The organism is Pseudomonas sp. 4CAES_32.4, assembly GCF_058136335.1.
Map to the genome: position 1 here is coordinate 5,884,086 of NZ_CM176882.1, position 56,162 is coordinate 5,940,247.

At 59.7% G+C, this 56,162-nt stretch carries 54 protein-coding genes (2 of these 54 cut by a window edge); 17 read left to right on the forward strand and 37 right to left on the reverse strand.

All coding sequences use genetic code 11. From position 1 onward, the window contains the following. Nucleotides 1–1,142 carry the beginning of a heavy metal translocating P-type ATPase gene (locus AC3Y64_RS26585; RefSeq protein ID WP_489985777.1) on the reverse strand. Its footprint begins 1,168 nt before the window's first position, so 1,142 of the gene's 2,310 nt are visible here — the first part of the coding sequence; the start codon lies at nt 1,140–1,142; the stop codon falls past the left edge of the window. Between the two features lie 84 nt (nt 1,143–1,226). Here AC3Y64_RS26585 and cadR point away from each other — a divergent pair, with 84 nt between their 5' ends. Further along, nucleotides 1,227–1,676 (forward strand): Cd(II)/Pb(II)-responsive transcriptional regulator, encoded by a 450-nt coding sequence (cadR, locus tag AC3Y64_RS26590; RefSeq protein WP_008088440.1) that lies wholly within the window; start codon nt 1,227–1,229, stop codon nt 1,674–1,676. A gap of 126 nt (nt 1,677–1,802) precedes the next feature. Here cadR and AC3Y64_RS26595 read toward each other — a convergent pair whose 3' ends face one another. From AC3Y64_RS26595 to AC3Y64_RS26605, 3 genes are all read right to left on the reverse strand, one after another. Beyond that, nucleotides 1,803–2,774, reverse strand: a complete 972-nt coding sequence (locus AC3Y64_RS26595) for a thymidylate synthase (protein ID WP_489985778.1) — start codon at nt 2,772–2,774, stop codon at nt 1,803–1,805. 50 nt (nt 2,775–2,824) lie between these two features. After that, nucleotides 2,825–3,640, reverse strand: coding sequence for a prolipoprotein diacylglyceryl transferase (lgt, locus tag AC3Y64_RS26600; RefSeq protein ID WP_007913003.1), 816 nt, complete (start codon nt 3,638–3,640; stop codon nt 2,825–2,827). A 77-nt stretch (nt 3,641–3,717) separates the two neighbouring features. Further along, a complete protein-coding gene (locus tag AC3Y64_RS26605) occupies nt 3,718–4,500 on the reverse strand; it encodes a sulfite exporter TauE/SafE family protein (protein ID WP_150706344.1) in 783 nt (260 codons plus the stop codon). A gap of 132 nt (nt 4,501–4,632) precedes the next feature. Between AC3Y64_RS26605 and AC3Y64_RS26610 the strand changes: the two genes are divergently transcribed. Continuing rightward, complete coding sequence (locus AC3Y64_RS26610) at nt 4,633–5,379, forward strand: NRDE family protein (protein ID WP_489985779.1); 747 nt, start codon at nt 4,633–4,635, stop codon at nt 5,377–5,379. A gap of 70 nt (nt 5,380–5,449) precedes the next feature. Here the strand turns inward: AC3Y64_RS26610 and ptsP are convergent, their stop codons facing one another. Together ptsP and AC3Y64_RS26620 are read right to left on the reverse strand one after the other, a co-directional pair. Then, nucleotides 5,450–7,729 carry a phosphoenolpyruvate--protein phosphotransferase gene (ptsP, locus tag AC3Y64_RS26615; RefSeq protein WP_489985780.1) on the reverse strand — a complete coding sequence of 760 codons (2,280 nt, stop codon included), beginning with the start codon at nt 7,727–7,729 and terminating at the stop codon, nt 5,450–5,452. A gap of 22 nt (nt 7,730–7,751) precedes the next feature. Next, nucleotides 7,752–8,231 (reverse strand): RNA pyrophosphohydrolase, encoded by a 480-nt coding sequence (locus AC3Y64_RS26620; RefSeq protein ID WP_003229203.1) that lies wholly within the window; start codon nt 8,229–8,231, stop codon nt 7,752–7,754. A gap of 143 nt (nt 8,232–8,374) precedes the next feature. Between AC3Y64_RS26620 and AC3Y64_RS26625 the strand changes: the two genes are divergently transcribed. Continuing rightward, on the forward strand, nt 8,375–9,031 hold the full coding sequence (locus tag AC3Y64_RS26625) for a histidinol-phosphatase (protein ID WP_489985781.1): 657 nt from the start codon (nt 8,375–8,377) through the stop codon (nt 9,029–9,031). Nucleotides 9,032–9,151: 120 nt separating this feature from the next. Here the strand turns inward: AC3Y64_RS26625 and AC3Y64_RS26630 are convergent, their stop codons facing one another. Both AC3Y64_RS26630 and ilvA read right to left on the reverse strand, forming a co-directional pair. Beyond that, nucleotides 9,152–9,565 (reverse strand): DUF2269 family protein, encoded by a 414-nt coding sequence (locus tag AC3Y64_RS26630; RefSeq protein ID WP_489985782.1) that lies wholly within the window; start codon nt 9,563–9,565, stop codon nt 9,152–9,154. Nucleotides 9,566–9,605: 40 nt separating this feature from the next. Then, a complete protein-coding gene (gene ilvA, locus AC3Y64_RS26635; protein ID WP_489985783.1) occupies nt 9,606–11,120 on the reverse strand; it encodes a threonine ammonia-lyase, biosynthetic in 1,515 nt (504 codons plus the stop codon). Nucleotides 11,121–11,267: 147 nt separating this feature from the next. Here ilvA and rpiA point away from each other — a divergent pair, with 147 nt between their 5' ends. Then, on the forward strand, nt 11,268–11,942 hold the full coding sequence (rpiA, locus tag AC3Y64_RS26640; RefSeq protein WP_007913886.1) for a ribose-5-phosphate isomerase RpiA: 675 nt from the start codon (nt 11,268–11,270) through the stop codon (nt 11,940–11,942). Nucleotides 11,943–12,100: 158 nt separating this feature from the next. Here rpiA and AC3Y64_RS26645 read toward each other — a convergent pair whose 3' ends face one another. The 4 genes from AC3Y64_RS26645 to AC3Y64_RS26660 all read right to left on the reverse strand — a co-directional run bounded on the left by AC3Y64_RS26645 (nt 12,101) and on the right by AC3Y64_RS26660 (nt 16,425). After that, the gene (locus AC3Y64_RS26645) at nt 12,101–13,018 is read right to left on the reverse strand and encodes an SdiA-regulated domain-containing protein (RefSeq protein WP_489985784.1); all 918 of its coding nucleotides are present in this window, start codon (nt 13,016–13,018) and stop codon (nt 12,101–12,103) included. 117 nt (nt 13,019–13,135) lie between these two features. Beyond that, a complete protein-coding gene (locus AC3Y64_RS26650; RefSeq protein WP_489985785.1) occupies nt 13,136–14,059 on the reverse strand; it encodes an SdiA-regulated domain-containing protein in 924 nt (307 codons plus the stop codon). 264 nt (nt 14,060–14,323) lie between these two features. Next, nucleotides 14,324–14,989, reverse strand: coding sequence for a fumarylacetoacetate hydrolase family protein (locus AC3Y64_RS26655; protein WP_158958003.1), 666 nt, complete (start codon nt 14,987–14,989; stop codon nt 14,324–14,326). A gap of 41 nt (nt 14,990–15,030) precedes the next feature. Continuing rightward, nucleotides 15,031–16,425 (reverse strand): FAD-binding oxidoreductase, encoded by a 1,395-nt coding sequence (locus AC3Y64_RS26660; RefSeq protein ID WP_489985786.1) that lies wholly within the window; start codon nt 16,423–16,425, stop codon nt 15,031–15,033. A gap of 204 nt (nt 16,426–16,629) precedes the next feature. Between AC3Y64_RS26660 and serA the strand changes: the two genes are divergently transcribed. Next, nucleotides 16,630–17,859: a phosphoglycerate dehydrogenase gene (gene serA, locus AC3Y64_RS26665; RefSeq protein WP_008085296.1), complete on the forward strand. Its 1,230-nt coding sequence runs from the start codon at nt 16,630–16,632 to the stop codon at nt 17,857–17,859. Between the two features lie 114 nt (nt 17,860–17,973). On the opposite strand, the gene AC3Y64_RS26670 is transcribed toward serA, so the two are convergent. Continuing rightward, the gene (locus AC3Y64_RS26670; protein WP_122594629.1) at nt 17,974–18,399 is read right to left on the reverse strand and encodes a DUF4399 domain-containing protein; all 426 of its coding nucleotides are present in this window, start codon (nt 18,397–18,399) and stop codon (nt 17,974–17,976) included. Nucleotides 18,400–18,534: 135 nt separating this feature from the next. Here AC3Y64_RS26670 and AC3Y64_RS26675 point away from each other — a divergent pair, with 135 nt between their 5' ends. Beyond that, nucleotides 18,535–19,122, forward strand: a complete 588-nt coding sequence (locus tag AC3Y64_RS26675) for a transporter substrate-binding domain-containing protein (protein WP_489985787.1) — start codon at nt 18,535–18,537, stop codon at nt 19,120–19,122. Nucleotides 19,123–19,240: 118 nt separating this feature from the next. Here AC3Y64_RS26675 and AC3Y64_RS26680 read toward each other — a convergent pair whose 3' ends face one another. Both AC3Y64_RS26680 and AC3Y64_RS26685 read right to left on the reverse strand, forming a co-directional pair. After that, complete coding sequence (locus AC3Y64_RS26680) at nt 19,241–19,726, reverse strand: 2-thiouracil desulfurase family protein (protein WP_489985788.1); 486 nt, start codon at nt 19,724–19,726, stop codon at nt 19,241–19,243. Nucleotide 19,727: 1 nt separating this feature from the next. After that, nucleotides 19,728–20,360: a 2OG-Fe(II) oxygenase gene (locus AC3Y64_RS26685; protein ID WP_489985789.1), complete on the reverse strand. Its 633-nt coding sequence runs from the start codon at nt 20,358–20,360 to the stop codon at nt 19,728–19,730. A gap of 108 nt (nt 20,361–20,468) precedes the next feature. Between AC3Y64_RS26685 and AC3Y64_RS26690 the strand changes: the two genes are divergently transcribed. After that, nucleotides 20,469–21,200 (forward strand): DUF2059 domain-containing protein, encoded by a 732-nt coding sequence (locus AC3Y64_RS26690; RefSeq protein WP_489985790.1) that lies wholly within the window; start codon nt 20,469–20,471, stop codon nt 21,198–21,200. Nucleotides 21,201–21,330: 130 nt separating this feature from the next. Here the strand turns inward: AC3Y64_RS26690 and bipL are convergent, their stop codons facing one another. Then, nucleotides 21,331–22,278 carry a phospholipase BipL gene (bipL, locus tag AC3Y64_RS26695; protein ID WP_489985791.1) on the reverse strand — a complete coding sequence of 316 codons (948 nt, stop codon included), beginning with the start codon at nt 22,276–22,278 and terminating at the stop codon, nt 21,331–21,333. Between the two features lie 99 nt (nt 22,279–22,377). Here bipL and AC3Y64_RS26700 point away from each other — a divergent pair, with 99 nt between their 5' ends. After that, complete coding sequence (locus AC3Y64_RS26700; protein ID WP_122594623.1) at nt 22,378–22,956, forward strand: DUF6436 domain-containing protein; 579 nt, start codon at nt 22,378–22,380, stop codon at nt 22,954–22,956. Nucleotides 22,957–23,058: 102 nt separating this feature from the next. Beyond that, entirely contained in the window at nt 23,059–25,470 is a 2,412-nt protein-coding gene (locus AC3Y64_RS26705) for a penicillin acylase family protein (RefSeq protein WP_489985792.1), read from the forward strand. Nucleotides 25,471–25,611: 141 nt separating this feature from the next. Here AC3Y64_RS26705 and AC3Y64_RS26710 read toward each other — a convergent pair whose 3' ends face one another. Continuing rightward, a complete protein-coding gene (locus AC3Y64_RS26710; protein ID WP_489985793.1) occupies nt 25,612–26,577 on the reverse strand; it encodes a GlxA family transcriptional regulator in 966 nt (321 codons plus the stop codon). A 155-nt stretch (nt 26,578–26,732) separates the two neighbouring features. Between AC3Y64_RS26710 and AC3Y64_RS26715 the strand changes: the two genes are divergently transcribed. Continuing rightward, a complete protein-coding gene (locus AC3Y64_RS26715) occupies nt 26,733–27,374 on the forward strand; it encodes an HD domain-containing protein (RefSeq protein ID WP_489985794.1) in 642 nt (213 codons plus the stop codon). 162 nt (nt 27,375–27,536) lie between these two features. Here the strand turns inward: AC3Y64_RS26715 and AC3Y64_RS26720 are convergent, their stop codons facing one another. The 8 genes from AC3Y64_RS26720 to AC3Y64_RS26755 form a co-directional block, all read right to left on the reverse strand. Then, nucleotides 27,537–28,427 (reverse strand): ABC transporter permease subunit, encoded by an 891-nt coding sequence (locus tag AC3Y64_RS26720; protein ID WP_034151963.1) that lies wholly within the window; start codon nt 28,425–28,427, stop codon nt 27,537–27,539. Next, nucleotides 28,424–29,305: an ABC transporter permease subunit gene (locus AC3Y64_RS26725; protein ID WP_177430974.1), complete on the reverse strand. Its 882-nt coding sequence runs from the start codon at nt 29,303–29,305 to the stop codon at nt 28,424–28,426. Before AC3Y64_RS26725 ends, AC3Y64_RS26720 begins: the two co-directional genes overlap by 4 nt. Nucleotides 29,306–29,340: 35 nt before the next feature. Continuing rightward, complete coding sequence (locus tag AC3Y64_RS26730) at nt 29,341–30,483, reverse strand: ABC transporter ATP-binding protein (protein WP_007913856.1); 1,143 nt, start codon at nt 30,481–30,483, stop codon at nt 29,341–29,343. A 66-nt stretch (nt 30,484–30,549) separates the two neighbouring features. After that, complete coding sequence (locus AC3Y64_RS26735; RefSeq protein WP_158961068.1) at nt 30,550–31,647, reverse strand: polyamine ABC transporter substrate-binding protein; 1,098 nt, start codon at nt 31,645–31,647, stop codon at nt 30,550–30,552. A gap of 188 nt (nt 31,648–31,835) precedes the next feature. Next, the gene (locus AC3Y64_RS26740; protein WP_053124834.1) at nt 31,836–32,948 is read right to left on the reverse strand and encodes a polyamine ABC transporter substrate-binding protein; all 1,113 of its coding nucleotides are present in this window, start codon (nt 32,946–32,948) and stop codon (nt 31,836–31,838) included. 171 nt (nt 32,949–33,119) lie between these two features. Continuing rightward, complete coding sequence (locus AC3Y64_RS26745; protein WP_489985795.1) at nt 33,120–34,484, reverse strand: aspartate aminotransferase family protein; 1,365 nt, start codon at nt 34,482–34,484, stop codon at nt 33,120–33,122. A gap of 56 nt (nt 34,485–34,540) precedes the next feature. Further along, nucleotides 34,541–35,899 (reverse strand): glutamine synthetase family protein, encoded by a 1,359-nt coding sequence (locus tag AC3Y64_RS26750; RefSeq protein ID WP_126367462.1) that lies wholly within the window; start codon nt 35,897–35,899, stop codon nt 34,541–34,543. A gap of 95 nt (nt 35,900–35,994) precedes the next feature. Then, nucleotides 35,995–36,351, reverse strand: a complete 357-nt coding sequence (locus tag AC3Y64_RS26755) for a gamma-glutamyl-gamma-aminobutyrate hydrolase family protein (RefSeq protein ID WP_489985796.1) — start codon at nt 36,349–36,351, stop codon at nt 35,995–35,997. 278 nt (nt 36,352–36,629) lie between these two features. Here AC3Y64_RS26755 and AC3Y64_RS26760 point away from each other — a divergent pair, with 278 nt between their 5' ends. Next, nucleotides 36,630–38,006 (forward strand): glutamine synthetase family protein, encoded by a 1,377-nt coding sequence (locus AC3Y64_RS26760; RefSeq protein ID WP_095633178.1) that lies wholly within the window; start codon nt 36,630–36,632, stop codon nt 38,004–38,006. A 135-nt stretch (nt 38,007–38,141) separates the two neighbouring features. Beyond that, on the forward strand, nt 38,142–38,768 hold the full coding sequence (locus tag AC3Y64_RS26765) for a TetR/AcrR family transcriptional regulator (RefSeq protein WP_489985797.1): 627 nt from the start codon (nt 38,142–38,144) through the stop codon (nt 38,766–38,768). A gap of 175 nt (nt 38,769–38,943) precedes the next feature. Here the strand turns inward: AC3Y64_RS26765 and AC3Y64_RS26770 are convergent, their stop codons facing one another. The 8 genes from AC3Y64_RS26770 to AC3Y64_RS26805 form a co-directional block, all read right to left on the reverse strand. Beyond that, the gene (locus AC3Y64_RS26770) at nt 38,944–39,159 is read right to left on the reverse strand and encodes a TOBE domain-containing protein (protein WP_003229256.1); all 216 of its coding nucleotides are present in this window, start codon (nt 39,157–39,159) and stop codon (nt 38,944–38,946) included. 106 nt (nt 39,160–39,265) lie between these two features. Further along, complete coding sequence (ssuB, locus tag AC3Y64_RS26775; protein ID WP_489985798.1) at nt 39,266–40,072, reverse strand: aliphatic sulfonates ABC transporter ATP-binding protein; 807 nt, start codon at nt 40,070–40,072, stop codon at nt 39,266–39,268. Continuing rightward, a complete protein-coding gene (ssuC, locus tag AC3Y64_RS26780; protein WP_003229260.1) occupies nt 40,069–40,851 on the reverse strand; it encodes an aliphatic sulfonate ABC transporter permease SsuC in 783 nt (260 codons plus the stop codon). Before ssuC ends, ssuB begins: the two co-directional genes overlap by 4 nt. An 8-nt stretch (nt 40,852–40,859) precedes the next feature. Next, nucleotides 40,860–42,008, reverse strand: coding sequence for an FMNH2-dependent alkanesulfonate monooxygenase (gene ssuD, locus AC3Y64_RS26785; RefSeq protein WP_018928626.1), 1,149 nt, complete (start codon nt 42,006–42,008; stop codon nt 40,860–40,862). 25 nt (nt 42,009–42,033) lie between these two features. Beyond that, the gene (locus AC3Y64_RS26790) at nt 42,034–42,999 is read right to left on the reverse strand and encodes a sulfonate ABC transporter substrate-binding protein (RefSeq protein ID WP_489985799.1); all 966 of its coding nucleotides are present in this window, start codon (nt 42,997–42,999) and stop codon (nt 42,034–42,036) included. 90 nt (nt 43,000–43,089) lie between these two features. Beyond that, nucleotides 43,090–43,683, reverse strand: a complete 594-nt coding sequence (gene ssuE / locus AC3Y64_RS26795) for an NADPH-dependent FMN reductase (RefSeq protein ID WP_489985800.1) — start codon at nt 43,681–43,683, stop codon at nt 43,090–43,092. Nucleotides 43,684–43,965: 282 nt separating this feature from the next. Continuing rightward, nucleotides 43,966–44,604, reverse strand: coding sequence for a peroxiredoxin (locus AC3Y64_RS26800; protein ID WP_489985801.1), 639 nt, complete (start codon nt 44,602–44,604; stop codon nt 43,966–43,968). A gap of 303 nt (nt 44,605–44,907) precedes the next feature. After that, the gene (locus AC3Y64_RS26805) at nt 44,908–46,263 is read right to left on the reverse strand and encodes an OprD family porin (RefSeq protein WP_489985802.1); all 1,356 of its coding nucleotides are present in this window, start codon (nt 46,261–46,263) and stop codon (nt 44,908–44,910) included. Nucleotides 46,264–46,627: 364 nt separating this feature from the next. On the opposite strand from AC3Y64_RS26805, the gene tauA reads away from it, so the two are divergent. After that, a complete protein-coding gene (tauA, locus tag AC3Y64_RS26810) occupies nt 46,628–47,617 on the forward strand; it encodes a taurine ABC transporter substrate-binding protein (RefSeq protein ID WP_489988033.1) in 990 nt (329 codons plus the stop codon). 126 nt (nt 47,618–47,743) lie between these two features. Here tauA and argA read toward each other — a convergent pair whose 3' ends face one another. Beyond that, complete coding sequence (argA, locus tag AC3Y64_RS26815) at nt 47,744–49,042, reverse strand: amino-acid N-acetyltransferase (protein WP_064389470.1); 1,299 nt, start codon at nt 49,040–49,042, stop codon at nt 47,744–47,746. A gap of 264 nt (nt 49,043–49,306) precedes the next feature. Then, nucleotides 49,307–50,461 carry an acetylornithine deacetylase gene (gene argE / locus AC3Y64_RS26820; RefSeq protein ID WP_489985803.1) on the reverse strand — a complete coding sequence of 385 codons (1,155 nt, stop codon included), beginning with the start codon at nt 50,459–50,461 and terminating at the stop codon, nt 49,307–49,309. A gap of 155 nt (nt 50,462–50,616) precedes the next feature. Here argE and AC3Y64_RS26825 point away from each other — a divergent pair, with 155 nt between their 5' ends. Further along, nucleotides 50,617–51,987, forward strand: coding sequence for a CYTH domain-containing protein (locus AC3Y64_RS26825; protein WP_489985804.1), 1,371 nt, complete (start codon nt 50,617–50,619; stop codon nt 51,985–51,987). Between the two features lie 112 nt (nt 51,988–52,099). Here the strand turns inward: AC3Y64_RS26825 and AC3Y64_RS26830 are convergent, their stop codons facing one another. Further along, complete coding sequence (locus AC3Y64_RS26830) at nt 52,100–52,570, reverse strand: Lrp/AsnC family transcriptional regulator (RefSeq protein WP_457465566.1); 471 nt, start codon at nt 52,568–52,570, stop codon at nt 52,100–52,102. A gap of 126 nt (nt 52,571–52,696) precedes the next feature. Between AC3Y64_RS26830 and AC3Y64_RS26835 the strand changes: the two genes are divergently transcribed. From AC3Y64_RS26835 to AC3Y64_RS26845, 3 genes are all read left to right on the forward strand, one after another. Next, nucleotides 52,697–53,035 carry an ACT-like domain-containing protein gene (locus tag AC3Y64_RS26835; protein ID WP_489985805.1) on the forward strand — a complete coding sequence of 113 codons (339 nt, stop codon included), beginning with the start codon at nt 52,697–52,699 and terminating at the stop codon, nt 53,033–53,035. A 92-nt stretch (nt 53,036–53,127) separates the two neighbouring features. Continuing rightward, nucleotides 53,128–54,912: a type IV pilus assembly ATPase TfpB gene (tfpB, locus tag AC3Y64_RS26840; protein ID WP_489985806.1), complete on the forward strand. Its 1,785-nt coding sequence runs from the start codon at nt 53,128–53,130 to the stop codon at nt 54,910–54,912. Nucleotides 54,913–54,978: 66 nt separating this feature from the next. Further along, nucleotides 54,979–55,299, forward strand: a complete 321-nt coding sequence (locus AC3Y64_RS26845; RefSeq protein ID WP_171057234.1) for a DUF2388 domain-containing protein — start codon at nt 54,979–54,981, stop codon at nt 55,297–55,299. Between the two features lie 177 nt (nt 55,300–55,476). On the opposite strand, the gene gcvP is transcribed toward AC3Y64_RS26845, so the two are convergent. After that, nucleotides 55,477–56,162 carry the final stretch of an aminomethyl-transferring glycine dehydrogenase gene (gene gcvP, locus AC3Y64_RS26850; protein WP_489985807.1) on the reverse strand. 2,188 nt of this gene lie beyond the right edge of the window, so 686 of the gene's 2,874 nt are visible here — the last part of the coding sequence; the start codon falls outside the window, past its right edge; it ends in the stop codon at nt 55,477–55,479.

Below are 56,162 nucleotides of genomic sequence, written 5' to 3' on the forward strand. Positions count from 1 at the left end.
GAGAATTGATCGACGAAGCGCTGGGTCGGTGCGCGTGCGCCTTGAGCCTGTTCGACGGCGTGGATGATCCGCGCCAGGGTCGAGTTGTTCGCCGCTGCAGTGACCGCGTATTCCAGCGAACCGGCCTGATTGATGGTGCCAGCGAAGACTTTGTCGCCGACGGTTTTCTCGACCGGCAGGCTTTCCCCTGTGATCGGCGCTTGGTCGATGGTCGAGTTGCCGCTGAGCACTTCGCCGTCCAGCGCAATGCGCTCGCCGGGCTTCACTCGCACGCGGGCGCCAAGTTCGACGCTTTTCACCTCCTGTTCGACCCACGAACCGTCAGCCTGCAACACCGTGGCTTGCTCTGGCGTCATCTGCATCAGGCCGCTGATCGCATTGCGCGCACGGTCCAGCGAACGTGCTTCGATCAACTCGGCGACGGTGAACAGGAACATCACCATCGCCGCTTCCGGCCATTGGCCGATGAGGATGGCACCAGTCACGGCGATGCTCATCAGCGCGTTGATGTTGAGGTTGCGGTTCTTCAGGGCGATCCAGCCCTTTTTATAGGTGGTCAGGCCACCGCTGAGAATCGACACCAGCGCGATAATTGCGACCACCCAGGTGGGCGCGGCGTTGGTGAAATGAATGACTTCGGCGGCGAGCGCGCCGACACCGGACAACGCCAACGGCCACCAGTGTTTTTTCACCGGCGCCGGGGCCGGCGATTCGACGCCCGCCTCCAGCGGCTCGGCGTGCATGCCGAGGGATTTGATCGCCTCGGTGATCGGCTCAGTACCCGGCAGGTTGTGGGTAACGCCGAGTACACGGTTGATCAAGTTGAATTCCAGTTGCTGCACACCAGCGAGTTTGCCGAGTTTGTTCTGGATCAGCGTCTGCTCGGTCGGGCAGTCCATCGCCTCGATGCGGAAACTGCTAAGCCGTGCGTCGGTAGTGGTCTTTTCGCTGAGTTGCACCAACGCAGGCGCGGCGGCGTTCGACGAGCAGCAAGAATCTTCGTGCGCATGCACCGGGGCCGGCGCTGCGACTTTCGATCCGCAGCAAGAATCGCTGCCATGGGCATGCTGATGCACAGGCTGCAATTTATGACTGTGATCGTGGCCGTCGCCGGGCTTGTGGGTGTGCTGGGAATCGCTCATTGGTCGCGTCCATGAAGGTGCCTGTTGCCAAGTAAAGACCCTGTAGCCACTATAGGGTCAAGCACCCTTTTGGAGATTGCCCTCATGAAGATCGGAGAACTGGCCAAGCTGACCGACTGCGCCGTGGAAACCATCCGCTACTACGAGCGCGAAAACCTCTTGCCGGAACCGGCCCGCAGCGACGGCAACTACCGCGTCTACACCCAGGCCCACGCCGAACGCCTGACCTTCATCCGCAACTGCCGCACCCTCGACATGACCCTCGAAGAAATCCGCAGCCTGCTCGCCATGCGTGATAGCCCGCAGGATCAGTGTGAAAGCGTGAATACGCTGATCGACGAACACATTCAGCATGTGAAGGCGCGGATTGATGGGTTGCTGGCGTTGCAGACACAACTGCTCGACCTGCGCCAACGTTGTGGCGAAGGGCCGGGGGCGGATCAATGCGGGATTTTGCAGCGGCTGGAAGTGAGTGGCGGGGTTGTCGCGACGGAAGTTGAGCATTCCCATGTAGGCCGCAGCCACGGCCACTAACAACACCACAAAACACTGTGGGAGCTAGCCCTGCTAGCGATAGCGGACTGTCAGTCAACATCACTGTTGAACCTGACAGCCCTATCGCTAGCAGGGCTAGCTCCCACAGGGGTATTGCGTTGTGGCTTAAACCGCCATTGGCGCGGTCATTGGCGCGTGATGCTCGTAACCTTCCAGCGAGAAATCGCTCGGTTCGACCAGCTCCAGCCATTCCGGCTGATACACACCAGTCTTGGCAAATTCCGGCACACGATCCGAGATCTTCAGCTTCGGCATGGCGAACGGCTCGCGCTTGAGCTGTTCGTTGAGCATGCCCAGATGGTTCTCGTAGACGTGCGCATCACCGATGAAATAGGTGAACCAGCGCGGTGTGTAGCCGGTCAGGCGACCGATCAGGCTCAGCAGCGCGGCGCCTTCGGTGAGGTTGAACGGTGTGCCCAGACCCAGATCGTTGGAGCGGATGTAGAGGGTCAGGGAAATTTCCTTGGTCTCGACGTTCGGGTGGAACTGGTACAGCAAGTGGCAAGGCGGCAGGGCCATTTCATCGAGCTGAGCGACGTTCCAGCCGTGGAACAGGATGCGGCGGCTGCCCGGGTCCTTGATGATCGTATCGACGCACTGACGAACCTGGTCGATGGCTTTGTACAGCACCACGTAAGCCTGGCCGTCTTCTTCGCCCTGAGCGATCTGCTTGTAGCCGTTGCTCAGTGTTTGCTCGATGGCGGCGCTGTTGCTCAGCGGGATCTGCTTGTACGCCGGCCATTTGCGCCATTGCACGCCGTAGATTTCGCCGAGATCGTCGTCGCCCTGACGGAACGGGTTGGCCAGCCACTGCGCGTTTTCGTTGGCGTTCTGGTCCCAGACCTTGCAGCCCAGCGCACGGAATTCAGCGGCGTTGTTCACGCCACGGAGAAATCCGCACATCTCGCCGATGGCCGATTTGAAGGCCATTTTGCGCGTGGTGATCGCCGGGAAACCTTCCTGCAGATCGAAACGCAGCATCGCACCCGGGAAGCTGATGGTGTTGATGCCGGTGCGGTTGGCCTGTTTGCTGCCGTTCTTGATGACGTGCGAGACCAGTTCGAGATATTGCTTCATGAGTTACCTGTGTCCTTTGAGCCCCGGCGTCGCGCGCCGGGGTTCGTAGTTTAAGCCGTCGGCGCGAGTGGTGCTGCCGGTGCGCGACGATAGGCCAGCCAGATCAGGAACAGCCCGCCGACGATCATCGGTACGCAGAGCACTTGGCCCATGGTCAGCCAGTTCCAGGCCAGATAGCCCAGTTGCGCATCCGGCACGCGGACGAATTCGACGATGAAACGGAAGATGCCGTAGAACAACGCGAACATGCCCGATACGGCCATGGTCGGACGCGGTTTGCGCGAGAAAATCCACAGGATCAGGAACAGCGCCACGCCTTCGAGCGCGAACTGATACAGCTGCGACGGGTGACGCGGCAGTTGCGCCGGATCGCTGAATGGCGGGAAGACCATGGCCCACGGCACGTCGGTGGCTTTGCCCCACAACTCGGCGTTGATGAAATTACCGATACGCCCGGCGCCCAGACCGATCGGCACCATCGGTGCGACGAAGTCCATCAACTGGAAGAACGACTTGCCGTTGCGCTTGCCGAACCACAAGGCCGCGAGCATCACGCCGATGAAACCGCCGTGGAACGACATGCCGCCCTTCCACACTTCGAAAATCAGCGTCGGGTTGGCCAGGTAGGCGCTCAGATCGTAGAACAGCACGTAACCCAGACGTCCGCCGACGATCACGCCCATCGACATCCAGAAGACCATGTCGGAGAGTTTCTCCTTGGTCCAGGTCGGGTCGAAACGGTTGAGCCGGCGCGACGCCAGCAGCCACGCACCGCCGATGCCGATCAGGTACATCAGACCGTACCAGTGGATTTTCAGCGGACCGATGGCCAGTGCCACCGGGTCGATCTGCGGGTAAGGCAGCATTGCGACTCCTCGTTAGAGTTGAAACCAAAATTCCCGGGCGACGCTGCCACCTCAGGATTAAGCCAGGATTGCGACGGTTAAAGCAGGAAGCTCACACCCACGCTGAACAGCAAAGCGGCGAACAGCCGTTTCAGCAAGCGCGGCGACAACCGATGCGCCAAACGCGCACCGATGCGGGCGAAGATCATGCTGGTCAGGGCGATGCCCAACAACGCCGGCAAATACACAAAACCGAGACTATGCGGCGGCAACAACGGATCGTGCCAGCCCAGAATCATGAAACTTAATGCACTGACCAAGGCAATCGGCAGCCCGCAGGCCGATGAGGTCGCCACCGCTTGTTGCATCGGCACGCTGCGCCAGGTCAGGAACGGCACGGTCAGCGAGCCGCCGCCGACGCCGAAAATCGCTGAAGCCCAACCAATGATGCTGCCGGCCACGGTCAGACCGAATTTGCCCGGCACGGTTCGGCTGGCCTTGGGCTTGATGTCCAGCGCCAGTTGCACCGAGATGATCAAGGCGAACACGCCGATGATCTTTTGCAGGTGCGGGCCGGAGATCGCCTCTGCCGTCAGTGCACCGAAACCGGCGCCCAACAGAATGCCGACGGCCATCCACATGAAGATCGGCCAGCGCACCGCGCCGCGACGGTGGTGTTCACGCACGGCATTGACCGAAGTGAAGATGATCGTCGCCAGCGACGTACCGACCGCCAGATGAGTCAGGATCGACTGATCAAAGCCCTGCAGGGTGAAACTGAACACCAGCACCGGGACAATAATGATCCCGCCGCCGACGCCGAACAGTCCGGCCAGCACGCCCGCACAGGCGCCCAGCGCCAGATAGAGCAGAAATTCCATGACCGTCTCCCCAGACCGCATCCCCAAAACCGGAGCGGCATGGTAACGGATGCATGGCCTCCTGCTCCACTTGCGATGGATGCACGGACGCCGGATGCGTACAGTGGACAAAAAACACACAAGGACCACCTTATGTGCCTGATTGTTTTCGCCTGGCGCCCGGGCCATGCCCAGCCGCTGATCGTCGCGGCCAACCGTGACGAGTTTTACGCCCGGCCCAGTTTGCCACTGGCGCAATGGCCAGAGGCGCCACATGTGCATGCCGGACGTGATCTGGAGGCTGGGGGCACCTGGCTGGGGATCGGCGCCCATGGGCGCTTCGCTGCGCTGACCAATATTCGTGATCCGCAACAGCCGCCCGCGCGTAAATCGCGAGGGGAATTGGTGGCTCGGTTTCTGACCGGGGATCAGTCGATTGATGATTATTTGAGCGAAGTGGTCGGGCGTTCGGCGGAATATGCCGGGTTCAATCTGCTGCTCGGTAATAGTCATGAGCTGTGGCATTTCAATGCGCGGATGTCGGAGCCGGTGATGTTGCCGCCTGGGGTTTATGGGCTGTCGAATGCCGGGCTGGATACGCCGTGGCCGAAGCTGCTCAAGGCCAAGGGTGCGTTGAGTGCGGTGCTGGATGATCCGCAGCCTGAACATTTGTTGGCATTGTTGAGTGATGCGCAGACCGCCCCGTCTGCCGAATTGCCAGATACCGGGGTCGGCATGGCGACTGAGGCTTTGTTGTCGAGTGTGTTTATTGCCAGCCAGAGTTACGGCACGCGGGCGAGTACGGCGTTGATCGTGCAGGCGGACGGCACAAGGCGGATGGTCGAGCGCAGTTTCGGGCCGTATGGCGGGCATTTGGGCGAGGTGGATATCAGAATCTAAAGATCGCAGCCTGCGGCAGCTGCTACAGGAATACACGTTCCATGTAGGCGCTGTCGCAGGCTGCGATCTTTTAGAGAACTTTGACGACCGCCGGCGGATTCATCTTCGACAACCCAAGGTTCTTCAGTGCCAATTGCAGCGAACTGTGGATAACTTGCGGGTTATCGATGGTCATCAGCTCAGCCAGCAAATCCTTCGCCTTGCTCAGATTGACCTGACGCAACATCCACTTCACCTTCGGCAAGTTGGTGGCGTTCATCGACAAACTGTCGAAACCCATCGCCATCAACAGCACCGCCGCTGCCGGATCACCGGCCATCTCGCCGCAGATACTCACCGGTTTGCCTTCGGCATGGGCATCACGCACCACGGTTTGCAGGGCTTGCAGCACCGCCGGATGCAGGTAGTCGTAGAGATCGGCCACACGCGGGTTGTTGCGGTCGACCGCCAGCAGGTACTGGGTCAAGTCGTTGGAACCGACGGACAGGAAGTCGACCATCCGCGCCAGCTCCTTGGTCTGGTACACCGCTGCCGGAATCTCGATCATCACGCCAATCGGCGGCATCGGCACGTCGGTGCCTTCGTCGCGCACTTCGCCCCAGGCACGGTGAATCAGGTGCAGGGCTTCTTCGAGTTCATGGGTGCCGGAGATCATCGGCAGCAGAATCCGCAGGTTGTTCAGGCCTTCGCTGGCCTTGAGCATCGCGCGGGTCTGCACCAGGAAGATTTCCGGATGGTCGAGGGTGACGCGAATGCCGCGCCAGCCGAGGAACGGGTTGTCTTCCTTGATCGGGAAGTACGACAGCGACTTGTCACCACCGATGTCGAGGCTGCGCATGGTCACCGGTTGCGGGTGGAACGCGGCGAGCTGCTCGCGGTAAATCGCCAGTTGTTCCTTCTCGCTCGGGAAGCGCTGGTTGATCATGAACGGCACTTCGGTGCGGTACAGGCCGACACCTTCGGCGCCACGCTTCTGCGCCCGCGCCACATCGGCGAGCAAACCGGTGTTGACCCACAACGGCATGCGGTGACCGTCGAGGGTCACGCACGGCAGGTCGCGCAGGGTATCGAGGCCCAGCGCCAGTTGTTTCTCTTCTTCAACGACTTCGGCGAACTGCTTGCGCAGCACTTCGCTCGGGTTGGTGTAGACCTCGCCGCGAGTGCCGTCGACGATCATCTCGATGCCGTCGACCTTGGCGTACGGCAGGTCGACCAGACCCATCACCGTCGGAATGCCCATCGCTCGGGCAAGGATCGCGACGTGCGAGTTACCCGAACCGAGTACCGAGACCAGACCGACCAGCGTGCCTTCCGGCACCTCGCCGAGCATCGCCGGCGTCAGTTCTTCGCTGACCAGAATGGTTTTTTCCGGGTAGACCAGGTTCTGCTGGCGCTCTTCCTGCAAATAAGCGAGCAGGCGGCGGCCGAGGTCTTTGACGTCCGATGCCCGCTCGCGCAGGTAGGCGTCGTCCATCAGTTCGAAACGGTTTACGTGCTCAGTGACTACCTGACGCAGCGCGCCCTGGGCCCACTGACCGGTCTTGATCACGGTGGTGATTTCGCTGCCCAGCGAGGCATCGTCGAGCATCATCAGGTAGACGTCGAACAGCGCGCGTTCTTCCGGGCGCAACTGCGTCGCAAGCTTGGCGGACAACGCGCGCATGTCGGCGCGCACGCCTTCGATGGCGGTCTTGAACAGCGCCAGCTCGGCGTTGATATCGGTGATGGTCTTGTCCGGCACCACGTCGAGATCGGCCGGCGGCAGCATGACCACTGCAGTACCGACGGCGGCACCCGGCGAACCCGGTACGCCGACGAACTTGGCTTCCTGAATGCCTTTACCCTGACGACCCAGACCCCGGATCGAACCGGTGGCCTCGGCGTGGGCGATAACGCCGGCAAGCTGCGCGCTCATGGTCACGAGGAAGGCTTCTTCACCTTCGTCGAACTGACGGCGTTCCTTTTGCTGGATGACCAACACGCCGACGACGCGGCGGTGGTGAATGATCGGTGCACCGAGGAACGAGGCGTAACGCTCTTCACCGGTCTCGGCAAAGTAGCGATAGCGCGGGTGATCCGCAGCGTTTTCGAGGTTCAGGGGTTCTTCACGCGTGCCGACCAGACCGACCAGACCTTCGTTGGGTGCCATGCTGACCTTGCCGATCGAGCGCTTGTTCAAGCCCTCGGTGGCCATCAGGACGAAGCGGTTGGTCTCGGGATCAAGCAGGTAGACCGAGCAGACCTGGCTGCCCATGGCCTCTTTGACGCGCAACACAATAATCCCCAACGCCGCCTTGAGATCCTTGGCGGAGTTAACTTCCTGGACGATCTTGCGCAGCGTATTGAGCATGGCTCGGGGTCGAACTCCGTCGTCAGTCGCGCGCTAAAAGGCGCGGGGCAAGCTCTTTGAGGGCGCGGCGATACACCTCGCGCTTGAATGTCACCACCTGGCCCAACGGATACCAATAGCTGACCCAGCGCCAGCCATCGAATTCCGGTTTACCGGTCAAATCCATCCGCACCCGCTGCTCGTTGGAGATCAGGCGCAGGAGAAACCATTTCTGTTTCTGGCCGATGCACAGCGGTTGGCTGTGGGTACGCACCAGACGTTGCGGCAAACGATAGCGCAACCAGCCTCGAGTACAGGCCAGTATTTCAACATCTTCACGTTCCAGGCCAACTTCTTCGTTCAGCTCGCGGTACAAGGCGTCTTCCGGCGTCTCTTCAGGGTTGATTCCCCCTTGCGGAAACTGCCAGGCATCTTGATTGATACGGCGAGCCCATAGCACCTGGCCGGCGTCATTCGTCAGAATGATCCCGACATTGGGGCGGAAACCATCGGGGTCGATCACGGCAACAACCTCGCAAACGCATGTCGCCGCATTGTTCCACAAAGGTTGATAAGGCGGCAACGAAGCTTCCTACCTTATGTGCACTCTTGTGAAAAGACCGTATTCTTGTCGCCTTTTTACAGACTTATCAGCGGGTAACTGCAATGCGCCTGGCACTCTTCGATTTGGACAACACCCTTCTGGGCGGCGACAGCGATCACGCCTGGGGCGACTATCTGTGTGAACGCGGCTTCCTCGATCCGATTGCGTACAAAGCGCGCAACGACGAGTTCTATCAGGATTACCTGGCCGGCAAACTGGATAACGCCGCGTACCTGAACTTCTGCCTGGAGATCCTCGGCCGCACCGAAATGGCCGTGCTCGATCAATGGCACAGCGATTACATGCGCGACTGCATCGAGCCGATCATGCTGCCCAAAGCGCTGGAGCTGCTGAAAAAGCACCGCGACGCCGGCGACAAACTGGTGATCATCACCGCGACCAACCGCTTCGTGACCGCGCCGATTGCTGTGCGTCTGGGCGTTGAAACCCTGATCGCCACTGAATGCGAAATGGTTGATGGCCGTTACAGCGGGCGCAGCACGGATATTCCGTGTTTCCGCGAAGGCAAGGTGACGCGCCTGAACCGTTGGCTGGAAGAGACCGGGTATTCGCTGGATGACAGCTATTTCTACAGCGATTCGATGAATGATCTGCCGTTGCTGGAGCAAGTGGCGAATCCGGTGGCGGTTGATCCGGATCCGAATTTGCGTGCCGAAGCCGAGAAGCGGGGTTGGCCGGTGATTTCGTTGCGCGGCTGATTACGCCATCGCTGGCAAGCCAGCTCCCACAGGTTTTTCGGCTGCCCACAATATCCGTGTTCACTGAAGATCCCTGTGGGAGCTGGCTTGCCAGCGATTGGCTCGACTCGGTATATAGCCTTAAACAGGCTTGGCACCCATCAACCCGGCAATGGCGAGAAATCCGATGCCGCTGACAATTGCCAGCGCCAACGTGAATTTCCAGTTACCAACCCCGCTAGTCCACAGCCGATTAAGCCGCACCAGCAACCACACTGCACTCAACGTGGCCACGGCATAGATCACGCTGGACCCCAGAATCCAGAACTGCCCCAGTGGCCAGCCGATCAGGTGGACCAACCACCAGCCGGTGAAAGGCATGCTCAGCATACCGATCAGCATCAAACACCAGATAAACAACCAGGGACGCTGCATCGTGCAGGCCGGCCCTTCGCTGCGATTACGCCAGGAAAGAGCAGCGAGCCCCATCCCACTGGCAAGGATCACCACGGTCGCCGCGACGTGAAGGACTTTCAGGGTGGTCAGGGTTTCCATGAATTTCTCTTCCTTGGGCCATGCCCATCAGCGTAGCCGCTCAGCCAAGAAACAGCTGATAGGCCGGGTTGTCGCTTTCGTCCCAATACGGGTAGCCGATTTCCTCAAGGGCGGCCGGCACCAGATGACGCTCGTCGTGCGGCACTTGCAGGCCAGCGACCACACGACCATCAGCCGCACCGTGGTTGCGATAATGGAACATCGAGATGTTCCAGCGCCCGCCGAGCTTGCTGAGGAAGTTGAACAGCGCACCCGGACGTTCCGGAAATTCGAAGCGGAACACCACTTCATCAATCACGTGCGCCGCGTGACCGCCGACCATATGACGGATATGCAGCTTGGCCAGTTCGTTGTCGGTCAGGTCGATGACCGGGAAACCCTGCTCGGTCAGGCTCGCCAGCAGCGCGCTGCGCGGGTCGTTATCCGGGTGGGTCTGCACGCCGACGAAAATGTGCGCTTCGCTGCCGGTGTTGTAGCGGTAGTTGAATTCGGTGATCTGGCGCTTGCCCACGGCCTCGCAGAACGCTTTGAAGCTGCCGGCCTTCTCGGGGATGGTCACGGCGATGATCGCTTCGCGGCCTTCGCCTAGCTCGGCGCGCTCGGCGACGTGGCGCAGACGGTCGAAGTTGACGTTGGCGCCGGAATCGATGGCGACGAACGTCTGGCCGCTGACGCCGCGCTGTTCGACGTATTTTTTGATGCCGGCCACACCCAAGGCGCCGGCAGGTTCGGTGATCGAGCGGGTATCGTCGTAGATATCCTTGATCGCCGCGCAGATCTCGTCGGTGCTGACGGTGATCACTTCATCGACATAGTCTTTGCAGATATCGAAGGTGTGCTGGCCAATCTGCGCCACCGCAACGCCGTCGGCGAAGATGCCCACGGTCGGCAGCACCACGCGCTCACCGGCCGCCATCGCGGCTTGCAGGCAGTTGGAGTCGTCCGGCTCGACGCCGATGACTTTGATGTCCGGGCGCAGATATTTCACGTAGGCAGCGATACCGGCGATCAAACCGCCGCCGCCGACCGGGACGAAAATCGCGTCCAGCGGCTGCGGATGCTGACGCAGAATTTCCATCGCGACGGTGCCTTGCCCGGCGATGGTGTGTGGATCGTCGTAAGGGTGAATGTAGACGTAGCCTTTTTCGTCGACCAGTTTCAGCGAGTAGGCCAGGGCTTCCGGGAACGAATCACCGTGCAGCACCACTTTGCCGCCGCGCGAACGCACGCCTTCGACTTTGATCTCGGGGGTGGTCTTGGGCATGACGATGGTGGCTTTGACGCCCAGCACTTTCGCCGCCAGGGCCAGGCCCTGCGCATGGTTGCCCGCCGACGCGGTGACCACGCCACGGGCGCGCTCTTCATCGCTCAGTTGCGTCAGTTTGTTGTAGGCGCCGCGAATCTTGAACGAGAACACCGGCTGCAAGTCTTCGCGCTTGAGCCAAATGTCGTTGCCCAGCCGCTCGGAGAGCTGGCGAGCGTTCTGCAGCGGGGTTTCTACGGCAACGTCATAAACGCGCGAGGTGAGGATCTTTTTGACGTACTGTTCGAGCATCGGAAAGCATCACTGAGCGGTTGAGCGGGACCGAGGAGTCTAACCCGGCTTTTGCCCGCACGACCACACGAATCCAGAGGTTTTAGCCGCGCTTGCGGCTATAATGCCGGCCTTTCCGTTCTCACCTTGCCCGCTTCCGGAGCCCGCATGACCCAGGATCAACTCAAACAGGCAGTGGCCCAGGCCGCCGTCGACTTCATCCTTCCGAAACTCGACGACAAGAGCATCGTCGGGGTCGGCACCGGCTCCACCGCTAACTGCTTCATCGACGCACTGGCGCAGCACAAAGGCGCGTTCGATGGCGCGGTCGCCAGCTCGGAAGCCACCGCCGCGCGCCTCAAGGGCCACGGTATTCCGGTGTATGAGCTGAACACGGTTAGCGATCTGGAGTTCTACGTGGATGGCGCCGACGAAAGCGACGCGCACCTGAACCTGATCAAGGGCGGCGGCGCGGCCCTGACCCGCGAGAAGATCGTTGCAGCTGTGGCCAAAACCTTCATCTGCATCGCCGACGCCAGCAAACTGGTGCCGGTGCTGGGCGAGTTTCCGCTGCCGGTCGAAGTGATTCCGATGGCCCGCAGCCACGTCGCGCGTCAATTGGTAAAACTGGGCGGCGACCCGGTGTACCGCGAAGGCGTGTTGACTGACAACGGCAACATCATTCTCGACGTGTTCAACCTGCAGATCACCAACCCGGTGGAGCTGGAAGCGCAGATCAATGCAATCGTCGGCGTGGTCACCAATGGTTTGTTCGCTGCGCGCCCGGCGGATCTGTTGTTGCTGGGTACCAGCGAAGGCGTGAAAACCCTGAAGGCTGAGTAAGCCAAACTGCCCACTATTTATGGGCAGATAAAAAACCTGTGGGAGCTGCGGTGCGACGATTCGACTTGCAGCGATGAGGCCGTCAGATTCGACAACAATGTTGAATGACAGACCGCCATCGCTGGCAAGCCAGCTCCCACAGTGTTTTGTGGTGTGGGTTAAGGCTGTGCCGGTTTTTTGAAGACGTAGAACAGATTCGGTTCGCTCACCAGATACAGCGTGCCGTCATCATCCATCGCAATGCCTTCCGCTTGCGGCACGGTTTTCTTCAAACCTTGGCGGCCACCGCTGATAGACATGGTGCTCAACGGGCGCCCATCGACATCCAGTTCCAGAATCAACCGCGACTCATCCGACAGCGCCAGCAAATGCCCGCTGCGCTCGTCGTACTGCAAACTCGACAGATCACGCACGAACATTCCCGCATCGCGCTTGGGGTTGTTGATAACGTGCACCGCGTAGGACTTTTCCGGATTGAAGTGCGGAAAGCCGTGCACTTCGTAGATCAGCATCGGATCGCGCTCTTTCGCAACGAACAGACGCTTGCCGACTGAATCATAGGCCAACCCCTCGAACCCCTTGTTGCCACTCATGTGCACACCAAGGGTCATCTGCTCGGCGTCGGCCGCATCGAGGAAGGTCGTGTCTTTTTCCAGATGAATCTTGATCAAGCGCTGCTGGCGTTCATCGGTGATGACATAGGTGTCGGCGCTGATGAATTCGACTGCCTCAGGGTCGCCGAAGCCGATCAGGGCGATGCGGCGCAGGATCTTGCCCTCCAGCGAAAGCTCGACCAATTCGGCATTCTTGTTGGTCACGGTGAACAGGCTTTTGCGCACCGGATCGAAGGTCAGTGCTGAAACATCGTCGTTCAGACCGTCGATGACCCGCGCTTCGATTTCCACCCGGTATTGATCCAAACCAATGGATTGAGTGCTCTGCGGCTGCCACAACGTATGCAGATTGAACCAGGCACGCTCGAACAGGCGCATGTATTGGCCGATCGCAATCAACGCAATCAGGGCCATCACCGACAAAAGGATAAACAGAGGTTTGGGACGGGCAAGTCGACGCATTCGGGCGGGCTCGGAGTCAAAACAGGCGGATGAAATATCACGCCCGTCTGAACTGAAGCTTAATGGCCACTTGCCTGTCAGGACAACCGCACAAATCTGCAATTGCCGTAGGGAAAGTTACTTCTGCTTTTCGAAGCGATAAAACAGGTTCGGTTCGCTGACCATGTACAGCGTGCCCGCCTCGTCCATGGTCACGCCTTCGGCGCGCGGAATGGTTTTCTTCAGGCCGTTGAAACCGCCAAGCAAGGTCATGAAACTGACCTGTTCGCCCTTCTCGTCCAGTTCCAGCAGCAGGTGCGAATCAGCGGAGAGCACCAATGTATGGCCAGTGCGCGGGTCAATCGCCAGCGCCGAAAGATTGCGGATATCCAGCTCATCACTGTCCAGCTTCTGTTTGTCGCCCTTCAGCGTCTGGCTGCCGTCACTTTTCCAGGTGAACAGCGCCGGTGGGCGCTCCTCACCCAGCAGCAGTTGCTGATTGCGCGAGTCCCAGGTGATGGCTTCGAAAGCTTTGTTCTGGTCTTTCGACGGGCCAAGGTCGTATTTCGGGAAATCGGCGATGTTCAGCTCGCGGGTGTCGGCATCGACCTTGACGATCGACAGCATGTGCTCGCGCTCATCGACGATCGCCATCAAGCCGTTTTCCATGACCGTCAGACCTTCGGGATTGCTCCAGCCCTTGAGTGGCATCTTGCGCAGGACATCGCCTTGCAAGCTCAGCTCGGCGAGGAACGGATTCTTGCCCATCACCGAAAACAGGGTTTTGGTCTGCGGGTTATAGGACAGGTCGGAAGCCTCGTCCTTTTCCATGCCCGGCAGCAATTTCGCGTCGATCACCGCGCGATAGTCCGGCAGCCAGACGCTTTCCTTCTGCTCAGTCGGGCTCTCGAAACGCTCCAGCACCCACAGGACGCCACGGTCATCCCAATGCATGGCGAACGCCAGGCCATAAGCGGCAGCAATGGCCAGCAACAGCCAGGCATACCAACGCAAAGCAAAACGGGAGCGGCGGACGGGTTTGAGCTGAGTTTGAGAGGACATCGAAGGACGCGTTCCAGAAATTCAGGCTATGGGTAATAGCACAAAGAGGCCGGCTCAGACGCCAGAATTGCGGGAATTATCCAGACAGGATGTGAAAAAAACGGCAAATGGCGGGATTGCCCTGCACGTTTGCAAGGTGGATCACATAACAAAGGTGGGAGCTAGCCCTGCTGGCGATGGCGCCAGGTCAGTCGACATCATCGTTGACCGACCTGGCGCCATCGCCAGCAGGGCTAGCTCCCACCAGGATTTGCAGTGTTGCGATCAGCGCACGCTGCTGGTGAAGCTGCTCGCGCCCGGCAGTTCGAGGACGATGTCATCGCCAACATTCAGCGGGCCGACGCCGACTGGCGTGCCGGTGAGGATCACGTCGCCGGCCTGCAGCGAGAAGCAGCCAGCCATGTGCTGGATCATCGGCACGATCGGGTTGAGCATCGCGCTGCTGTTGCCGTCCTGGCGGACTTCGCCGTTGATGGTCAGGCGAATGCCGATGTCAGTCAGATCAGCGAAAGTGCTGCCGACCACGAACGGAGCGATCACTGCCGCGCCATCGAACGATTTGGCGATTTCCCACGGCAGGCCCTTGGCTTTCAGCTCGGCCTGCTTGTCACGCAGGGTCAGATCCAGCGCCGGGGCGAAACCGGAGATCGCATCGAGCACCTCTTCACGGCTTGGCTTGGTCGACAACGGTTTGCCGATCAACACAGCGATTTCCGCTTCGTAGTGCACCGAACCGCGCTCGGTCGGAATGGCGAAACCGCCTTCCAGCTCAACCACACAACTGCCCGGCTTGATGAACAGCAACGGCTCGGTAGGCACCGGGTTGTCCAGTTCCTTGGCGTGTTCGGCGTAATTACGGCCAATGCACACGACTTTCCCGATAGGGAAGTGGATGCGCGTGCCGTCGACGTACTGGTGCTGATAGCTCATTTACCGACTCCTGCCTTCATTGATTCATCAAAGATTACAGATCAAACCGCGAAAATCTTGCCCGGGTTCATGATGCCGTTCGGGTCGAACACCGCTTTTACCGCTTTCATGTACTCGATCTCAACCGGCGAACGGCTGTAGGTCAAGTAATCGCGTTTGGTCATGCCGACACCATGTTCGGCGGAAATCGAACCGTTGTACTTCTCGACGGTTTCGAACACCCACTTGTTGACGGTCGCGCACTTGGCGAAGAACTCGTCCTTGCTCAGGTTATCCGGCTTGAGGATGTTCAAGTGCAGGTTGCCATCGCCGATGTGGCCGAACCAGACGATTTCGAAGTCCGGATAGTGTTCACCGACGATCGCGTCGATTTCCTTTAGGAACGCCGGAACTTTCGAAACCGTGACCGAGATGTCGTTCTTGTACGGCGTCCAGTGCGAGATGGTCTCGGAAATGTATTCGCGCAACTTCCACAGGTTCTGCAGCTGGGTTTCGCTCTGGCTCATCACGCCATCCAGCACCCAGCCCTGCTCGACGCAATGCTCGAAGGTTTCCAGTGCGCTGTTGGCCACTTCTTCGGTGGTCGCTTCAAACTCCAGCAGCGCATAGAACGGGCAATCGGTTTCGAACGGCGCCGGCACATCGCCACGGCCCATGACTTTGGCCAAAGCTTTATCGGAGAAGAACTCGAACGCGGTCAGGTCGAGCTTGCCCTGGAACGCGTGCAGCACCGGCATGATCGAGTCGAAATCGGCGGTGCCGAGGACCATCGCGGTAAGATTTTTCGGTGCGCGATCGAGGCGCATGGTCGCTTCGACGACGAAACCCAGCGTGCCTTCAGCGCCAATGAACAGCTGACGCAGGTCGTAACCGGTGGCGTTCTTGATCAGGTCTTTGTTCAGTTCGAGCACGTCGCCCTTGCCGGTGACGACTTTCATGCCGGCGACCCAGTTGCGGGTCATGCCGTAGCGAATCACCTTGATCCCGCCGGCATTGGTGCCGATGTTGCCGCCAATCTGGCTGGAACCTGCGGAAGCGAAGTCGACCGGGTAATACAGGCCTTTTTCTTCGGCGACGTTCTGCAGATGCTCGGTGACCACGCCCGGCTGACAAACGGCGGTGCGGTCGGTGAGGTTCACATCGAGAATCTGATTCATGTAGTCGAACGAGACGACCACTTCGCCATTCGCGGCCACCGCAGCAGCGGAAAGCCCGGTGCGCCCGCCCGATGGCACCAGGGAGACCTTGTGCGTATTGGCCCAGCGAACCACGGCCTGCACCTGCTCGATGGTCTTGGGAAACACAATGGCGCTGGGCGCCGGGGCGAAGTGCTTGGTCCAATCCTTGCCGTACGCATTCAGGGAGTCGGCATCGGTCAGGACCTTGCCAGGCTCGACCAGGGTCTTCAGTTCATCAATCAGGGCAGGATTGGTCATCGACAGAACTCTCGAACAATTCATGGTCATCCTGAGAACGCTTCACGTCGCAGGAATGAGTGTTTAGCGGGGAGGCTATGCTAGCATATCGACCCCGCAGGACAGTGCCCAAGGCCAGATCCGCGGAGACGACTTTCTTGTCGTCCGGGTCAGCGTCTGTTGACCATTTCCTGCCATTTTTCTCCGGGATACAGGTTTACGCAGATGAGCAAGACTTCTCTCGATAAGAGCAAGATCAAGTTCCTTCTTCTCGAAGGCGTCCACCAATCGGCTGTCGACGTCCTCAAGGCGGCGGGCTACACCAGCATCGAATACCTGACAGGTTCCTTGCCGGAAGCCCAGCTCAAGGAAAAGATCGCTGACGCTCACTTCATCGGCATTCGTTCGCGCACCCAACTGACCGAAGAGATCTTCGATCACGCGAAGAAACTGGTTGCGGTCGGCTGTTTCTGCATCGGCACCAACCAGGTTGACCTGAGTGCTGCCCGCGAGCGCGGTATCGCCGTGTTCAACGCGCCGTACTCCAACACCCGCTCCGTTGCCGAGCTGGTACTGGCCGAAGCGATCCTGCTGCTGCGCGGCATCCCTGAGAAAAACGCTTCCTGCCACCGTGGCGGCTGGATCAAATCCGCGGCCAACTCCTTCGAGATCCGTGGCAAGAAACTGGGCATCGTCGGCTACGGCTCGATCGGTACTCAGTTGTCGGTTCTGGCTGAAGGCCTGGGCATGCAGGTGTATTTCTACGACACCGTGACCAAGCTGCCGCTGGGCAACGCTACCCAGATCGGTAGCCTGACCGAGCTGCTGGGCATGTCCGACATCGTCACCCTGCACGTTCCGGAAACCGCTGCGACCCAGTGGATGATCGGCGAGAAGGAAATCCGCGCCATCAAAAAGGGCGGCATCCTGATCAACGCGGCGCGCGGTACCGTGGTCGAGCTGGACGCCCTGGCGGACGCGATCAAGGACAAGCACCTGATCGGCGCAGCCATCGACGTGTTCCCGGTGGAGCCACGCTCCAACGACGAAGAGTTCGAAAGCCCGCTGCGTGGCCTCGACAACGTGATCCTGACCCCGCACATCGGTGGCTCGACCGCTGAAGCGCAAGCCAACATCGGTCTGGAAGTGGCAGAAAAACTGGTCAAGTACAGCGACAACGGTACTTCGGTTTCGTCGGTAAACTTCCCGGAAGTGGCCCTGCCGGCTCACCCTGGCAAGCACCGCCTGCTGCACATCCACGAGAACATTCCGGGTGTGATGAGCGAGATCAACAAGGTCTTCGCCGAAAACGGCATCAACATCTCCGGTCAGTTCCTGCAGACCAACGAGAAGGTTGGCTACGTGGTGATCGACGTCGACGCCGAGTACTCGGACCTGGCGCAAGAGAAGCTGCAGCACATCAACGGCACTATCCGTAGCCGGGTTCTTTTCTAAGAACAGCTACAAGCCGCGAGCGACAAGTGATGTTCGCTTAGCTTTTGCTTGAAGCTCGTAGCTCGCAACTCGCCGCTGATAAAAAAAGGGAGCCCCCGAAAGGGCTCCCTTTTTTTATTCGACGTTGACGGTGATTTTCTTCGAGACGATTGGTGGGTCGAACGGCATATGGCCGCTGTCGCCAAGTTCCAGCTGCAAGGTGTGTTTGCCCGGGGCAAGCTTGATGTCAGCCTGGGTCTGCGCCTTGCCGAAGTGCATGTGGTTGGCGTCATTCGGAATCGGCGCGCCAGCGGCTGGCATCTTGTCGACGTCGATCAGCAAATGGTGGTGACCGGTGTTCTTGGTGACGTCACCGGCCGGTGCCAGTGCTACGTCCTTGGTCCCGAACTTGACGGTGAAGGTTTGCGAAACCGTGGCCCCGTCCTCGGGAGAAACGATGAACACTTCAGCACCCTTTGGCGCCGGTGTCGCCGCACTGGCCAGCACCGAAACACCCATCAGTACACCCGCCAACGCTGCACGTGACATAAAGCTTTTCATTTTCTTCTCCAGTTTTTCCGTAAAATCCGCACGGTCATGACAACTTCATGACCATTCGTTGTCGAAGGCACTCGACAACCATAGCAAAGCGAGCCTGACTCAGAGCATCGCGTTAATGATTTCAAAGGAGTGACCATGCGCTTTTTGCCTGGCCTGATCTGTCTGCTACCCCTTTTGAGCCCTTTGGCTCACGCCGAACTGATTGATGACGTCAACGACCGTGGCGAGCTGCGCATAGCCCTTGAGGCTAATACACCGCCCTTCAATTACAAGGATGACGGCGACAAACTCACGGGGTTCGAGGTTGAGCTTGGACAACTGTTGGCCAACGAGCTGGATGTTCGCGCCGACTTCATCGTCACAGACGAGGCTGACTTGCTCCAGGGCGTCGAAAGCGGCAAGTACGACGTCGCGCTCAATCACATAGCACTGACACCCGAACTCAAGGATCGTTTCGACTTCAGCGCGCCTTATGGCAAGGTCGATTCGCAGTTGCTGGCGAAGAAAGATGAACAGCCGCAGCCGATGGTCCTGGTGCAAACGTTGACTGAGGCCAAGCCAAAGGCCAGTGCGCCGGTGGAATTGGCGATCCCGTTTCAGAAGGGTAATCCCGCGTTTCAGGCCAGCCTTGCGAGCGCGATGCAGCGGATCAAGGCGGATGGGCGCCTGGCGGCGTTGTCCGAGAAGTGGCTCACCGCGCAGGCAACCGAAAATCCGAAGTGAACACAAAACCTGTGGGAGCTGGCTTGCCAGCGATAGCGGTGGATCAGTCCACACTCGTGGTGGCTGATCTAATGCCATCGCTGGCAAGCCAGCTCCCACAGTATTTTGTGGTGAATGGCTAATCGAGTTGGGCTAGGGCTTCTGCGGCTTGCGGCAGTTCCAGTTCGCTGAAAACCTGCACACCATGGCGCTTCAGCAGCGCAGCGGTGACGCCTTCGCCGGAGACCTTCACACCGCTGAACGTCCCGTCATACGTCAGTAAATTCCCGCAGGAAGGACTATTGGCTTTCAGTACAGCCACCCGAATCCCGTACTTTTGCACGAGAGCCAGCGCCTGCCGTGCACCATCCAGAAACTGCGCACTGACATCCTCGCCCTCGGTGGTAATCACCGCAGCAATGCCATCCAACACCTCAGCCCCCTGCCCGCCCGGAATCTCCGCCGCCGCCCGTGGCGTCGGCAATCCCCCAGCGACCTCGGGACACAACGGCACCACCCGTCCCTCGGCAATCCACTGTTCAAGCAGATCAAACGGCCCGCTCGCGCCACCGTCGTAACGCACGCGATGACCCAACAGGCAGCGGCTGACCAGAATCCTGTTCATCTCAGAACGGCTCGTTGCCACGTCGACGGAACCAACCGGTCAGCGACAGGCGTTCACGATTCGCCGGCAGCACTTCATGCGGCACTTCGCCGGAGAGAAACACCACCAGACAACCGCCAGCAGGCTGCACGTCATGCACGCGTTCATCGTTCAGGTACATGCGCAACTGACCGCCGTCCTCCGGCAGCCACGCGCCATTGAGGTAGACCACCACCGAGACCATGCGCTTGTCATCGTCGCGAAAGCGGTCGACGTGTCGGCGATAAAATGCGCCGGGCGGGTACAGGGCGAAATGGCATTCGAAGTCTTCAAGACCAAGGAACAGACCACGATTGAGCGCCTCGCGCAGGCTCTCCATCAGGTTCAGATAACGATCGCTGGCCTCGGCCTGGCCCGGATCAATCCACTGGATGTGGTCGCCACGAATGCCCTCGCGGATCTCTGAAAACGGCCCACGCCCCACTGCCGCTGGCGCCAGTTCACCTTCGGCCTCACGTTTACGGCACTCGGCGGCCAGCTCGCGGGTCAAACCGGCGGGCAGGAATATGTTCTGCTGCGACCAGCCGTGCTCGGCCAGGTCGTCGACAATGCGTAACAGCAGTGGGTGTTCAGAGGATATTTGCATGGCGCGCATAGTATGCCGCCGGCGAAAAATCCGACAGAGCCACGCGGCGGCTTGCTACGAATTCTCGACAAGTACCGGCACCGCACGGAGAATAGTCCGCTGCTGACAGGAGTCCCTATGCGCCGTTTGCTTTTTTCACTGTTGATGTTCTGTGTTTTGCCCGCCTGGGCGGACGGCCACGATCAGCTGTACAAGGTCGCCGGCTGGCCAGAACAACGCGCGCATTTCAACGATGCCTTGAGCGCCGCGCAGCAGCGCTATCAGAACAGCCTGCCGCCAGCAGTCTTTCAGGCGCTGGTGAACAACAGCAACCAGCGCTTCGCCCCACAGGCCGTGGATCAACGCGCCGAAGCCCAACTGCGGCAAACCCTCGCCGATCCGAAACCGGCGCTGATCTTCTTTCAATCGCCATTGGGCAAGAAAATCGTCGCCGCTGAATTGCTCGCAACCCGTCGTGATCAACTGGCGAAAAACGCCAAGGGTCTGCCGAAAATGCAGGTCAGCGACAGCCGTCTGCTGATCATCGGCCACCTCGCTCAGGCCTTGCCGGCCCGTGAAGCCGGCGCCGAAGTCAGCCTGGCGATTGCCGGTGTGGCGGCGGACAGTTTGAGTTCGATGATTCCGGGACTGCTCGGCGGTGGTCAGGCCCAAGGCATGTTGAATGGTCAGCGCCAGCGCTTGATGGATCAGATTGGCGCGGACATGAACAACACGTTGCTCTACGTTTATCGTGATTTGTCGGATGAAGAGCTGGAAGAGTTTGCGACGTTTGCCGAATCGGCTGAGGGCAAGGCTTATTACCAGGCGGCGCTGGCGGCGATTCGGGCTGGGTTGGCGGTCGGGCAGTGATCTTCAGAGCCTGATAGGCCGCCATCGCTGGCAAGCCAGCTCCCACAGTTTTCTTGGGTGTTCACAATATTCGTGATCGACACTTAACCCTGTGGGAGCTGGCTTGCCAGCGATAGGGCCCTCACCAACGCTAGAGATTCCGGCCCCTGATCCGCTTGCTCAGAAACTCGAAATACTCCTCGCGCATCTCCACCGTCTCATTCGCCAGATGATGCCGCGCCTCGGCCAGCAGCAGAATCTGCGGTCGATCGAACTTCCATTTCAACACCTGCAGATTGTGCTGCCAGTCCACCGTCATGTCCGCCTGCCCCTGAATGATCAGTGGCCGTCGCGGACTTTTTTTCGCATGCTCGACGCGGATGATCCAGCGCGACAATGCCCCGACCCATTTCGTCGGCAAGCGTCGCGGCTGTAACGGATCGGTCTGCAGAAACGGTAGGAAATCCGGATCGTTGGAATTCTCACTGAACCGTCGCGCGACACCTCGTACAAAAGGCCTGAGCAGGTAATAACTCAGTTGCGACCAGCCCCACGCCCGTGGCCGCACCAGCGGCGCGAGCAAAATCACCTGCCCCTGCGCCGGGCTGTTTTGCGCGTGGTTGAGCAAATGATCGACGACAATCGCGCCGCCGGTGCTCTGTCCAAACAAGTGCCACGGCTGCGGCAGCGCGATCGATTGCGCCTCGGCGAACAAGGCTTGCAGGACGTCCTGATATTCCGAGAAGTCGCGAATGCTCGCACGCGGCCCGCTCGACAGACCATGCCCCGGCAAATCGCAGGCGATAACGGCAAAATCCTGATCCAGCGCCCACTCGATCACATGCCGATAGAGCCCGGTGTGATCGTAATAGCCGTGCAGCAGAAACAACGTGGCCTTGACCTTCTCCGGCCACCAGCAATGGCTGACCAGTTCGTAGCCATCGACCTCGAAACGGCCCATGCCACGCCAGACATCACGCTCGGGAAAATCGGTCTGGTAAAAACGCTGATACGCCTTGGCCTCGTCCGACAACGGCTGCCACTCGGCCAAAGGCTTGAGGCTGGCGCGGATCTGATCGGGGTCGAAAATGGCAGGCATGCAGGAATTCCAAAACGGTAAACAGACTTTATCGGCCTGCGATATTCATCTGTCGTGGCAGACATGGCAAGCTAGCCCACCTTTTCGGGATCGAAAACCATGCGTTCGCCCTACCGTACCGCACTGTTTGCCAGCCTGCTCGCGCTGATCTGCGCCGGGGTGCTGTGGGCGGCGTACGACTGGTTTCAGGGGCGTTACCTGCGCGCGTTCAGCGAACACACGGCGGTGTTTTCCGGCGATCCACTGCGCCTGCCGGACGATCTCGCCGGGCCCGGGCCGATTCGTCTCGTGCACTTCTGGGACCCCGCCTGCCCGTGCAACGTCGGCAATCAACAGCACCTGACCGAGATGGTCGAGCAGTTCAGCGCCAAGGGTGTCGAGTTTTTCGCGGTGCAGAAAACCGGCAGCCACGGCCAGTTGCCCGCGACCCTCAGCAGCCTGAAAACCATCACCGTATTGCCCGGCTCCGAACAAGTTCCCGCCAGCCCGGCCGTGGCGATCTGGGATCGCAGTGGCAAACTGGCCTACTTCGGCCCGTACAGCGAAGGCCTGACCTGCAACTCCAGCAACAGCTTCATCGAACCGATTCTCAACGCCCTGACGGACGATCGCCCGGTCAACGCCACGCACACCCTGGCGGTCGGCTGTTATTGCCCGTGGCCGGTGGAAACGAAGTAAGGCATTCCGGACTTTTCAAGGACAGCGCTGCACCGGCCCAACGGTCTGTGCTAATTGTTTGCAGCCCGACGGGCGGCAATCCCGCATGCACAAGGAGTCACCATGAAGCGCGTGTTCACCGTTCTCGCCTTGCTCATCGTTGTTCTGCTCGCCGGGGTTGGCTGGTATGTCTACAGCAAACAACCGACGCGCCAGGGCCAGGTCGAGCTGCGCAACCTGCAAGGTTCGGTGACCGTACGCTATGACGAACGCGGCGTGCCGCACATTCGTGCCGAAAACGAAACCGACCTCTATCGCGCACTCGGCTACGTGCACGCCCAGGATCGCCTGTTCCAGATGGAAGCCATGCGCCGTCTTGCCCGTGGCGAATTGGCTGAAGTACTCGGGCCGAAGCTGCTCGACACCGACAAACTGTTCCGCAGCCTGCGCATCCGCGAGCGCGCCGCCAGTTATGTCGCCAGCCTCGATAAACAGTCACCGTCGTGGAAGGCCCTGCAAGCCTATCTGGATGGCATCAACCAATATCAGGACACCCACGCTGCGCCGATCGAGTTCGACGTGCTGGGCATCCCCAAACGGCCGTTCACTGCCGAAGACAGCATCAGCGTCGCCGGTTACATGGCTTACAGCTTTGCGGCGGCGTTTCGCACTGAACCGCTGTTGACCTATGTGCGCGATCAACTCGGCGCCGATTACCTCAACGTCTTCGACCTCGACTGGCAGCCCAAAGGGGTGCTGGTCAACGGTCACGCCAAGCAGGCGCCAGCGCTTGCCGCTGGCGACTGGAAAGACCTCAATGCCCTCGCCCACCTCAGCGAACAGGCGCTGATCGACAACGGCCTGCCGCAGTTTGAAGGGAGCAATGCCTGGGTCATTGCCGGCAGCCGCAGTCAGAGCGGCAAACCGCTGCTGGCCGGTGACCCGCACATTCGTTTCTCGGTGCCGTCGGTGTGGTACGAAGCGCAACTGTCGGCGCCGGGCTTCGAGTTGTATGGCCATCATCAGGCGCTGGTGCCGTTTGCGTTTCTCGGTCACAACCTCGATTTCGGCTGGAGCCTGACCATGTTCCAGAACGACGATCTGGATCTGATCGCCGAGAAGGTCAACCCGGACAACCCGAATCAGGTCTGGTATCGCAGCCAATGGACCGACATGCTCGTCACCGAACAGCAGATCAACGTGAAGGGCCAGACGCCGGTGACCCTGACCCTGCGCCAGTCGCCCCACGGCCCGATCGTCAACGATGCGCTGGGCACTGCTGCCGGGAAAACCCCGATTGCGATGTGGTGGGCCTTTCTTGAAACGCCGAACCCGATCCTCGAGGGTTTCTACCAGCTCAACCGCGCCGACACCCTGACCAAGGCCCGGGCCGCAGCGGCCAAGGTGCAGGCGCCGGGGCTGAATCTGGTTTATGCCAACGCCAAGGGTGATATCGCCTGGTGGGCCTCGGCGTTGCTGCCCAAGCGCCCGGCCGGGGTCAGACCGGAATTCATCCTCGACGGCAGCAGCAATCAAGCGGACAAGGACGGCTTCTACCCGTTCAGCGCCAACCCGCAGGAAGAGAATCCGGCGCGCGGTTACATCGTCTCGGCCAACTTCCAACCGCTGTCACCGACCGGCATGGAGATTCCCGGTTACTACAACCTCGCCGATCGTGGGCAGCAACTCAATCGCCAGCTCAGCGACAAGAGCGTGAAGTGGACCAACGAGGCCAACCAGAAACTGCAATTGGGCACCGCCACCGATCATGGCCCGCGCTTGCTGGGGCCATTGCTGCCGGTATTGCGCGAGGTGGTCAGCGATCCGGCACAGCTAAAACTGGTCGAGCAACTGGCGCAGTGGCCGGGCGACTATCCGCTGGATTCGGTCAGTGCGACGGTGTTCAACCAGTTCCTCTACGACCTCGCCGATGCGGCGATGCGAGACGAGTTGGGCAATGATTTCTTCGACACCTTGCTGTCGACGCGGGTGATCGACTCAGCGCTGCCACGGCTGGCGGCGAACGCCGATTCACCGTGGTGGGATAACCGCAACACGCCGGCCAAAGAGACTCGCGCCGATGTCGTGCGCGCGGCGTGGGCAGCGAGCATGCAGCACTTGAAGCTGACTCTCGGTGACAACCCTGCCGAGTGGAAATGGGGCGCGGCGCACACGCTGACCCATGGCCATCCGTTGGGGCAGCAGAAACCGCTGGAGCGGATTTTCAATGTCGGGCCGTTTGCGGCACCCGGCAGTCATGAAGTGCCGAACAATCTTTCAGCGAAGATCGGCCCGGCGCCGTGGCCGGTGACGTATGGGCCGTCGACGCGACGCCTGGTGGATTTTGCTGACCCGGCGCATGGGCTGACGATCAACCCGGTCGGGCAGAGTGGTGTGCCGTTTGATAGCCACTATGACGATCAAGCTGAAGCTTATGTCGACGGGATGTATGTGCAGGCGCATTTCAGCGAGGAAGAGGTGACGGCGAATACGCACGGTACGTTGAAGCTGTTGCCGATGCGGGCTGCGCAGTAGTTTTGCGCTGATTGGACTGGCCTCATCGCTGGCGAGCCAGCTCCCACAGGGTTTTGTGTCGATCACAAATCATGTGAACACCAGAGAAACCTATGGGAGCTGGCTTGCCAGCGATGAGGCCCTGAAAGCCACCAAAAGGCTTCAGAGCAGCACCGCAAAATTCAGCCGAAACTGCTGCGGCGTCACGCCTAGCCTTCGGTTAAACACCCCGCGCATATGCTGCGCATCGCGAAACCCGCACTGATACGCCACGGTCTTCAACGGCGCACTGGTGCTTTCCAGCATGACCCGCGCCGCATCCACCCGCGCCCGCTCGACGAACTCCGCCGGCGTGACTTTGGCTTCCCGGGCAAACACCCGCGAGAAATTACGCGCACTCATGTTCGCCGCATTGGCCAGATCGGCAATCGTCAGATCGCCAGTGAGATTGGCCAGCACATACAACTGCACCATCGCCACCGCCGACGTCGGCTCCGCGTGCGGCGTGAGGAACGGGCTGAACTGCGACTGACCACCGGAGCGCTGAGTAAACACTACCAAGCGCTTGGCCACGCTCAACGCCACCTCAGCGCCGTGATCACGCGCCAGCAGGTACAACGACAGATCGATCCCCGCCGTGACCCCGGCCGAGGTGTACAGCGTGCCGTCCTCGACGTACAACCGATCAGCGTCCACCTGCGTCGATGGACACAACTGCACCAACGCCTCGGCATCGTTCCAGTGCGTGGTGACGGTGCGCCCCTCCAGCAATCCGGCACGCGCGAGCATGAATGCGCCGTTGCAGATCGAACCAAAGCGCTGGGCGCGAGCGCAAGCCCCGCGCAGCCAGGTATCGAATGCGCTGCCGAAATTCATGAATGGCAATTGCGGACCACCGGCGACCAGCAGCAAGTCATAGGCGTCGAGGGCTTCACTGAAATGCCGGTGGGCATTCAAGTTCAGTCCATTGGAACAGGCCATCGGGCCGTGCTCGACACCAATCACCTCAAGTCGATAGTGATCCTCGGGCGCCAGAAAGCGATTGGCCTCGGCGAACACATCCATCGGGCCGCTGACATCCAGCGACTGCACGCCGGCGAATACGACGATGGCGACGGTTTTGGTCATGGCTTCGAGGCTCCTTTGTGGTCTCTGAGCGGAGTTGGCACGATTTGCAGGTCAATTGGCAAGGATCGCAGCCATGCGCCGATTGTTCGTTTTCAGCGCCGGGAACAGACTTTCCCCATCAGCGCCACGACGGCGTTTTCGACGAGGAAACCGTTATGAGCAGCACCATCGCCGGCATCGAAATCCCCGATAGCGCCCTCGCCCGGGCCACCACCGAGTACATCCGTGACATCGAGTCCGATCTGCTCTATCACCATTCGCGCCGGGTATTCCTGTTCGGCGCATTGAGCGGTGAACGCCAGCAACTGGCCTACGATCCAGAGTTGCTCTACGTCGGCGCGATGTTCCACGACCTCGGTCTGGTCGAAGGTCATCGCAGCGCTGACGAGCGTTTCGAAGTGGACGGCGCCAACGCGGCGGCAGCGTTTCTCAAGCCGTACGGGTTGAGCGATGACGATATCGAACAGGTCTGGCTGTCGATTGCCCTGCACACGACGCCCGGCGTGCCGAAGCATCTGCGGCCAACCGTGGCGCTGGTGACCGCTGGCGTGGAAATGGACGTACTGGGGATGGATTACGCCGCGTTCAGCACTGTGCAGCGTGAGGCGGTGGTGCATGCGCATCCGCGTGGGGAAGGTTTCAAGGAGTGCATCATCTGCGCGTTCGCCGACGGCTTGCGGCATCGCCCGCAGACCACGTTTGGCAACGTGAAGACCGATGTGCTGGTGGATCAGGAGCCGGGGTTCAAGCCGATGAACTTTGTTGAGGTCATCCGCCAATCTCCGTGGACTTCCTGACCGGCAGAAAAACCTGTGGGAGCTGGCTTGCCAGCGATGGCGTCGTCAAAACCAACTTCGTCAAAACCAACCAATGTTGAGTCGACTGTCGCTATCGCGGGCAAGCCCGCTCCCACAGGTAAAGGGGTTAACCACAAAATTGTGATCAGCCCCATCTATCGATTACGCCGCTTCCGGCGCAGGCGCCCGACGCACGTCCGGCTGTTTCCACGAATCGGCTGCGCTTTCTTCGATGGCCTGCTGGATGGCTTTCTTGCGGGCTTCTTCGGCACGGCGGCTGAAGAACCAGACCATGAAGGTCACGATCGACACCGCCAGCAGAATCAGACTCGCCACGGCGTTGATCTCGGGTTTCACGCCCAGACGCACCGCCGAGAACACTTCCATTGGCAGGGTCGTCGAACCCGGACCGGACACGAAGCTGGCCAACACCAGGTCATCCAGCGACAGCGCGAACGACATCATGCCGCCCGCCGCCAGCGATGGCGCGATCATCGGGATGGTGATCAGGAAGAACACCTTCCACGGCCGCGCACCGAGGTCCATTGCCGCTTCTTCGATCGACAGGTCCAGCTCACGCAGACGCGCCGACACCACTACCGCCACATACGCCGCACAGAACGTCGTGTGAGCGATCCAGATGGTGACGATGCCGCGCTCCTGCGGCCAGCCGATCATCTGCGCCATGGCCACGAACAGCAGCAACAGCGACAGACCGGTGATCACTTCCGGCATCACCAACGGCGCCGTTACCAAGCCGCCGAACAGCGTACGGCCCTTGAAGCGGGTGATACGGGTCAGCACGAACGCTGCCAGCGTGCCCAGCGCCACCGCAGCAACCGCGGTGTAGCAGGCGATTTCCAGCGAGCGCAACACCGAGCCCATCAGTTGCGTATTGTCGAGCAGGCCGACATACCACTTGATCGACCAGCCGCCCCACACCGTCACCAGTTTCGAGGCGTTGAACGAGTAGATCACCAGGATCAGCATCGGCAGGTAGATGAACAACAGACCGATGACCAGCATCAGGCTGGAGAAACGGATGCGCTTCATTCTTTGCCCTCCATTTCTTTGGCCTGACTGCGGTTGAACAGAATGATCGGCACAATCAGGATCGCCAGCATCACCACCGCCAGCGCGGACGCTACCGGCCAGTCACGATTGTTGAAGAACTCTTGCCAGAGCACTTTACCGATCATCAGGGTTTCCGGACCACCGAGCAGTTCCGGGATCACGAACTCGCCCACCACCGGGATAAACACCAGCATGCAGCCGGCAATGATCCCGTTCTTGGACAGCGGAATGGTGATTTTCCAGAAGCTGTTGAAGGTGCTTGAACCAAGGTCAGAAGCGGCTTCCAGCAAGCTTTGATCGTGCTTCACCAGGTTGGCGTACAGCGGCAGGATCATGAACGGCAAGTACGAGTAGACGACGCCGATGTACACCGCGAGGTTGGTGTTGAGGATCTGCAGCGGCTCGTCGATGAAGCCCATGCTCATCAGGAAACCGTTGAGCAGACCGTTGTTGCTGAGAATGCCCATCCACGCGTAGACGCGGATCAGGATCGCGGTCCAGGTCGGCATCATGATCAGCAGCACCAGCACCGTTTGCATCTCTTTGCGGGCGGTGGCGATGGCGTAGGCCATCGGATAGCCGATCAGCAGGCAGAGGATGGTGCTGATCAGCGCCATCTTCAGCGAGCCGAGGTAAGCGGCGATGTACAACTCGTCGCCCGCCAGCATCGCGTAGTTGCCCAGATTCAGCAGCAGTTGCAACTTCTGCTCGGCGTACGTGTAGATCTCGGTGTACGGCGGAATGGCCACATCGGCTTCGGCGAAGCTGATCTTCAGGACGATGAAGAACGGCAGCATGAAGAACAGGAACAGCCAGATGAACGGGACCCCGATGACCAACTGCCGGCCATTGGGGATTATTCGGTTGATACGGCGTTTGAACTTGCGCATGTTCATGAGCGAAGTACCACGCCGCTGTCGTCTTCCCACCACACGTAAACCTGATCGCCCCAGGTCGGACGCGCGCCACGGCGCTCGGCGTTGGCGACGAACGACTGCACCAGTTTGCCGCTCGGCAATTCGACGTAGAACACCGAGTGACCGCCGAGGTAGGCGATGTCATGCACCTTGCCGCTCGACCAGTTGTACTCGCAGGTCGGTTGATCGGCGGTGACCAGCAGCTTCTCCGGACGGATCGCGTAGGTGACCGATTTGTCCTGCACCGAGGTGCTGATGCCGTGGCCCACATAGATCTGCCGGTCGAGGTCTTTGCAGGTGATGGTCGCGTGGCCTTCGGCATCGTCGATCACTTCGCCTTCGAAGATGTTGACGTTGCCGATGAATTCGCAGACCAGGCGGCTGGTCGGGGTTTCGTAAATGTCGATCGGGCTGCCGATCTGCGCGATCCAGCCCAGGTGCATGATCGCGATGCGCTCGGCCATGGTCATGGCCTCTTCCTGGTCGTGCGTCACCATCACGCAGGTCACACCGACGCGCTCGATGATCTCGACCAGCTCAAGCTGCATCTGCGAACGCAGTTTCTTGTCGAGCGCACCCATCGGTTCGTCGAGCAGCAACAGCTTCGGTCGCTTGGCCAGCGAGCGAGCCAGCGCGACACGCTGACGCTGACCGCCGGACAGTTGATGCGGCTTGCGCTTGGCGTACTGGCTCATCTGCACGAGCTTGAGCATTTCGGCCACGCGGGCGTCGACTTCAGCCGCCGGAATCTTGTCCTGCTTGAGGCCGAAGGCGATGTTCTGCGCCACGGTCATGTGCGGGAACAAGGCGTACGACTGGAACATCATGTTGATCGGTCGCTCGTACGGCGGCATATCGGTGATGTCGACGCCGTCGAGGAAAATGCGCCCCTCCGTGGGCCGTTCGAACCCTGCCAGCATCCGCAGCAGGGTGGATTTGCCCGATCCCGAACCGCCGAGCAGGGCGAAGATCTCGCCCTTTTTGATTTCCAGGGACACATCGTCCACGGCAATCGTCTCGTCGAACTTCTTCGTGACCCGGTCGATTTTGACCAACACCTGTTTCGGTGTCTGGTCGCCCTCGAGGGCTTTCTTATAGGCGCCGGAGGCAACTGCCATTTACGAAACTCCCAGAAAAAAACAGTGCAGTTCGCCCCGCAAGGCGAACCCAGGATAGTGGTTGCCTTACATCCCCGACTTGACCTTGGTCCAGCTGCGGGTCATCAGGCGCTGAATGTTCGGTGGCAACTCGGTCGATACGTAGGCCTTGTCGATAACGGCCTGCGGTGGATACACCGACTCATCGGTACGGATGGATTGTTCCATCAGCTTGTCCGAACCCGGGTTGGGGTTGGCATAACCGACGTAATCACTGACCTGGGCGATCACCTCAGGTTTCAGCAGATAATTGATGAAGGCGTGCGCCTGCTTCACGTTCGACGAATCCTTCGGAATCGCCAGCATATCGAACCACAGGGCGCCGCCCTCTTTCGGCACCGAGTAGGCGATGTTCACGCCCTTCTTGGCTTCGGCTGCGCGGTTCTTCGCCTGGAAAATATCGCCGGAGAAACCGATGGCCACACAGATGTCGCCGTTGGCCAGATCACCGATGTATTTCGAGGAATGGAAGTAGGTCACGTAAGGACGCACCGCGAGCAACTTGTCGGTGGCTTTTTCGTAGTCCTTCGGATTGGTGCTGTTGGCATTCAGGCCCAGATAGTTGAGCACGGTCGGCATCATTTCATCCGCCGAATCGAGGAACGCCACGCCGCAGCTTTGCAGCTTCTTGATGTTCTCGGGCTCAAACAGCACGCCCCACGAATCGATCTTGTCGACACCCAAAACGGCCTTCACTTTATCGACGTTGTAACCGATGCCGTTGGTGCCCCACAGGTACGGCACGGCGTACAGGTTGCCCGGATCGTTCTGCTCCAGACGCTTGAGCAGCGCCGGGTCGAGATTGGCATAGTTCGGCAGCTGCGAGCGGTCGAGCTTCTGGAACGCGCCCGCCTTGATCTGTTTGCCGAGGAAGTGGTTCGACGGCACGACCACGTCGTAACCGGTGCGCCCGGCCAGCAGCTTGCCTTCCAGGGTTTCGTTGGAGTCGAACACGTCGTAGACCGGCTTGATCCCGGTGGCTTTCTGGAAGTCGGCCAGGGTGGTCTCGCCGATGTAATCGGACCAGTTATAAATATGCACCGTACCGGCGGCCTGGGCTCCGACAGCGATCGTCAGGCCGGCAGTGGCCAGCAGGGCTTTGCGCAAAGAAGAAAAAATAGGCAAGTGGAGGTCCTCTAAATTAGGTGGGCCCAAGTTGCCCCGCGCTGCATGACAGCCATGGCTGCCCGGCAACAAAACCGGCGCGCAACTTACCCTCGAAAAACCGTTCCTGCAAAACTTCCTGTCATTTAATTGATCCGCTGGCCGCCCTTACGGGAAATGACGGCCAGCGGCTGTAACTTCAAACCGGCTTATTTGCCCGATTTGATCTTGGTCCAGCTGCGGGTCATGATCCGCTGAGTCGCGGCCGGCAAGTCGGCAATCGCGTACAGCTTGGCCAGCACATCAGCCGGTGGGTAAACGCCCGGATCGCTGGTGATGTCTTTATCAACCAGTGGGGTTGCAGCGGCGTTACCGTTCGGGAAGCGCACGGCGTTGGTGATTTCCGCCATGATTTCCGGCTTCTGCAGGAAGGTCATGAACTTGTAGGCACCTTCGACGTTTTCGGCATCTTTAGGGATGGCGACCATGTCGTAGAAGCTGCCGGCACCTTCTTTCGGAATGTTGTAGCTGACTTTCACCTTGTCACCGGCTTCAGCCGCGCGGGACTTGGCCTGGTAGATGTCGCCCGAGTAACCCACGGCCACACAGATGTTGCCGTTGGCGAGGTCGGAGATGTACTTGGACGAGTGGAAGTAGGCGATCGAAGGACGGACCTTCATGATCAGCGCTTCAGCCTTGTCGATGTCTTCTTTCTTCTGGCTGTCGGTTGGCAGGCCCAGGTAGTGCAGCGCCACCGGAATCATCTCGGTTGGCGAATCAAGAAGGCTGATGCCGCAGGATTTCAGCTTGGCCGCGTTTTCCGGCTTGAAGATCAGATCCCACGAATCGACAGGCGCGTCGGCGCCCAGTGCAGCCTTGACCTTCTCGGCGTTGAAGCCGATGCCGATCGAGCCCCACATGTACGGGAAAGCGTGTTCGTTGCCCGGGTCGCTGACCGACACGGCTTTGAGCAAATCGGTGTTGAGGTTCTTCCAGTTAGGCAGCTTGGACTTGTCCAGTGTCTGGTAAACACCGGCCTTGATCTGCTTGGCGAGGAAGTTGTTCGACGGGACGACGATGTCGTAGCCGGACTTGCCTGCGAGCAGTTTGGCTTCGAGGGTTTCGTTGCTGTCGAAAACGTCGTAGACGACCTTGATGCCCGACTCGTCCTCAAACTTCTTGATGGTGTCCGGGGCGATATAGTCGGACCAGTTGTAGACGTGCAACACCTTGTCGTCCGCCTGAGCCGCAGCCGCCATGATTCCCATCAGGGACATGGCGAGCAGAGTCTTGCCAGCGAGCTTTTTGCCTAATGCCTTCATGCGTTAATGCTCCAAATTTTTCTTTTTTGAACCACTTTGTTCAGCGGCCGAACCCGGACAACTGGAACCGCGGCTAGTCTGGCAAGATCCGAGGCGGTCTTTCAAGAAAAGACCAGCCTTTTGACAGCTTTGAGCGAGAGCGCCACGGCTCCCCCGCTCAAAGCCTAGCACTTAGCCCTGCAACACACTGAGGGTCAGGTCCAGGCATTTACGTGCCTTTGTAACCAGTTCATCGATCTCCGCTTTGCTGATAACCAGCGGCGGCGCGATGATCATAGTGTCGCCCACAGCGCGCATGATCAGGCCGTTATCGAAGCAGAACTGCCGGCAGATCATGCCCACGCCCTTGCCTTCGTAACGCTTGCGAGTGGCCTTGTCCTGCACCAGTTCGATTGCACCCAGCAGACCGACCCCGCGAACTTCACCCACCAACGGGTGATCGTTCAGTTCCCGCAGACGTTTCTGCAAATACGGTGCCGTTTCGTTGTGCGCGTTCTCGATAATTTTTTCATCGCGCAGAATGCGGATGTTTTCCAGGCCCACCGCTGCCGCCACCGGGTGACCGGAGTAGGTGAAGCCGTGGTTGAAATCGCCACCCTCGTTGAGCACCGCAACCACGGTGTCGCGAACGATCAGGCCACCCATCGGGATGTAGCCGGAGGTCAGGCCTTTGGCGATGGTCATCATGTCGGGCTTGAGGTCGTAGAAATCGCTACCGAACCACTCACCGGTACGGCCGAAACCGCAGATCACTTCGTCCGCGACGAAGAGGATGTCGTACTTGGCGAGGATTTCCTTGATGCGCGGCCAGTAGCTGTCTGGCGGAATGATCACGCCGCCGGCGCCCTGGATCGGCTCGGCAATAAAGGCACCGACATTGTCGACGCCGACTTCGAGAATCTTCTCTTCCAGCTGATTGGCCGCCCAGATGCCGAATTCTTCCTGGGACATGTCGCCGCCTTCAGCGAACCAGTACGGCTGCGCGATGTGCACGATGCCCGGGATCGGCAAGTCGCCTTGTTCGTGCATATACGTCATGCCACCGAGGCTCGCGCCGGCCACGGTCGAACCGTGATAACCGTTCTTGCGGCTGATAATGACTTTCTTGTTCGGCTGGCCCTTGATCGCCCAGTAGTGGCGAACCATGCGCAGCATGGTGTCGTTGCCTTCGGAGCCGGAACCGGTGAAGAACACGTGGTTCATGCCCTCTGGCGCCACGTCAGCGATCGACTTGGCCAGTTCCAGCGCCGGCGGGTGCGCGGTCTGGAAGAACAGGTTGTAGTACGGCAGTTCGCGCATCTGTTTGGCGGCCGCATCGGCCAGCTCATCGCGACCGTAACCGATGGCCACGCACCACAGACCGGCCATGCCGTCGAGAATCTTGTTGCCTTCGCTGTCCCACAGGTAAACGCCCTTGGCGTTGGTGATGATCCGCGGGCCTTTCTCTTTCAGCTGTTTGAAGTCGCTGAACGGCGCCAGGTGGTGATCATTGCTGAGTGCTTGCCACTCGCGGGTTTGCGGGTTGTTGCTGGTCATGCCAATTCTCCTTGTTATCGGTGAAGGCGCGGCTTTTCAGGGCCGCGCCTGGCGTATCAGACGGCGAAGAGCAGGTACTCACGCTCCCAGGAACTGATCACGCGCTTGAAGTTTTCATGCTCGGCCCGTTTTACCGCGACGTAGCCAGTGATGAAGGTTTTGCCAAGGTACTTCTCGATGGTCGCGCTGTTTTCCATACGTTCCAGCGCATCTTCGATGGTCAACGGCAGGCGCAGGTTGCGGCGCTCATAACCACGGCCCACCACCGGCGCGCTCGGGTTCAACCCCTCGACCATGCCGATGTAACCGCAGAGCAGGCTCGCGGCAATCGCCAGATACGGGTTGGCGTCAGCGCCCGGCAGGCGGTTTTCCACGCGGCGGTTCTGCGGGCCGGCATCCGGTACGCGCAGGCCGACGGTGCGGTTTTCTTCGCCCCACTCGACGTTCACCGGTGCCGAGGTGTCCGGCAGGAAGCGGCGGAACGAGTTGACGTTCGGCGCGAACAACGGCAGTAATTCAGGGATCAGTTTCTGCAGACCACCAATGTGGTGCAGGAACAACTGGCTCATGGTCCCGTCTTCGTTGGAGAAGACGTTCTTGCCGGTTTCGATGTCGATGATGCTCTGGTGCAAGTGCATCGCACTGCCCGGCTCGCCCGTCATCGGCTTGGCCATAAAGGTCGCGGCGACATCGTGCTTGAGCGCGGCTTCGCGCATGGTGCGTTTGAACACCAGAATCTGGTCGGCCAGCGACAGCGCGTCGCCGTGACGGAAGTTGATTTCCATCTGCGCCGTGCCGTCTTCGTGGATCAGCGTGTCGAGATCCAGCTCTTGCAGTTCGCACCAGTCGTAGACGTCTTCGAACAGCGGATCGAATTCGTTCGCTGCTTCAATGGAGAACGACTGACGACCGATTTCCGGACGGCCCGAGCGGCCGATTGGCGGCTGCAACGGATAGTCAGGATCGTCGCTGCGCTTGGTCAGGTAGAACTCCATTTCCGGCGCCACGATCGGCTGCCAGCCTTTGTCGGCATAGAGCTTGAGGACTTTCTTGAGGACGTTGCGCGGCGACAGCTCGATCGGGTTGCCTTGCTTGTCGTAGGTATCGTGGATCACCTGCGCAGTCGGCTCGATGGCCCACGGCACCATGTACACGGCGTTCTGGTCGGGACGGCAGATCATGTCGATGTCGGCCGGGTCGAGCAGTTCGTAATAGATGTCGTCTTCGACGTAGTCGCCGGTCACGGTCTGCAATAGAACGCTCTCGGGCAGACGCATGCCTTTTTCGGCGATGAACTTGTTGGTCGGCGAAATCTTGCCACGGGTGATCCCGGTCAAGTCGGCGATCATGCATTCGACTTCTGTGATCTTGTGGTCTTTCAACCAATCGGTGAGCTGGTCGAGGTTGGTACTCATAAATGCCTCTGGGCTGAGTCTCCTGACATGATGTCAGGCAAAGTTTGACGCTTGCGCGTCGCGTTAAAGGGGGCTTGCTTGTGCGCAGTGCGGGCTTACGCCGGGCACCGCGCATAGACAATGAAAGAGGAGCTTACCTGCCCTTTACGCTGGCGTTGCATTTCCTGTGCACAGTTAAAGCGTGCAGAATCGTGAGCACGGCTTGAAAGACGGCACAGGCTTTGGGAGTGAAAGAGATCTATATTGGAAGGGGACGCCATAAACAGGATGCTTTGCTGTACGTCCAGAATATCGGACGCTGCCGTTTTGCCTGCTGCTGACGAGAACTTCGTCGACAGGCTGCGCGCCATGCAGGCTGCGCTACGGACGGATTTGTCGCCACTGATGTGATAAGCATGCAGACCGGACTGTTGCGAGCAGTCGGTGATGCCGATTAACGGCAGGCGAGACATGAAGCACCCCGGTATTATTGCTGTTATGGGTTTGATCCGAGCTTAGCCTTGTTCATTTTTTTACACAACACCCCCGTAAAAAATACAACACGGCCTGCTCAAGCCTGCGGGTGGCAAGCGTCCCAGAGACCAAAAAGCGCCCCAAAGTGCCCCATAAATGCCCTTGCAGCGCTTTTTTAGGGCAAAAAAGCCCTCGCTTGACTTCGGCAGGCCGTTCGGGTTGACTGAAACCAGAAAAGATCAATGATTGATATTTTTAACAACAAAGGTGTTGCATCATGTCGGTACCCCCGCGTGCCGTTCAGCTTAACGAAGCGAACGCGTTCCTTAAGGAACATCCTGAGGTTCTGTACGTTGACCTTCTGATTGCGGATATGAATGGTGTGGTGCGCGGCAAGCGCATTGAACGCACCAGTCTCCACAAGGTTTACGAGAAAGGCATCAACCTGCCGGCCTCCCTATTTGCTCTGGATATCAATGGTTCGACGGTGGAAAGCACCGGCCTGGGCCTGGACATCGGCGACGCCGATCGTATCTGCTATCCAATCCCCGATACCCTGTGCAACGAGCCATGGCAGAAGCGCCCGACCGCGCAACTGTTGATGACCATGCACGAACTCGAAGGCGACCCATTCTTCGCCGATCCCCGTGAAGTCCTCCGTCAAGTTGTTGCAAAGTTTGACGAGATGGGCCTGACCATCTGCGCGGCTTTCGAACTCGAGTTCTACCTGATCGACCAGGAAAACGTGAACGGCCGTCCTCAGCCGCCACGCTCGCCGATCTCTGGCAAACGCCCGCACTCGACTCAGGTTTACCTGATCGACGACCTCGACGAATACGTCGACTGCCTCCAGGACATTCTGGAAGGTGCCAAAGAGCAAGGCATCCCTGCTGACGCCATCGTCAAGGAAAGTGCCCCGGCGCAGTTCGAAGTGAACCTGCACCACGTCGCCGACCCGATCAAGGCGTGCGACTACGCGGTACTGCTCAAGCGTCTGATCAAGAACATTGCCTACGACCATGAAATGGACACCACCTTCATGGCCAAGCCGTACCCGGGCCAGGCAGGTAATGGTCTGCACGTACACATTTCGATTCTGGATAAAGAAGGCAAAAACATTTTTGCCAGCGAGGATCCCGAGCAGAACGCCGCGCTGCGTCACGCGATCGGCGGTGTGCTCGAGACCCTGCCGGCGCAGATGGCTTTCCTCTGCCCGAACGTCAACTCGTACCGTCGTTTCGGCGCACAGTTCTACGTGCCGAACTCGCCGTGCTGGGGCCTGGACAACCGCACCGTAGCGATTCGGGTACCGACCGGCTCGTCCGATGCCGTGCGTATCGAGCATCGTGTAGCCGGTGCCGACGCCAACCCGTACCTGCTGATGGCTTCGGTTCTGGCTGGCGTGCACCACGGTCTGACCAACAAGATCGAACCGGGCGCACCTGTCGAAGGCAACAGCTACGAGCAGAACGAGCAAAGCCTGCCGAACAACTTGCGCGATGCCCTGCGCGAGCTGGACGACAGCGAGGTGATGGCCAAGTACATCGATCCGAAATACATCGATATCTTCGTCGCCTGCAAGGAAAGCGAGCTGGAGGAGTTCGAACACTCCATCTCCGACCTTGAGTACAACTGGTATCTGCATACCGTTTAAGCGGTTGTAATGCCAACAAGAACGCCGTCGGCTCTCGCAGCCCACGGCGTTTTTTATGGCCGCCTGCGGCGGTTCGCCGACAAGACAACACAAGAGCCGGCTCGTACAATGCCCGCTGCCCCGCAGGAGACTTTCATGACGCGTCCCGCCCCCGTTCGCAAACCCCGTGCCCGCAGTCAGGCGCGCATCGACTCGATACTCGACGCCGCGCGCACGCTGCTGGCCGCCGAGGGCGTGGCCAGTCTGTCGATCTACAGTGTCGCCGAGCGTGCGCAGATCCCGCCCTCCTCCGTGTACCACTTCTTCGCCAGCGTCCCGGCGTTGCTCGAAGCACTGACGGCGGATGTTCACGCCGCGTTTCGCGCCTGCCTGCAAGCACCGATCGATCATGAGGCTCTGCGTGACTGGCGCGATCTGTCGCGACTGGTCGAACAGCGCATGCTGGAGATCTACGACGAAGACGCCGCAGCGCGCCAGTTGATCCTCGCTCAGCATGGTCTGACCGAAGTCACTCAGGCTGACCGCCAGCACGACATTGAGCTCGGCGACCTGATGCACAAGCTGTTCGACCATCACTTCGAGCTGCCGAGGCTGCCGGAGGATGTCGATGTATTTGCCTTGGCAATGGAGTTGGGTGACCGGGTGTATGCGCGTTCGGTGCAGCAGCACGGGCAGATCACACCGCGCATGGCCGAGGAAGGGATGCGCGTGTTTGATGCTTACGTTGGGCTGTATTTGCCGCCGTATCTACCCAAGCGCTGAGCCATGATCGTTCCCACGCTCTGCGTGGGAATGCAGCCCGTGACGCTCCGCGTCACTGGACGCGGAGCGTCCCTAGAGGCATTCCCACGCGGAGCATGGGAACGATCGAGCTGATGCAGATAACAAAAAACCCCGAAGGGCTCACGCCCTCCGGGGTTGTTTTTTACTCACCGGCTTACAACTTGGCGATCGACACCTCGGTGGATTTCACAAAGGCGATCACTTCGCTACCCACGACCAGTTCCAGCTCCTTGACCGAACGGGTGGTGATCACCGAAGTGACGATGCCCGAAGCGGTTTGCACGTCGATTTCCGACAGCACGTCGCCGAGGACGATTTCCTTGATCGAGCCTTTGAACTGGTTACGGACGTTGATGGCTTTGATAGTCATGATATTTCTCCTGAGGTCGAAATAAGCGGCAAGTGGCAAGCTTCAAGCGGCAAGCAAAAGCACAGCGCTTCTACTTGCAGCTTGTAGCTTGAAGCTCGCAGCTGCTTCATTGCGCCCAACGCAATTGCGTAGGCAGGGGTGAAACAGGTTCCGGCGCCGGCGGTTCGCCGGGCAGGGAGAGAACACGGTTAAGCACTTCGGTTTCCAGCGCCGCCAGTCTGTGCGAACCACGCACTCGCGGCCGTGGCAGTTCCACATGCAGGTCGAGGCCGACTTCGCCGTCCTCGATCAGAATCACCCGGTCGGCAATCGCCACGGATTCGCTGACGTCGTGGGTCACCAGCAACACGGTGAAGCCGTGTTGCTGCCAGAGACGTTCGATCAGTTGCTGCATTTCAATTCGCGTCAGTGCGTCCAGTGCGCCAAGGGGCTCGTCGAGCAACAGCAGGCGCGGTTGATGGATCAGCGCCCGCGCCAGCGCGACGCGTTGCTTCTGCCCACCCGACAATGCCGCCGGCCATTCGTTGGCACGGTCCGCCAGACCGACCGCGTCCAAGGCTTCGAGAGCCTTCGGGCGCCAGTTGCCTTTCAGCCCGAGGCCGACGTTGTCGATGATCTTTTTCCATGGCAGCAGACGTGCTTCCTGGAACATCAATCGGGTGTCTTCCCGCGCATCGCTGAGCGGCGCAGACCCGGCCAGCAAGTCGCCGCCAGTGGGTTGATCGAGGCCGGCGAGCAAACGCAGCAAAGTACTTTTGCCGCAGCCACTGCGCCCGACGACAGCGACGAATTGCCCCGCCGGAATATGCAGATCGATGTCACGCAGCACCTGCCGCGCACCGAAGGTTTTCTGCAGGTTGCGCACTGCCAGCGGAATCCCGCGCAGCAGGCGTGGAGGTTGTTGAGCGGTCATGCCGCACCTCCTTTGGCAACCTGATACGCCGGGTGCCAGCGCAACCAGACTCGTTCAAGTCCACGCGCTGCGAGGTCGGCGAGTTTGCCGAGTACCGCGTAAAGCAGGATCGCCAGCACCACCACGTCGGTCTGCAAGAACTCACGGGCGTTCATCGCCAGATAGCCTATGCCGGAGCTGGCAGAAATCGTTTCGGCGACGATCAGGGTCAGCCACATAAAGCCCAGCGCGAAGCGCACACCGACCAGAATCGAAGGCAACGCGCCCGGCAGAATCACCTGCCAGAACAGGCTGAAACCGCTCAAGCCATAACTGCGCGCCATCTCTACCAGCGCCGGGTCGACGTTACGGATGCCATGATAGGTGTTGAGGTAAATCGGGAACAACGTACCCAGCGCCACCAGAAAAATCTTCGCCGACTCGTCAATGCCGAACCAGAGGATCACCAGCGGAATCAGCGCCAGATGCGGCACGTTGCGGATCATCTGCACCGAGCTGTCGAGCAGGCGTTCGCCCCACTTCGACAGGCCGGTGATGAAACCCAGCACCAGACCGATGCTGCCACCGATGGTGAAACCCAGTGCCGCGCGCCAGCCGCTGATCGCCAGATGCGTCCAGATTTCGCCGCTGCGCACCAGGCTCACACCGGCTTCGATCACCGCCACCGGCGCCGGCAGAATCCGTGTCGACAACCAACCCGCCGACACCGACAACTGCCACACCGCCAGCAGCAACACCGGCAACGCCCAGGGCGCGAGGCTGTGGATGATTTTCTTCATGGCGCGCCTCAGCTCTGCGACGCGGCTTTGGGAAGAATGTCATTGGCGACCATCTCGCCGAACGGGCTGACATAACCGGCGCTTTTTGGCAGTTCCGGGCGCTCGATGTCGAGGTGCGGGAACAGCAGTTCGGCGACGCGATACGACTCTTCAAGGTGTGGATAACCAGAGAAGATGAACGTGTCGATGCCCAGATCCGCGTATTCCTTGACCCGTGCGGCCACGGTCGGGCCATCGCCGACCAGCGCCGTACCGGCACCGCCGCGCACCAGACCAACGCCAGCCCATAGGTTCGGGCTGACTTCGAGGTTGTCGCGGCTGCCACCGTGCAGTGCGGCCATGCGTTGCTGGCCGACCGAATCGAAACGCGCCAGCGAAGCCTGAGCGCGAGCGATGGTGTCGTCATCCAGATGCGAGATCAAACGATCCGCCGCTTGCCACGCTTCAGCGTTGGTTTCACGGACGATCACGTGCAGACGAATACCGAAGCGCACGGTGCGGCCAAGCTTGGCGGCTTTGGCGCGGACCTGTGCGATCTTCTCGGCCACCGCTGCTGGCGGCTCGCCCCAGGTCAGGACCATTTCCACTTGTTCAGCGGCCAAGTCTTGCGCCGCTTCCGACGAGCCACCGAAGTACAGCGGCGGACGCGGTTGCTGGATCGGCGGATATAGCAACTTCGCGCCCTTCACGCTGATGTGCTGACCGTCGTAATCGACGGTTTCGCCTTCGAGCACACGACGCCAGATGCGGGTGAACTCCACCGAAGCCTGATAGCGCTCTTCGTGGCTGAGGAACAGACCGTCGCCGGCCAATTCTTCCGGGTCGCCGCCGGTCACCAGGTTGAACAGCGCACGACCGCCGGACAGACGATCCAACGTAGCTGCCTGCCGCGCCGCGACCGTCGGGGAAATGATCCCGGGACGCAGGGCAACGAGAAACTTCAGGCGCTGGGTCACCGGGATCAGCGACGCCGCTACCAGCCACGAGTCTTCGCAGGAACGGCCAGTCGGAATCAGCACACCGCCGAAACCCAGTCGATCCGCCGCTTGCGCGACCTGTTGCAGATAACCGTGGTCGACGGCGCGAGCGCCTTCGGCGGTGCCAAGGTAATGGCCGTCGCCGTGGGTAGGCAGGAACCAGAAGATATTGAGGCTCATGGAGTGGTCTCCTTAGGAATTCGAGTTACTGGGCTTTAGCCACAGCGGCCGGTGGTGTCCAGATCACATCCTTGATGCTCAGCGGCTTGGGAATCAGCTTGAGCTGGAAGAACGTGTCAGCGATTTTCTGTTGTGCGGCGACCACTTCCGGGGTCAGGAACAGCGCCCCGTAGCCTTGGCGTTTCACCGAGGTCAGGGTGATGTCCGCCGGCAGGCCGAGCAGTGGCGCGACTTGTTGGGTCACGTCTTCAGGATTGGCTTTCGACCACTCGCCGACCGCGCGCACTTCTTCCACGAGCGTCTTGATCACCTGAGGATTTTTCTCAGCGTAAGGCTTGGTCGCGAGGTAGAACTGGTGGTTGTCGACGATGCCTTTTCCGTCGCGCAGGGTGTGCGCTTGCAGTTGTTTCTCGGCAGCGGCCTGGTACGGATCCCAGATGACCCAAGCGTCAACGCTGCCACGTTCGAACGCGGCGCGAGCATCGGCGGGCGGCAGGAATACGGTTTGAATGTCGCTGTACTTGAGGCCGGCGTCCTCCAGTGCGCGCACCAGCAAGTAGTGAACGTTGGAGCCTTTGTTCAGCGCGATCTTCTTGCCCTTCAGATCAGCCACCGATTTGATCGGCGAGTCTTTCGGCACGAGGATCGCTTCGCTGTTCGGCGCTGGCGGTTCGTAGGCAACGTAGAGCAGATCAGCGCCAGCAGCCTGGGCGAAGACCGGCGGGGTTTCGCCAGTGACACCGAAGTCAATCGAGCCGACGTTCAGGCCTTCGAGCAGTTGCGGGCCGCCGGGGAATTCAGTCCACTGCACATCGACGCCTTGGGCGGCCAGACGTTTTTCCAACGTGCCTTTGGCTTTGAGCAGCACCAGCGTGCCGTACTTCTGATAACCGATCCGCAATGTCTCGGCTTGAGCTTGAGTGATGGCGCCGAAGGTGACAGCCGCAGCAAACAGAGCGACCAGACCACGACGCAAAAATACAGTGCGCATAGCGCTCTCCTTTTTGCTGTTGGGTTTTGGCTGCACCTGCTTGGCCGTTAGCGGCGAAGTAAGGTGAGTTACATCAAATGCGGGTGTGGCTTAAATGCTCCAGCGAGCACTCAACAAACGTTCGTTCAACAAGCCCGGTTCCAGCGGCTTGGGCCGGCGGGCCATGGCGCTGACAAACTGATCCAGCGCTTCGTGCAGACGTTGCTCCAGCGCCGGAGCCAGTTGCGCGGCGGCACTGCCTTCGCCGTAAGCGATCTGGCTGTCCTCGGCGAAAATCCCCTGGAGCATTTCCTGGGCTTTCAATGCCGACAGCACGGGCTTGAGCGCGTAATCGACCACCAGCATGTGGGCGATGCTGCCGCCAGTGGCCATCGGCAAAACAATCTTGTGGTTCAGGGCGCGTTCGGGCAGCAGATCCAGCAGCGTTTTCAATGCGCCGGAGAACGACGCTTTGTAAACCGGTGTGGCGATCAGCAGGCCGTCGGCGTTTTCGATCTGTTGCAGCAGGTCGAGCACCTTCGGGCTGTCGAAGCGGGCATGGAGCAGATCTTCGGCCGGGAAATCCCGAATCTGATAACGCACCACTTCCACGCCTTGCTGCTGCAACCAACGTTGCGAGCGCTCCAGCAGCACCCCGGAACGGGAGCGCAGGCTGGGACTGCCACCGAGTGAGACAACCAGCATTGAGACGATTCCTTAAGCATTACAGGCGATTCGCGGGTTGCGATCTCGCTTCGATGGAGTGACCTTACCAGCTGATTTATATATCCATAAATCATATTTATTCATTTGGTTATACTTTTTGGAGATATAAGATTTACTTTGCTCAGGACGAAAAAAAAGGCCGTCGAAACGGCCTGAAATCCCCTGCTATATGGATGCCTCGAAAAGATCGCAGCCTTCGGCAGCTCCTACATGGACCGACATACTCTTGTAGGAGCTGCCGCAGACTGCGATCTTTTGATCTTAACGATTCGGCTGCGGCGTCAGGCGCAGGTAAGGCTTCACCGCGCGATAGCCCTTCGGAAAGCGTTGCTTGATCTCTTCCTCGTCCTTCAGCGAAGGCACGATCACCACCTCTTCACCGTCCTGCCAGTTGGCCGGAGTCGCCACCTTGTAGTTGTCGGTCAGTTGCAGCGAATCGATCACCCGCAGAATCTCGTGGAAGTTGCGCCCGGTGCTCGCCGGGTAAGTGATGGTCAGGCGCACCTTTTTGTTCGGATCGATCACGAACAGCGAGCGCACGGTCAGCGTGTCGTTGGCATTCGGATGGATCAGGTCGTACAGATCCGAAACCTTGCGATCGGCATCCGCGAGGATCGGGAAGTTGACGATGGTGTTCTGGGTTTCGTTGATGTCTTCGATCCACTTGTGGTGCGAGTCCACCGGGTCGACCGACAGCGCGATGGCCTTGACGCCGCGCTTGCTGAACTCATCCTTGAGCTTGGCGGTGAAGCCCAGCTCGGTGGTGCACACCGGGGTGAAATCCGCTGGGTGGGAAAACAGCACGCCCCAGCTATCGCCCAGCCACTCGTGAAAACGAATCTTACCGGCGCTGGAATCCTGTTCGAAATCGGGGGCGATGTCGCCGAGTCTGAGGCTCATGGTGCTGCTCCTGATGAGGTGTTCGAGACCTCAACTGTAGCTCGTGATTTGCCATCATGAAAAAGAATAAATAACTAGATATCTAGATCATAAATGAATATTAAACATCTGTTCACTGGACGCTTGGCGGCATCCCGACGAACATCGTCCGCAAGGTTCGAGAAGGCCTTGAGTTGCTGTAAAGAGGGGAATTTCGGGGAGGGCTTACGGGGGTGAGCCTGACTCGAAAACGCAAAAGCCCCGTCCGGCGCGATGCCGGACGGGGCTTTTTTTACTTCAGCGAATCGAAACGCGCTATTGCTATTACAGCAGCGGGATCGAGTAGCTGAGGATCAGACGGTTTTCGTCCTGGTCACGCTGACCGGCGATGTCGGTGCGCCACGAAGCGTTTTTCCACATGAAGCCGACGTTCTTCAACGGGCCTTCCGGGATAACGTACGCTACGGTCAAATCGCGTTCCCACTCGGAAGCGCCATTGGACGTTTGAACGCGCGTGGCACTGTAGGTGTCGACGTTGTCGCCACGCAGGTAAACCATGCCAGCGGTCAGGCCAGGCACGCCGACCTTGGCGAAGTCATAGGAGTAGCGTGCTTGCCAGGTGCGCTCGCCGGCACGGCCGAACTTCTGGATTTGCATGTCGGTGATGGTGTAGTTCGACGAACCGTCGCCCTGGTTCAGCCAAGGGAAGTCGCTGCTGCCGTTGCTGACTTGGTAACCACCACCAAAGGTGTGACCGGCAACGGTATACAGGAACAGGCCGCTGTACAGGTTGTTGTCGACTTTACCGCGACCGTTGGCGAAACCGGCGTAGCTACCACTGCTGAAGTAAGCAGGAGTGTCGCCGTTCGCGCCGTCGTCGGAGCTGTTGAAGTAACGGAAGTCAGACTTCAGCACGCCCGGACCGATAGCCCAGTTGTGAACCAGACCCAGGAAGTGTTGCTTGTAGAAATCTTCCAGATTGCCGTAGTAGTACTGGGCAGTCAGGTCTTTGGTGATTTTGTAGTCACCACCGGCGTAGATGAACTTGTTGCTGTTAACGGTGCGCGCTGCTGCGCCGCCGATAGACAGCTGTTCATTGTTGCTCGAGTTACGACCTTTGGCGTGTTCGATCTGACCGCCGATCAGGGTCAGGTCTTTGATTTCGCCAGAGGTGATCTGACCACCCTGCCAGGTTTGTGGCAGCAGACGACCGTCGTTGGTCACAATAACCGGCAGCTTTGGCTGCAAGGTGCCCAATTTCAGTTCGGTCTGGGAGATTTTGGCTTTGGCAGTCAGGCCCAGGCTGGAGAAGTTATCAACCGCTTGGCCATTGGATTCGCTAGGGAAAACGGTGCCGCCGTAGGCGCTACCAGGGGTGCCGTTAGCGTTGACGTTGCCGTTGGTGCCGCCGCCCGAATCCAGACGCACGCCCAGCAGGCCGATGGCATCAATACCGAAGCCGACGGTGCCTTGGGTGTAGCCCGAGATGAAACGCAGATCGAAGCCTTGGCCCCACTCTTCGTTGCGGCTTGGCTCGTTAACGCCGTTACGGTTGTCGGTGTTGATGTAGAAGTTACGCAGCCCCAGAGTTGCCTTGCTGTCTTCGATAAAACCGGCGGCGCCTGCCTGCTGCGCCAAAACCCCTACGGCCACAGCCAGGGCCAAGGTGGACTTGTTCATGTAAAGCTCCTCTCGTTTCTAATTTTTGTGTTCCTGGCCCCGGGTCTGATGCCCTGGGTCCTAAGATGCGCGATTAGCGCCAGACCGTGACTGACAAGTCAATCGTAACTTTGTATGTCTACGACCAAGGTCTAATCGCAGTGATTGGGTCCCTGCACAGTACTGATTTCCTGTTAACCCCAAAAAGAATTATTTCATTCTTTTTAATACCATTCGGGCATATGGCCCAGTAATGGCCACCTGCAGCGGGATACAGGATATCGGCTACTAAGCTCATTCCTAAATGGTATTTGTTAGCCTTTTTTTAGATCGATTAGCTTTGCCGTATTCAAATCACGTCAAACCCTATCCAAAAGGCGACGCCATCATGGCCAAACGCGCACTATCCAGTCAATTTGTTACAGTTTGTGTGTCAGCAATATTTTCTTTTTCGGCCCACGCGGCCAACCTCACCATCGGTTATCAAACCGGTATTGACCCGAGCAAAGTGCCCCAGGCCGACGGTGTCTACGAGAAAACCATTGGCGAGAAGATCGACTGGCGCCGCTTCAACAGTGGCCCGGAAGTTGTGACAGCCATCGCATCGGGCGACGTGCAGATCGGCAATCTCGGCTCAAGTCCGTTAGCGGCGGCAGCTTCACGCAAGCTGCCGATCGTGGCGTTTATTGTCTCAGCGCAGATCAATGCCGCCGAAGCGCTGGTCGTGCGCAATGGCAGCGGTATCAATAGCCCGCAGGATCTGGTCGGCAAGACCATCGCCACACCGTTTGTATCCACCTCGCACTACAGCCTGCTCGGTGCGCTGAAGCACTGGGGCCTGGATGCCTCGAAAGTCAAAGTGGTGAACCTGCAACCAGCGGAAATCGCAGCGGCGTGGAAACGCGGTGACATTGATGGTGCTTTTGTCTGGTCGCCAGCGTTGGGTGAAATCCGCAAGACGGGCAAGACGTTGACGGACGCCGCTCAAGTCGGCCAGTGGGGTGCGCCGACGTTCGAAGTGTGGGTTGCGCGCAAGGACTTCGCCGAGAAGCATCCTGAAGTCGTGGCCAAGTTTGCCAAGGTTACGCTGGACTCATTCGCCGATTACGCGGCGCACAAAGACAGCTGGACGGCTGACTCTGTGCCTGTGCAAAAAATCGCCAAACTGACCGGAGCCAATGCGGCCGATGTGCCGGAGTTGCTCGCCGGTTCGGCCTTCCCGGATGCCAAGGCACAACAGACCACGGCGCTGCTGGACGGCGGCACGGCGAAGGCGATTGGTGAAACGGCGAAGTTTTTGAAGGAGCAAGGCAAGGTTGAGACGGTGCTGCCGGATTATTCGCCGTACGTCAGCGCGAAGTTCATCACTGAGTAACAGATCGTTCCCAAGCTCCGCGTGGGAATGCAGCCCGGGACGCTCCGCGTCCCATCAGGACGCCGAACGCAGAGCGTCCGTTGAGGCATTCCCACGCAGAGCGTGGGAACGATCGGATGAACCGTGTCAGAGGGTCTTTTCGAAAATCTTCGAATTACGCTGATAGTTGTACAGCGACGCGCGCGCCGCTGGCAGACGCTCAACGCTGCTCGGTTCGAACCCGCGCTCGCGGAACCAGTGCGCAGTCCGCGTGGTGAGAACGAACAAGGTCTTCAAACCCTGCGCCCGTGCACGGGTTTCGATGCGCTCCAGCAGTTCATCGCCGCGACCGCCATGACGGTACTCCGGATTCACCGCCAGGCACGCCAGCTCACCGGCATCCGAGTCGGCAATCTGATACAGCGCCGCACAGGCGATGATCATGCCTTCGCGCTCGACCACGCTGAACTGCTCGATCTCACGTTCCAGCACTTCGCGCGAACGACGCACCAGAATCCCCTGCTCTTCCAGCGGACTGATCAGATCAAGCAGGCCGCCAACGTCTTCAATCGCCGCCTCGCGCACCAGTTCGAATTGCTCTTGCGCCACCAGCGTACCGCCACCGTCACGGGTGAACAGCTCGGTCAGCAGCGCGCCGTCTTCGGCGTAACTGACGATATGACTGCGCGCTACGCCGCCACGGCAAGCTTCGGCCGCAGCATCCAGCAGTTCCGCCTGATAGTTGCTGCCCAGACGCTGCAAATGCGCCGGCACTTGTTGCGGACGCAGTTCGCGCACCAGTTTGCCGTTCTCATCGATCAGGCCGAGGTCGGCGCCGAACAGCAGCAGTTTGTCTGCGCCCAGGTCGATGGCAGCGCGGGTGGCGACGTCTTCGCAGGCAAGGTTGAAGATCTCACCGGTCGGCGAGTAGCCCAGCGGCGACAGCAGCACGATGGAGCGCTCGTCAAGCAAGCGGTTGATGCCCTTGCGGTCGACCCGACGCACTTCGCCGGTATGGTGATAGTCGACGCCTTCGAGCACGCCGATCGGCCGCGCTGTGACGAGGTTGCCGCTGGCCACACGCAGACGCGAGCCCTGCATCGGCGAGGAAGCCATGTCCATCGACAGCCGCGCTTCGATAGCGATACGCAACTGGCCGACGGCGTCGATCACGCATTCCAGGGTCGCGGCATCGGTGATGCGCATGCCGTGGTGGTAATGCGGGGTCAAGCCACGCGCAGCGAGGCGGGTTTCAATTTGCGGGCGCGAACCGTGCACCAGCACCAGGCGCACGCCGAGGCTGTGCAGCAAGACAATGTCGTGGACGATGTTGCCGAAATTCGGATGCTCAACGCCGTCGCCGGGCAGCATGACGACGAAGGTGCAGTCGCGGTGGGCATTGATGTAAGGGGATGCGTGGCGAAGCCAATTGACGTATTCGGGCATGTACCTGGGCCTGTAATAAATAGCAGCCGGAAAAAGGGCGAAACGGAAAACGCACAGCGGGCTGATGGTTATCGTCGGAACAGGCTTGGCGACACGCGCGCTCTCCTCATGGATACGGGTTGGGTTGCTGGCAATTTACAGCGTTCGGTCGGGCAAAACACAATCCCTGTGGGAGCGAGCTTGCTCGCGAAAGCGGTGTATCAGGCGACATCGAGGTGTCTGAAATGGCGCTTTCGCGAGCAGGCTCGCTCCCACATGGGCGGATCATCGTTCGTCAGCAGTCAGGCAATAATGTTCAATCAGTTGCCGTAATAGATGCACGGTAGGCTGCAAACGTGACATTTCAAGGTACTCGCCGGGCTGATGCGCACAGGCGATGTCGCCAGGGCCGAGCACGATGGTTTCGCAGCCGAGGCGCTGAAGATAAGGCGCTTCGGTGCCGAACGCTACTGCTTCGGCGCTGTGACCGGTGAGCTTTTCAGCGATGCGCACCAGTTCGGCATCTTCATCCTGCTCGAACGGCGGCACTTCCGGGAACAACGGCTTGTAGTCGATCTTCACCTGATGCCGCTCGGCGACCGGGTTGAGCTTGCGCAAAATCTCCGCGCGCAGGACTTTCGGGTCCATCCCCGGCAACGGCCGCAGGTCGAATTCCAGCGAACACTGGCCGCAGATGCGGTTCGGGTTGTCACCGCCATGGATGCAACCGAAGTTCATGGTCGGTTGCGGCACGCTGAATTGCGGGTTGTTGAATTCACGCTGCCACAGCAGTCGCAAACCGCGCAGTTCGCCAATCGCGTCGTGCATCGCTTCGAGGGCGCTATGACCCAGGCGCGGATCCGACGAATGGCCGCTCTGCCCGAGGATATCGATGCGCTCCATCATGATGCCTTTGTGCATACGGATCGGCTTGAGCCCGGTCGGCTCGCCGATCACCGCAGCGCGGCCCAATGGACGCCCGGCTTCGGCCAATGCACGGGCGCCGGACATCGAGCTTTCTTCATCGCAGGTGGCGAGGATCAGCAACGGTTGCTTGAACGGCTGTTCGAGCAGTGGCAACACCGCTTCGATGATCAGCGCAAAGAAGCCTTTCATGTCGCAACTGCCGAGGCCGACCCAGCGGCCATCGACTTCGGTGAGTTTCAGCGGATCGGTCTGCCACAACGCATCGTCGTACGGCACCGTGTCGCTGTGCCCGGCCAGCACCAGGCCGCCGGGGCCGCTGCCGAAACTGGCGAGCAAGTTGAATTTGCCGGGGCTGACTTGCTGGATATCGCAGCTGAAACCCAGATCGCCCAGCCAACCGGCGAGCAAATCGATCACCGCCCGATTGGACTGATCAAGGTTCGGTTGAGTGCAGCTGACCGACGGCGCGGCAATCAGCGCAGCGAACTGGTCTTGCATGGACGGCAAAGGCATCGCTGACTCCAACTCCCGATTTGAAGTCCATCATAGAGCCATCCGGCGTCAGGAATAAACCGCCGCAGGGCGTAGGACGAATCAGTCCTGTACACTGCACGGCCTTGGCAGCCACATATTCCCCGGCTGCGCTCCCGATCCTGGATTTTCCGGCCATGCAGAAAGAAACCGAAATCAAACTCCGCGTCAGCCGCGAAACCCTCGCCGCCCTGCGCGAGCACCCGTTACTGAAAAAACGCAACAAAAGTGGCTGGGAACGCCGTGAGTTGATGAACCAGTACTTCGACACCCCCGAGCGCGATCTGGCTCAGGCCAAAGTCGCCCTGCGCCTGCGCAAGGACGGTGACGAAGTGATTCAGACCCTCAAGACCCGTGGCCAGAGCGTCGCCGGTCTGTCCGAGCGCAATGAATACGACTGGAAGTTGCCGAAAGCCAAGCTCGACGTGAAGAAGCTCGACGGCGAATGCTGGCCCGAGTCGCTGGCCGAGCTGGACAAGAAAACCCTCAAGCCGATCTTCACCACCGATTTCGTCCGCGAACGCGCCGAAATCGCCTGGGGCCGTGGCAAGAGCAAAGTGGTTATCGAAGCCGCGCTGGATCTCGGCCACGTTGTGGTCGGTAAACAGAAAGAAGAAATCTGCGAGCTGGAACTGGAACTGCGTGAAGGCGAACCTGCCGCGCTGCTGGAACTGGCTGCCGAATTGGCCGAAACCCTGGCGCTGATGCCGTGCGACATCAGCAAGGCTGAGCGCGGCTATCGTCTGTACGACGCCAACAGCTACTCGCTGAGCCTGCCGGCGCCGGAGCTGACCGCAGAAACTCAACTCGACGACGCTTTCGCCGCACTGAGCTGGCACTTGCTCGGCAGCAGTCAGCGTCTGGCTGAACAGTACCGTTTCAACGGCCACTGGCGCCTGTTGCTCGACTGGGTCGAAAACCTCGCGGAAATGCGCGCCCTGCTCAGCAGCCTCGGCCAGGCCGCACCGCGTCAGTCGACCCACGACTTGCGCGTTGCTCTGGATGCGTTGCTGGAAGACTGGCGCCCGCTGGTACAGGCCGGTATCGAAGACGAAGACGTGCGCAAAGCTGCGCCGGAGCAGTTCCTCGAAGAACTCGAAGACCCGCGCTGGGGCTTGTTCTCGCTGACCACTTCGCGCTGGTTGCTGGCGCGCACCTGGACCGCCGAGCGCAACGTGCGTGGCAACCGTCAGGGCGGCGCGCAGCTGCACAGCTGGCTGCCGCGTACCTTGGGCGAAGAAGCCACGGCCCTGCAATTGCAGCGTTATCAGCAGCAGCCAGAAGATCTGGCCGAGCAACTGCCGCGCATCGAGCGCATCCAGGTCTGGCTGCACCACGCACGTAACGTGCTGGAAATCCCGGAAATGGATCGTCTGTACGGCGAGCTGAACAAACTGGCGCAACTGGCCAACGAGCCGACGATCACTGACGAACTGCTCGACGCACGCAAGCAGCAGGCGATTGCGGTTTACCAGAATCGCGCGTGGAAAATGCTTCTGCGCATGTAACACCGCCATCGCCAGCAGGGCTGGCTCCCACAGGGCTCAGTGTTGAAATGCAGATTGTGTTTCAACACAAAAACCTGTGGGAGCTGGCTTGCCAGCGATGACGCCAGCACCATCACCGCAATACAGGCAAGCTTGTGGTGGACTTGATCTCCGACAACGCCACAATCGAATTCACTTCCTGAATCCCCGGCACCAGCGACAGCTTCTCGAAGAAGAACCGCTCATACGCTTCAATGTCCGCCGCGACAATTCGCAACAGAAAATCCACCGCGCCCATCAGCACATAACACTCCAGCACCTCCGGAAACCCGCGAATCGCTTCGGTGAACTCAGTGAAGTTCGAACGCCCGTGGGCGTTGAGTTTGATCTCGGCAAAGATCTGCGTATTCAGGCCGATCTTCTTGCGATCAAGCAAAGTCACCTGACCGCGAATGATCCCCTCCTCCTTCATCCGCTGAATCCGCCGCCAGCACGGCGATTGCGACAAGCCCACCTGCTCGGCGATCTGCGCGCTCGACAGTGAAGCGTCCTCTTGCAGGAGGGCGAGAATCTTGCGGTCGTAGCCGTCCAGCTCGCTGTGCATAGAAAAGCCTCTAATGGAATATTCTGCGAATTGATTCAGTCGATAACTCGCCAATAACGCCGATCATAGCCAAGAAATACCCAGTACCGAATGTAAAAATTCCTCCAGAAATTTTGGAGACTCGCCATGCCGCACCTCGAAGCCGTGAACAGCGCCCCCACCCGCGTCGACGTCTGGAACGTCAGCAACGCCCACTGTCTGGCGCACTACCAGATCCTCGCCGAAGCCGAGCCGGACTTGCTGGTGCGGGTGCTCAACCTGTTCGCGCTGCAGTTCCTCACGCCCGAGCAGGTCAACGTGCAGCGGATGGACGACTTGATGTCGATCGACATCGTCATGGGCGGTTGCAGTTGGCATCGCGCGCAGGTGATCGCGGAAAAACTTCGTAACCTGATCAGCGTTTGCTCGGTGGATCTGCAAAACGCCGACAGCGCTTGGAATGCACCTGCGCAAGCGGCCGGCTGACAAATCCGGCAACGGCTTCGTCGGGTAGTGGCCCAACGGTCAGCGGGGCCGCGACTATCCTTTTGCGCACTGTCGCTCAAAAGGAAGCCTGCATGTCCGCTCAATTCGCCACTCAGGACCGCTGGCTGGAACTCAACGATGTGTTGCGTGAACTGGTCGCCCAAGGCTTTATCTGCCAGGACTCGGCAGAGCAGGCGCTGAATGCCCGCCGCCGACACGCCGCCCATGGCCAGATGCACCCGCTGGAATTCATCGCCATCCAGCAGCTCGACGACCTCAGCCGTCCGGGCAAACATCTCGACCTGGAAAGCCTGACCCTGTGGCTGGCGCAGCAGGCCGGCCAGCCGTATTTGCGCATCGACCCGTTGAAAATCAACGTCGCCGCGATCACCCCGCTGATGTCCTATGCCTTCGCGCAACGGCACAAAATTCTTGCTGTGGCCGTCGATCGCGACTCGGTGACCGTGGCCAGCGCCCAGCCTTACGTCACTGGTTGGGAAGCCGACCTGACTCACGTACTCAAGCTGCCGATCAAACGCGTAGTGGCCAACCCGGCGGACATCCAGCGCTTCAGCGTCGAGTTTTTCCGCCTGGCGAAATCGGTCAGCGGCGCCAGCAGTGCCGACGCCCAGGGCGGCAACCTCGGCAACTTCGAACAACTGCTCAACCTCGGCGCCAGCGATCAGGAGCCAGATGCCAACGATGCGCACATCGTCAATATCGTCGACTGGCTGTTCCAGTACGCCTTCCAGCAACGCGCCAGCGATATCCACATCGAACCACGGCGCGAACAAGGCACGGTACGTTTTCGCATCGACGGCGTGCTGCACAACGTCTATCAATTCCCGCCGCAGGTGACCATGGCGATTGTCAGTCGCCTGAAAAGCCTCGGCCGCATGAACGTCGCCGAAAAGCGCAAACCCCAGGATGGCCGGGTCAAGACCAAGACACCGGACGGCGGCGAAGTCGAACTGCGCCTGTCGACGTTGCCCACTGCGTTCGGCGAAAAAATGGTCATGCGGATTTTCGACCCGGAAGTGCTGCTCAAGGATTTCGATCAGTTGGGCTTCAGCGCCGACGATCTGAGGCGCTGGCAGGACATGACCCGCCAGCCCAACGGCATCATTCTGGTCACCGGGCCGACCGGTTCAGGCAAGACCACCACGCTGTACACCACGCTGAAAAAACTGGCGACGCCGGAGGTCAACCTCTGCACCATCGAAGACCCGATCGAAATGGTCGAACCGGCGTTCAACCAGATGCAGGTCCAGCACAACATCGACCTCAGCTTCGCCGCCGGTGTGCGTGCGCTGATGCGGCAAGACCCGGACATCATCATGATCGGTGAGATCCGCGATCTGGAAACCGCTGAAATGGCGATTCAGGCAGCGCTGACCGGGCACTTGGTGCTGTCGACTCTGCACACCAACGACGCGCCCAGTGCGATCAGTCGCCTGCTCGAACTCGGCGTGCCGCACTACCTGATCAAAGCCACCGTACTCGGGGTCATGGCCCAGCGTCTGGTGCGCACCTTGTGTCCGCACTGCAAGGCACCGCTGACACTGGAGGAGGAAGACTGGCAAACCCTGACCCGCCCGTGGCAAGCGCCGCTGCCGGGCAATGCGCAGCGGGCCATCGGTTGCGTCGAATGTCGCGACACCGGTTATCACGGCCGCGCCGGGGTCTACGAAATCATGCAACTGAGCGACAGCCTCAAAACGTTCATCACCCCGGACACCGATCTCACGGCAATCCGCCGTCAGGCGTTCAAGGAAGGGATGCGCAGCCTGCGCCTTTCCGGCGCGCAGAAAGTCGCGGCGGGACTGACTACCGTTGAGGAAGTGTTGCGGGTGACACCGCAGAGCGAGCTGAAATAGCCCATCACGGAACTGGATGAAGGAAAAGGCAATCCAACGCCGTAGTTAACCCCCAGGAGTCATCTCATCATGCGTCTCAAACTTGCTGTCGCCACCTTGGCCTTGCTGTCCCTTCCCGTTGGTTCGGCCATGGCGGACAGCTTTTGGCGTAACGTCATTTCGTCCGGCGCCACTACCGGTTCGACTTATCTGACTTTCAAGGATCACAAGCTGATCATCGCCGCACAGGACGATGCCGGCAGTTTCGTTGCCAGTGATGGCGGTATTCGCGGGCCGTATCTGGAAGCGGCGATGCAGAAAGTCCGCGCCGACAACCCGGGCCTGCAGGCGACTGATATGGAATTGGCGAACGCGATTCTGGCGAAGAACGCGGTGGCTTCCGAGTAACAAAAATGCCGCTCAATCGAGCGGCATTTTTTTGCCCGGATTTCTGCCTCACCCAATACCCCTGTGGGAGCTAGCCCTGCTGGCGATTGCGGTGAATCAGTCGATAAAGATGTCGACTGATTCACCGCAATCGCCAGCAGGGCTAGCTCCCACATTAGATCTTTGACCATCCGAAAGTCAGCGGTAATCATCCACCGGGACACAAGCGCAGAACAGGTTGCGATCGCCGTAAACGTTGTCCACCCGCTTCACCGCTGGCCAATACTTGTGCGCCTTGGTGTGCGCATCCGGGGTGATGCCTTGCTCGATGCTGTAGGGCCGCTCCCAAACGCCGGTGACATCCGCCAGCGTATGCGGTGCGCGCCTCAAAGGATTGTCCTCCGCCGGCCAGTCGCCATTCTGCACTTGGCTGATTTCTGCGCGAATGCTCAGCATCGCGCCGATAAAACGATCCAGCTCAGCCTTCGACTCACTCTCGGTCGGCTCGACCATCAACGTGCCTGGCACCGGGAATGACATGGTCGGCGCGTGGAAGCCGTAATCCATCAGACGCTTGGCGACGTCTTCTTCACTGATCCCGGTCTGCGCCTTCAATGGCCGCAAATCCAGAATGCACTCATGCGCGACCCGCCCGTTGCGCCCGGTGTACAGCACTGGGAACGCGCCGGATAAATGCTGCGCCAGGTAATTCGCCGCAAGAATCGCCACCTCGCTGGCGTCCGCCAGTTGCGGGCCCATCATGGCGATGTACATCCAGCTGATCGGCAGAATGCTCGCACTGCCCCACGGCGCCGCGCTGACTGCCGTGTTCTGCGGTTGCGGGCCGTCAATCGGCACCACCGGGTGATTGGCCACAAACGGCG

What these genes read in the sequence shown, in the direction of transcription:
- cadR (WP_008088440.1), top strand. Translation starts at nt 1,227, where the DNA reads ATGAAGATCGGAGAACTGGCCAAGCTGACCGACTGCGCCGTGGAAACC.
- AC3Y64_RS26595 (WP_489985778.1), bottom strand. Translation starts at nt 2,774, where the DNA reads ATGAAGCAATATCTCGAACTGGTCTCGCACGTCATCAAGAACGGCAGC.
- lgt (WP_007913003.1), bottom strand. Translation starts at nt 3,640, where the DNA reads ATGCTGCCTTACCCGCAGATCGACCCGGTGGCACTGGCCATCGGTCCG.
- AC3Y64_RS26605 (WP_150706344.1), bottom strand. Translation starts at nt 4,500, where the DNA reads ATGGAATTTCTGCTCTATCTGGCGCTGGGCGCCTGTGCGGGCGTGCTG.
- AC3Y64_RS26610 (WP_489985779.1), top strand. Translation starts at nt 4,633, where the DNA reads ATGTGCCTGATTGTTTTCGCCTGGCGCCCGGGCCATGCCCAGCCGCTG.
- ptsP (WP_489985780.1), bottom strand. Translation starts at nt 7,729, where the DNA reads ATGCTCAATACGCTGCGCAAGATCGTCCAGGAAGTTAACTCCGCCAAG.
- AC3Y64_RS26625 (WP_489985781.1), top strand. Translation starts at nt 8,375, where the DNA reads ATGCGCCTGGCACTCTTCGATTTGGACAACACCCTTCTGGGCGGCGAC.
- AC3Y64_RS26630 (WP_489985782.1), bottom strand. Translation starts at nt 9,565, where the DNA reads ATGGAAACCCTGACCACCCTGAAAGTCCTTCACGTCGCGGCGACCGTG.
- ilvA (WP_489985783.1), bottom strand. Translation starts at nt 11,120, where the DNA reads ATGCTCGAACAGTACGTCAAAAAGATCCTCACCTCGCGCGTTTATGAC.
- rpiA (WP_007913886.1), top strand. Translation starts at nt 11,268, where the DNA reads ATGACCCAGGATCAACTCAAACAGGCAGTGGCCCAGGCCGCCGTCGAC.
- AC3Y64_RS26645 (WP_489985784.1), bottom strand. Translation starts at nt 13,018, where the DNA reads ATGCGTCGACTTGCCCGTCCCAAACCTCTGTTTATCCTTTTGTCGGTG.
- AC3Y64_RS26650 (WP_489985785.1), bottom strand. Translation starts at nt 14,059, where the DNA reads ATGTCCTCTCAAACTCAGCTCAAACCCGTCCGCCGCTCCCGTTTTGCT.
- AC3Y64_RS26655 (WP_158958003.1), bottom strand. Translation starts at nt 14,989, where the DNA reads ATGAGCTATCAGCACCAGTACGTCGACGGCACGCGCATCCACTTCCCT.
- AC3Y64_RS26660 (WP_489985786.1), bottom strand. Translation starts at nt 16,425, where the DNA reads ATGACCAATCCTGCCCTGATTGATGAACTGAAGACCCTGGTCGAGCCT.
- serA (WP_008085296.1), top strand. Translation starts at nt 16,630, where the DNA reads ATGAGCAAGACTTCTCTCGATAAGAGCAAGATCAAGTTCCTTCTTCTC.
- AC3Y64_RS26670 (WP_122594629.1), bottom strand. Translation starts at nt 18,399, where the DNA reads ATGAAAAGCTTTATGTCACGTGCAGCGTTGGCGGGTGTACTGATGGGT.
- AC3Y64_RS26675 (WP_489985787.1), top strand. Translation starts at nt 18,535, where the DNA reads ATGCGCTTTTTGCCTGGCCTGATCTGTCTGCTACCCCTTTTGAGCCCT.
- AC3Y64_RS26680 (WP_489985788.1), bottom strand. Translation starts at nt 19,726, where the DNA reads ATGAACAGGATTCTGGTCAGCCGCTGCCTGTTGGGTCATCGCGTGCGT.
- AC3Y64_RS26685 (WP_489985789.1), bottom strand. Translation starts at nt 20,360, where the DNA reads ATGCGCGCCATGCAAATATCCTCTGAACACCCACTGCTGTTACGCATT.
- AC3Y64_RS26690 (WP_489985790.1), top strand. Translation starts at nt 20,469, where the DNA reads ATGCGCCGTTTGCTTTTTTCACTGTTGATGTTCTGTGTTTTGCCCGCC.
- bipL (WP_489985791.1), bottom strand. Translation starts at nt 22,278, where the DNA reads ATGCCTGCCATTTTCGACCCCGATCAGATCCGCGCCAGCCTCAAGCCT.
- AC3Y64_RS26700 (WP_122594623.1), top strand. Translation starts at nt 22,378, where the DNA reads ATGCGTTCGCCCTACCGTACCGCACTGTTTGCCAGCCTGCTCGCGCTG.
- AC3Y64_RS26705 (WP_489985792.1), top strand. Translation starts at nt 23,059, where the DNA reads ATGAAGCGCGTGTTCACCGTTCTCGCCTTGCTCATCGTTGTTCTGCTC.
- AC3Y64_RS26710 (WP_489985793.1), bottom strand. Translation starts at nt 26,577, where the DNA reads ATGACCAAAACCGTCGCCATCGTCGTATTCGCCGGCGTGCAGTCGCTG.
- AC3Y64_RS26715 (WP_489985794.1), top strand. Translation starts at nt 26,733, where the DNA reads ATGAGCAGCACCATCGCCGGCATCGAAATCCCCGATAGCGCCCTCGCC.
- AC3Y64_RS26720 (WP_034151963.1), bottom strand. Translation starts at nt 28,427, where the DNA reads ATGAAGCGCATCCGTTTCTCCAGCCTGATGCTGGTCATCGGTCTGTTG.
- AC3Y64_RS26730 (WP_007913856.1), bottom strand. Translation starts at nt 30,483, where the DNA reads ATGGCAGTTGCCTCCGGCGCCTATAAGAAAGCCCTCGAGGGCGACCAG.
- AC3Y64_RS26740 (WP_053124834.1), bottom strand. Translation starts at nt 32,948, where the DNA reads ATGAAGGCATTAGGCAAAAAGCTCGCTGGCAAGACTCTGCTCGCCATG.
- AC3Y64_RS26745 (WP_489985795.1), bottom strand. Translation starts at nt 34,484, where the DNA reads ATGACCAGCAACAACCCGCAAACCCGCGAGTGGCAAGCACTCAGCAAT.
- AC3Y64_RS26750 (WP_126367462.1), bottom strand. Translation starts at nt 35,899, where the DNA reads ATGAGTACCAACCTCGACCAGCTCACCGATTGGTTGAAAGACCACAAG.
- AC3Y64_RS26755 (WP_489985796.1), bottom strand. Translation starts at nt 36,351, where the DNA reads ATGTCTCGCCTGCCGTTAATCGGCATCACCGACTGCTCGCAACAGTCC.
- AC3Y64_RS26760 (WP_095633178.1), top strand. Translation starts at nt 36,630, where the DNA reads ATGTCGGTACCCCCGCGTGCCGTTCAGCTTAACGAAGCGAACGCGTTC.
- AC3Y64_RS26765 (WP_489985797.1), top strand. Translation starts at nt 38,142, where the DNA reads ATGACGCGTCCCGCCCCCGTTCGCAAACCCCGTGCCCGCAGTCAGGCG.
- AC3Y64_RS26770 (WP_003229256.1), bottom strand. Translation starts at nt 39,159, where the DNA reads ATGACTATCAAAGCCATCAACGTCCGTAACCAGTTCAAAGGCTCGATC.
- ssuB (WP_489985798.1), bottom strand. Translation starts at nt 40,072, where the DNA reads ATGACCGCTCAACAACCTCCACGCCTGCTGCGCGGGATTCCGCTGGCA.
- ssuC (WP_003229260.1), bottom strand. Translation starts at nt 40,851, where the DNA reads ATGAAGAAAATCATCCACAGCCTCGCGCCCTGGGCGTTGCCGGTGTTG.
- ssuD (WP_018928626.1), bottom strand. Translation starts at nt 42,008, where the DNA reads ATGAGCCTCAATATCTTCTGGTTCCTGCCTACCCACGGCGACGGCCAT.
- AC3Y64_RS26790 (WP_489985799.1), bottom strand. Translation starts at nt 42,999, where the DNA reads ATGCGCACTGTATTTTTGCGTCGTGGTCTGGTCGCTCTGTTTGCTGCG.
- ssuE (WP_489985800.1), bottom strand. Translation starts at nt 43,683, where the DNA reads ATGCTGGTTGTCTCACTCGGTGGCAGTCCCAGCCTGCGCTCCCGTTCC.
- AC3Y64_RS26800 (WP_489985801.1), bottom strand. Translation starts at nt 44,604, where the DNA reads ATGAGCCTCAGACTCGGCGACATCGCCCCCGATTTCGAACAGGATTCC.
- AC3Y64_RS26805 (WP_489985802.1), bottom strand. Translation starts at nt 46,263, where the DNA reads ATGAACAAGTCCACCTTGGCCCTGGCTGTGGCCGTAGGGGTTTTGGCG.
- argA (WP_064389470.1), bottom strand. Translation starts at nt 49,042, where the DNA reads ATGCCCGAATACGTCAATTGGCTTCGCCACGCATCCCCTTACATCAAT.
- argE (WP_489985803.1), bottom strand. Translation starts at nt 50,461, where the DNA reads ATGCCTTTGCCGTCCATGCAAGACCAGTTCGCTGCGCTGATTGCCGCG.
- AC3Y64_RS26825 (WP_489985804.1), top strand. Translation starts at nt 50,617, where the DNA reads ATGCAGAAAGAAACCGAAATCAAACTCCGCGTCAGCCGCGAAACCCTC.
- AC3Y64_RS26830 (WP_457465566.1), bottom strand. Translation starts at nt 52,570, where the DNA reads ATGCACAGCGAGCTGGACGGCTACGACCGCAAGATTCTCGCCCTCCTG.
- AC3Y64_RS26835 (WP_489985805.1), top strand. Translation starts at nt 52,697, where the DNA reads ATGCCGCACCTCGAAGCCGTGAACAGCGCCCCCACCCGCGTCGACGTC.
- tfpB (WP_489985806.1), top strand. Translation starts at nt 53,128, where the DNA reads ATGTCCGCTCAATTCGCCACTCAGGACCGCTGGCTGGAACTCAACGAT.